Annotated in this window: 43 protein-coding genes and 10 pseudogenes (2 of these 53 cut by a window edge); 25 read left to right on the forward strand and 28 right to left on the reverse strand. The window is 69.5% G+C overall.

The window, feature by feature from the left end:
- Positions 1 to 123 carry the 5' portion of a hypothetical protein gene (locus BTZ20_RS26920; RefSeq protein ID WP_145982370.1) on the reverse strand. 78 nt of this gene lie to the left of the window's left edge, so the window shows 123 of its 201 coding nt (coding positions 1–123); it begins with the start codon at positions 121 to 123; its stop codon lies beyond the left edge, outside the window.
- A 25-nt stretch (positions 124 to 148) separates the two neighbouring features.
- Positions 149 to 1,566, reverse strand: a pseudogene (locus BTZ20_RS20315) (WS/DGAT/MGAT family O-acyltransferase).
- Positions 1,567 to 2,364: 798 nt separating this feature from the next.
- Here BTZ20_RS20315 and BTZ20_RS29550 point away from each other — a divergent pair.
- A pseudogene (locus BTZ20_RS29550) lies at positions 2,365 to 7,841 on the forward strand (carboxyl transferase domain-containing protein).
- An 80-nt stretch (positions 7,842 to 7,921) separates the two neighbouring features.
- On the opposite strand, the gene BTZ20_RS20325 reads toward BTZ20_RS29550, so the two are convergent.
- Both BTZ20_RS20325 and BTZ20_RS20330 read right to left on the reverse strand, forming a co-directional pair.
- Entirely contained in the window at positions 7,922 to 8,248 is a 327-nt protein-coding gene (locus BTZ20_RS20325; RefSeq protein WP_077042605.1) for a hypothetical protein, read from the reverse strand.
- Between the two features lie 364 nt (positions 8,249 to 8,612).
- The gene (locus BTZ20_RS20330; protein ID WP_077042606.1) at positions 8,613 to 9,635 is read right to left on the reverse strand and encodes a serine hydrolase domain-containing protein; all 1,023 of its coding nucleotides are present in this window, start codon (positions 9,633 to 9,635) and stop codon (positions 8,613 to 8,615) included.
- A gap of 169 nt (positions 9,636 to 9,804) precedes the next feature.
- Between BTZ20_RS20330 and BTZ20_RS20335 the strand changes: the two genes are divergently transcribed.
- Complete coding sequence (locus BTZ20_RS20335) at positions 9,805 to 10,773, forward strand: helix-turn-helix transcriptional regulator (protein ID WP_077042607.1); 969 nt, start codon at positions 9,805 to 9,807, stop codon at positions 10,771 to 10,773.
- A 110-nt stretch (positions 10,774 to 10,883) separates the two neighbouring features.
- Positions 10,884 to 11,495, forward strand: coding sequence for a TIGR03086 family metal-binding protein (locus BTZ20_RS20340; RefSeq protein WP_077042608.1), 612 nt, complete (start codon positions 10,884 to 10,886; stop codon positions 11,493 to 11,495).
- A gap of 76 nt (positions 11,496 to 11,571) precedes the next feature.
- Here BTZ20_RS20340 and BTZ20_RS29265 read toward each other — a convergent pair whose 3' ends face one another.
- A complete protein-coding gene (locus tag BTZ20_RS29265) occupies positions 11,572 to 11,697 on the reverse strand; it encodes a hypothetical protein (RefSeq protein WP_262982500.1) in 126 nt (41 codons plus the stop codon).
- Positions 11,697 to 13,129 (reverse strand): annotated as a pseudogene (locus tag BTZ20_RS20345) (MFS transporter). The gene BTZ20_RS29265 and the pseudogene BTZ20_RS20345 overlap by 1 nt, the downstream one beginning before the upstream one ends.
- Positions 13,130 to 13,315: 186 nt before the next feature.
- Between BTZ20_RS20345 and BTZ20_RS20350 the strand changes: the two are divergent.
- From BTZ20_RS20350 to BTZ20_RS20360, 3 genes and pseudogenes are all read left to right on the forward strand, one after another.
- On the forward strand, positions 13,316 to 13,525 hold the full coding sequence (locus BTZ20_RS20350; RefSeq protein ID WP_077042609.1) for a heavy-metal-associated domain-containing protein: 210 nt from the start codon (positions 13,316 to 13,318) through the stop codon (positions 13,523 to 13,525).
- An 8-nt stretch (positions 13,526 to 13,533) separates the two neighbouring features.
- Positions 13,534 to 14,418 (forward strand): annotated as a pseudogene (locus BTZ20_RS29935) (hypothetical protein).
- A 1-nt stretch (position 14,419) separates the two neighbouring features.
- Positions 14,420 to 16,689: pseudogene (locus BTZ20_RS20360) on the forward strand (heavy metal translocating P-type ATPase).
- 88 nt (positions 16,690 to 16,777) lie between these two features.
- On the opposite strand, the gene BTZ20_RS20365 reads toward BTZ20_RS20360, so the two are convergent.
- The 3 genes and pseudogenes from BTZ20_RS20365 to BTZ20_RS20375 form a co-directional block, all read right to left on the reverse strand.
- A complete protein-coding gene (locus BTZ20_RS20365) occupies positions 16,778 to 17,017 on the reverse strand; it encodes a hypothetical protein (protein ID WP_145982371.1) in 240 nt (79 codons plus the stop codon).
- 779 nt (positions 17,018 to 17,796) lie between these two features.
- Positions 17,797 to 18,036 (reverse strand): annotated as a pseudogene (locus BTZ20_RS20370) (16S rRNA (adenine(1518)-N(6)/adenine(1519)-N(6))-dimethyltransferase); the annotation flags it as partial.
- 969 nt (positions 18,037 to 19,005) lie between these two features.
- Positions 19,006 to 19,275, reverse strand: a complete 270-nt coding sequence (locus BTZ20_RS20375; protein ID WP_077042611.1) for a hypothetical protein — start codon at positions 19,273 to 19,275, stop codon at positions 19,006 to 19,008.
- A 172-nt stretch (positions 19,276 to 19,447) separates the two neighbouring features.
- Here BTZ20_RS20375 and BTZ20_RS20380 point away from each other — a divergent pair.
- Positions 19,448 to 19,948, forward strand: a pseudogene (locus tag BTZ20_RS20380) (HAD-IC family P-type ATPase); the annotation flags it as partial.
- Between the two features lie 31 nt (positions 19,949 to 19,979).
- Here the strand turns inward: BTZ20_RS20380 and BTZ20_RS26925 are convergent.
- The 3 genes from BTZ20_RS26925 to BTZ20_RS20390 all read right to left on the reverse strand — a co-directional run bounded on the left by BTZ20_RS26925 (position 19,980) and on the right by BTZ20_RS20390 (position 22,510).
- A complete protein-coding gene (locus tag BTZ20_RS26925; RefSeq protein WP_145982372.1) occupies positions 19,980 to 20,201 on the reverse strand; it encodes a hypothetical protein in 222 nt (73 codons plus the stop codon).
- 195 nt (positions 20,202 to 20,396) lie between these two features.
- On the reverse strand, positions 20,397 to 21,311 hold the full coding sequence (gene rsmA, locus BTZ20_RS20385; protein WP_077042612.1) for a 16S rRNA (adenine(1518)-N(6)/adenine(1519)-N(6))-dimethyltransferase RsmA: 915 nt from the start codon (positions 21,309 to 21,311) through the stop codon (positions 20,397 to 20,399).
- A gap of 71 nt (positions 21,312 to 21,382) precedes the next feature.
- The gene (locus BTZ20_RS20390) at positions 21,383 to 22,510 is read right to left on the reverse strand and encodes a resuscitation-promoting factor (protein WP_077042613.1); all 1,128 of its coding nucleotides are present in this window, start codon (positions 22,508 to 22,510) and stop codon (positions 21,383 to 21,385) included.
- Between the two features lie 182 nt (positions 22,511 to 22,692).
- Between BTZ20_RS20390 and BTZ20_RS20395 the strand changes: the two genes are divergently transcribed.
- Positions 22,693 to 24,150 carry an amino acid ABC transporter substrate-binding protein/permease gene (locus BTZ20_RS20395; RefSeq protein WP_189636520.1) on the forward strand — a complete coding sequence of 486 codons (1,458 nt, stop codon included), beginning with the start codon at positions 22,693 to 22,695 and terminating at the stop codon, positions 24,148 to 24,150.
- Entirely contained in the window at positions 24,147 to 24,911 is a 765-nt protein-coding gene (locus tag BTZ20_RS20400; RefSeq protein WP_077042615.1) for an amino acid ABC transporter ATP-binding protein, read from the forward strand. The genes BTZ20_RS20395 and BTZ20_RS20400 overlap by 4 nt, the downstream gene beginning before the upstream one ends.
- Before the next feature lie 89 nt (positions 24,912 to 25,000).
- Here the strand turns inward: BTZ20_RS20400 and BTZ20_RS20405 are convergent, their stop codons facing one another.
- Together BTZ20_RS20405 and BTZ20_RS20410 are read right to left on the reverse strand one after the other, a co-directional pair.
- Complete coding sequence (locus BTZ20_RS20405; protein ID WP_077042616.1) at positions 25,001 to 25,537, reverse strand: DUF6578 domain-containing protein; 537 nt, start codon at positions 25,535 to 25,537, stop codon at positions 25,001 to 25,003.
- A 133-nt stretch (positions 25,538 to 25,670) separates the two neighbouring features.
- Positions 25,671 to 26,498 carry a TatD family hydrolase gene (locus BTZ20_RS20410; protein ID WP_077042617.1) on the reverse strand — a complete coding sequence of 276 codons (828 nt, stop codon included), beginning with the start codon at positions 26,496 to 26,498 and terminating at the stop codon, positions 25,671 to 25,673.
- 20 nt (positions 26,499 to 26,518) lie between these two features.
- On the opposite strand from BTZ20_RS20410, the gene metG reads away from it, so the two are divergent.
- From metG to BTZ20_RS20425, 4 genes are read left to right on the forward strand one after another with little or no spacing between them, the layout of a single operon-like run.
- Entirely contained in the window at positions 26,519 to 28,099 is a 1,581-nt protein-coding gene (metG, locus tag BTZ20_RS20415; protein ID WP_077042618.1) for a methionine--tRNA ligase, read from the forward strand.
- Between the two features lies 1 nt (position 28,100).
- Positions 28,101 to 28,685: a hypothetical protein gene (locus BTZ20_RS28480; RefSeq protein WP_223263436.1), complete on the forward strand. Its 585-nt coding sequence runs from the start codon at positions 28,101 to 28,103 to the stop codon at positions 28,683 to 28,685.
- Positions 28,592 to 29,350, forward strand: coding sequence for a DUF2786 domain-containing protein (locus BTZ20_RS28485; RefSeq protein WP_223263437.1), 759 nt, complete (start codon positions 28,592 to 28,594; stop codon positions 29,348 to 29,350). The genes BTZ20_RS28480 and BTZ20_RS28485 overlap by 94 nt, the downstream gene beginning before the upstream one ends.
- A 26-nt stretch (positions 29,351 to 29,376) precedes the next feature.
- A complete protein-coding gene (locus BTZ20_RS20425) occupies positions 29,377 to 30,426 on the forward strand; it encodes a DUF2786 domain-containing protein (RefSeq protein ID WP_223263438.1) in 1,050 nt (349 codons plus the stop codon).
- A gap of 6 nt (positions 30,427 to 30,432) precedes the next feature.
- On the opposite strand, the gene BTZ20_RS20430 is transcribed toward BTZ20_RS20425, so the two are convergent.
- Together BTZ20_RS20430 and BTZ20_RS28490 are read right to left on the reverse strand one after the other, a co-directional pair.
- Complete coding sequence (locus tag BTZ20_RS20430) at positions 30,433 to 31,146, reverse strand: LysR family transcriptional regulator substrate-binding protein (RefSeq protein WP_223263439.1); 714 nt, start codon at positions 31,144 to 31,146, stop codon at positions 30,433 to 30,435.
- Between the two features lie 38 nt (positions 31,147 to 31,184).
- Positions 31,185 to 31,355, reverse strand: a complete 171-nt coding sequence (locus BTZ20_RS28490) for a LysR family transcriptional regulator (RefSeq protein ID WP_223263440.1) — start codon at positions 31,353 to 31,355, stop codon at positions 31,185 to 31,187.
- Positions 31,356 to 31,432: 77 nt separating this feature from the next.
- Here BTZ20_RS28490 and BTZ20_RS20435 point away from each other — a divergent pair, with 77 nt between their 5' ends.
- The 3 genes and pseudogenes from BTZ20_RS20435 to BTZ20_RS20445 all read left to right on the forward strand — a co-directional run bounded on the left by BTZ20_RS20435 (position 31,433) and on the right by BTZ20_RS20445 (position 35,036).
- Positions 31,433 to 32,572, forward strand: coding sequence for an NAD(P)-binding protein (locus tag BTZ20_RS20435; RefSeq protein ID WP_317616055.1), 1,140 nt, complete (start codon positions 31,433 to 31,435; stop codon positions 32,570 to 32,572).
- Positions 32,573 to 32,594: 22 nt separating this feature from the next.
- Positions 32,595 to 33,734 carry an NAD(P)/FAD-dependent oxidoreductase gene (locus BTZ20_RS20440; RefSeq protein ID WP_077042619.1) on the forward strand — a complete coding sequence of 380 codons (1,140 nt, stop codon included), beginning with the start codon at positions 32,595 to 32,597 and terminating at the stop codon, positions 33,732 to 33,734.
- A 55-nt stretch (positions 33,735 to 33,789) separates the two neighbouring features.
- A pseudogene (locus BTZ20_RS20445) lies at positions 33,790 to 35,036 on the forward strand (aminodeoxychorismate synthase component I).
- Positions 35,037 to 35,042: 6 nt separating this feature from the next.
- On the opposite strand, the gene BTZ20_RS20450 reads toward BTZ20_RS20445, so the two are convergent.
- Complete coding sequence (locus BTZ20_RS20450) at positions 35,043 to 39,170, reverse strand: hypothetical protein (protein WP_083742768.1); 4,128 nt, start codon at positions 39,168 to 39,170, stop codon at positions 35,043 to 35,045.
- 380 nt (positions 39,171 to 39,550) lie between these two features.
- The gene (gene rsmI / locus BTZ20_RS20455; RefSeq protein ID WP_077042620.1) at positions 39,551 to 40,381 is read right to left on the reverse strand and encodes a 16S rRNA (cytidine(1402)-2'-O)-methyltransferase; all 831 of its coding nucleotides are present in this window, start codon (positions 40,379 to 40,381) and stop codon (positions 39,551 to 39,553) included.
- 24 nt (positions 40,382 to 40,405) lie between these two features.
- Between rsmI and BTZ20_RS20460 the strand changes: the two genes are divergently transcribed.
- The 3 genes from BTZ20_RS20460 (at position 40,406) to BTZ20_RS28495 (ending at position 43,771) form a co-directional block, all read left to right on the forward strand.
- The gene (locus BTZ20_RS20460) at positions 40,406 to 41,962 is read left to right on the forward strand and encodes a dolichyl-phosphate-mannose--protein mannosyltransferase (RefSeq protein WP_145982373.1); all 1,557 of its coding nucleotides are present in this window, start codon (positions 40,406 to 40,408) and stop codon (positions 41,960 to 41,962) included.
- A gap of 169 nt (positions 41,963 to 42,131) precedes the next feature.
- Positions 42,132 to 43,643: a class I adenylate-forming enzyme family protein gene (locus BTZ20_RS20465; RefSeq protein WP_223263441.1), complete on the forward strand. Its 1,512-nt coding sequence runs from the start codon at positions 42,132 to 42,134 to the stop codon at positions 43,641 to 43,643.
- Complete coding sequence (locus BTZ20_RS28495; protein WP_262982501.1) at positions 43,580 to 43,771, forward strand: AMP-binding enzyme; 192 nt, start codon at positions 43,580 to 43,582, stop codon at positions 43,769 to 43,771. The genes BTZ20_RS20465 and BTZ20_RS28495 overlap by 64 nt, the downstream gene beginning before the upstream one ends.
- Before the next feature lie 48 nt (positions 43,772 to 43,819).
- Here BTZ20_RS28495 and BTZ20_RS20470 read toward each other — a convergent pair whose 3' ends face one another.
- From BTZ20_RS20470 to BTZ20_RS20490, 5 genes and pseudogenes are all read right to left on the reverse strand, one after another.
- A complete protein-coding gene (locus tag BTZ20_RS20470) occupies positions 43,820 to 45,469 on the reverse strand; it encodes a BCCT family transporter (protein WP_077042621.1) in 1,650 nt (549 codons plus the stop codon).
- A gap of 83 nt (positions 45,470 to 45,552) precedes the next feature.
- Positions 45,553 to 45,981, reverse strand: coding sequence for a DoxX family protein (locus BTZ20_RS20475; protein WP_077043863.1), 429 nt, complete (start codon positions 45,979 to 45,981; stop codon positions 45,553 to 45,555).
- A gap of 106 nt (positions 45,982 to 46,087) precedes the next feature.
- Positions 46,088 to 46,441, reverse strand: a pseudogene (locus tag BTZ20_RS20480) (GntR family transcriptional regulator); the annotation flags it as partial.
- Positions 46,442 to 46,469: 28 nt separating this feature from the next.
- A complete protein-coding gene (locus BTZ20_RS20485) occupies positions 46,470 to 46,898 on the reverse strand; it encodes a nuclear transport factor 2 family protein (RefSeq protein WP_077042622.1) in 429 nt (142 codons plus the stop codon).
- A 59-nt stretch (positions 46,899 to 46,957) separates the two neighbouring features.
- The gene (locus tag BTZ20_RS20490) at positions 46,958 to 47,980 is read right to left on the reverse strand and encodes a PucR family transcriptional regulator (protein ID WP_223263442.1); all 1,023 of its coding nucleotides are present in this window, start codon (positions 47,978 to 47,980) and stop codon (positions 46,958 to 46,960) included.
- Positions 47,981 to 48,366: 386 nt separating this feature from the next.
- Here BTZ20_RS20490 and BTZ20_RS20495 point away from each other — a divergent pair, with 386 nt between their 5' ends.
- The 3 genes from BTZ20_RS20495 to arsC all read left to right on the forward strand — a co-directional run bounded on the left by BTZ20_RS20495 (position 48,367) and on the right by arsC (position 51,051).
- Positions 48,367 to 49,242, forward strand: coding sequence for an SGNH/GDSL hydrolase family protein (locus tag BTZ20_RS20495; RefSeq protein WP_083742975.1), 876 nt, complete (start codon positions 48,367 to 48,369; stop codon positions 49,240 to 49,242).
- 77 nt (positions 49,243 to 49,319) lie between these two features.
- Positions 49,320 to 50,684, forward strand: coding sequence for a spinster family MFS transporter (locus BTZ20_RS20500; protein WP_077042623.1), 1,365 nt, complete (start codon positions 49,320 to 49,322; stop codon positions 50,682 to 50,684).
- 22 nt (positions 50,685 to 50,706) lie between these two features.
- Positions 50,707 to 51,051, forward strand: coding sequence for an arsenate reductase (glutaredoxin) (gene arsC / locus BTZ20_RS20505; RefSeq protein WP_077042624.1), 345 nt, complete (start codon positions 50,707 to 50,709; stop codon positions 51,049 to 51,051).
- 69 nt (positions 51,052 to 51,120) lie between these two features.
- Here the strand turns inward: arsC and BTZ20_RS20510 are convergent, their stop codons facing one another.
- Positions 51,121 to 51,564 carry a hypothetical protein gene (locus BTZ20_RS20510; RefSeq protein WP_145982374.1) on the reverse strand — a complete coding sequence of 148 codons (444 nt, stop codon included), beginning with the start codon at positions 51,562 to 51,564 and terminating at the stop codon, positions 51,121 to 51,123.
- Between the two features lie 173 nt (positions 51,565 to 51,737).
- Positions 51,738 to 52,970, reverse strand: a complete 1,233-nt coding sequence (locus BTZ20_RS20515) for an arginine deiminase (RefSeq protein WP_077042626.1) — start codon at positions 52,968 to 52,970, stop codon at positions 51,738 to 51,740.
- 101 nt (positions 52,971 to 53,071) lie between these two features.
- On the opposite strand from BTZ20_RS20515, the gene soxR reads away from it, so the two are divergent.
- Entirely contained in the window at positions 53,072 to 53,536 is a 465-nt protein-coding gene (gene soxR / locus BTZ20_RS20520) for a redox-sensitive transcriptional activator SoxR (protein ID WP_077042627.1), read from the forward strand.
- A gap of 23 nt (positions 53,537 to 53,559) precedes the next feature.
- Here the strand turns inward: soxR and BTZ20_RS20525 are convergent, their stop codons facing one another.
- Together BTZ20_RS20525 and BTZ20_RS20530 are read right to left on the reverse strand one after the other, a co-directional pair.
- Positions 53,560 to 54,177, reverse strand: a complete 618-nt coding sequence (locus BTZ20_RS20525; RefSeq protein ID WP_037176391.1) for a response regulator — start codon at positions 54,175 to 54,177, stop codon at positions 53,560 to 53,562.
- Positions 54,178 to 54,265: 88 nt separating this feature from the next.
- Positions 54,266 to 55,603 (reverse strand): annotated as a pseudogene (locus tag BTZ20_RS20530) (histidine kinase); the annotation flags it as partial.
- On the opposite strand from BTZ20_RS20530, the gene BTZ20_RS20535 reads away from it, so the two are divergent.
- Together BTZ20_RS20535 and BTZ20_RS20540 are read left to right on the forward strand one after the other, a co-directional pair.
- Complete coding sequence (locus BTZ20_RS20535; RefSeq protein ID WP_077043865.1) at positions 55,530 to 56,597, forward strand: ABC transporter permease; 1,068 nt, start codon at positions 55,530 to 55,532, stop codon at positions 56,595 to 56,597. The pseudogene BTZ20_RS20530 and the gene BTZ20_RS20535 sit on opposite strands and share 74 nt — an antisense overlap.
- 50 nt (positions 56,598 to 56,647) lie before the next feature.
- The gene (locus tag BTZ20_RS20540; RefSeq protein ID WP_077042629.1) at positions 56,648 to 57,331 is read left to right on the forward strand and encodes an ABC transporter ATP-binding protein; all 684 of its coding nucleotides are present in this window, start codon (positions 56,648 to 56,650) and stop codon (positions 57,329 to 57,331) included.
- A 77-nt stretch (positions 57,332 to 57,408) separates the two neighbouring features.
- On the opposite strand, the gene BTZ20_RS20545 is transcribed toward BTZ20_RS20540, so the two are convergent.
- Positions 57,409 to 57,671 carry the 3' portion of a hypothetical protein gene (locus tag BTZ20_RS20545; RefSeq protein WP_145982375.1) on the reverse strand. Its footprint extends 148 nt past the window's final position, so the window shows 263 of its 411 coding nt (coding positions 149–411); its start codon lies off the right edge, out of view; it ends in the stop codon at positions 57,409 to 57,411.

Below are 57,671 nucleotides of genomic sequence, written 5' to 3' on the forward strand. Positions count from 1 at the left end.
GACCAGGAGCGCAGACGCGGCGGAGGGGACGGATGCGGCCAGCGCGATGGCCACGGCAGAACGGACCCGGTGTGGCGCGGGCTCATCTCGAAACAGGGACTGGTCATGTGCGGCGAGCTGCATTGAATCGTCCTCTCCCTCTCCGGTTTCACAATCCGACGGCCCGCTCGAGCGCGGTGAGCTCGTCGTCGAGATATCCGAGTAGTGGCTGCAGCGGCGGCACGCTGCGGCGGCAGCCGGTCAACCCGAACGCGATCTCGTCGTCGGTGCTGGTGCAGGTGATGTTCAGCGCCTGCCCGTCGACGGGGATCGACAGCGGGTACAGCGCGCTCAGCCGGGCCCCGTTCCAGTAGAGGGGCGTCCCTGGACCCGGCACGTTGGAGACCATCACGTTTGCCGGGCGGATCGGCCCGCCGAGCCCGAACATGCCCAGCGCCAACGGCGCGACACCGAGCGCGCTGGTGGCCAGGACCTGCGCGGTGCTCATGGTCCGCATCGAGTCCTTCCCCTCGCGCATGGCGGTGCGCACCGTGTCGAGCCGGGCCGCCGGGTCGTCGAGATGCGTGGCGAGATTGCACATCAGCAGCCCGATCTCGTTGCCCGCCTTGACCTCCCGCGGCTCACGCCGCAGCGAGACGGGCACCATCGCGATCAGCGGGTCGGCAGGCAGCGCGTCGAGTTCGTCCATGTAGGCGCGCAGCGCGCCCGCGCACATCGCCAGCACCACGTCGTTGATCGTGGCGTCACCGCACTTCGCGACGAGCCGCAGCCGCTCGATCGGCCAGGACTGCGCCGCGAACCGCCGGGCACCCCCGATCGGCACGTTGAAGATGCTGCTGGGCGCCGCGAACGAGAGCGACCCGCCGCGGTCGTGCCTGGCCCGGTCGACGGTGCCCGCGAGCGCGGGCAGGAGGCCGACCGCCTCGCCGACGGCGCCACGCGCGACGCGCAGCACCGCGGACGCCAGGTCGAGGGGACCACCGCGGGCGGGCTCGACGGCACCGTCGTCGGAGACGTCCGGGACGAGCGCGAGCGCGGGACGCTCCCGTACCAGCGGCTCCCACGGGGCGGGCATCTCGCGCGCCTCCGGATCCTCGCTGAGCGCGCTGCGCAGCAGCTTCATCGCGGACACGCCGTCGGCCAGGGCGTGGTGGATCTTCGTGTAGACCGCGAACCGGCCGTCCTCGAGGCCCTCGATCAGATGCATCTCCCACAGCGGGCGGCTGCGGTCGAGCAGGCCGCTGTGCAGGCGGGAGACCAGTTCGAGCAATTCGGTGAGCCCACCGGGTGCCGGGAGCGCCTCGTGGCTGACGTGGTGGCCGAGGTCGATGTCGGTGTCGGTCTCCCAGCCCCACTGCCCGAGCGAGGTCACCGATCGCCGCGCCCGCTTGCGCAGCAGCGGCGAGACCTCACCCCTGGCGAAGGCCGCGTCGAGCATCGCCCGCACGTCCCGCGCCCCTGCACCCTCCGGCGGCGTGAAGAGCGCCAGACCCCCGACGTGCATCGGATGGTCTCGGGACTCCCCAGCAGGAACATCGAGTCGGTCGGTGACATCGGCAGCAGCATTACGCGCCTTTCCTGAAATCCCGTGCCCGGAACCGTGAGCGGCTCCGGTCCCCGGGGACCTGTCTTTCCGCGCTCCGGCCGTGTCGCATTCCCGCAGAGATTCTGTGAGAAAGATCACGGACCAGTAGCGCTTGAGACCCGTTCTACATCATTCGGAAAACCGAATCCACTTGAGCAAACGTCCAGGTCCGGGGCCTGCCGGGGTGCCGGCAAGATCAACTTGATTTGGCACACGGGGCACAATCCATTCACCTGCGACTATCAAGATCAAGTGTTCTCGCCAGGAAATTGATACTCGACGTAACAGCATCTTTCTCAATATGAAAACTTCGCCTGCCGGTAACCCTACTCGCGAGTAAATCAATTCCTACTCACGAGTACGCGTTATACCTACTCGCCAGTATGAATCTTATTACCGGTTGGTAGTACCGATTCACCGTTCGGGCCCCGCCAGGGCCTGATCGAATCAGACTGCACTGCAACGACATTCGTCGATCCGCCGGCCCCGGCGGACGCGACATGACAATGTCGACGAAATACTGCATGCTTGCGTACCGGCAGGGTCGACTTGGGACGCCAGGCCGGGCGAGGATTAAGCGTGACCGGATCGAATTCGCTCGCGCCTCGACTTCGTTTCCACACGAGGTTTCGGGTCCCAACCGCACTCGGTCGGGCATGTCCCAGGCCAACCGGTCCGGACTGCACACCGGCTCCGGCCCCTTCTGGGGGTTCGGGACGGCGGACGGTCGCGCAGGCGCGGCGCAGTCGACACACACATTTCGAGAACGGTGGGCGAGGATGTTCAAACGTGTAGCGGTGGTCAATCGGGGTGAGGCGGCGGTTCGCCTGATCCGGGCAGTGCGCGAGCTCAATGCCGAGCACCCGTACGGCATCACGACGATCGCGCTGCACACGGATGCCGAGCGGCGGGCGATGTTCGTCCGGCAGGCGGACGAGGGTGTCACCCTGCGGCCGTCCACCACAGCCGCCACCCCCTACCTCGACCACGCCGAGCTCGAGCGCGCGCTGATCGAGGCCAGGGCCGACGCCGTCTGGGTTGGCTGGGGCTTCGTCGCCGAGGACCCGGCCTTCGCGGACCTCTGTGCCCGCCTGAACATCACCTTCATCGGCCCCTCCGGCGACGCCATGCGCCTGCTCGGTGACAAGGTCGAGGCCAAGCTGCTCGCCGAGAAGGTCGGCGTCCCGGTCGCGCCGTGGTCCGGCGGCCCCGTCGAGACCCGCGCCGACGCCCGCAGGCACGCGCAGGCCATCGGGTACCCGCTGATCATCAAGGCCCGCTCCGGCGGCGGTGGCCGTGGCATCCGCAAGGTCTTCGCCGAGGACGAGCTCGAGCTCGCCCTCGAGCGCACCCAGGGCGAGGCGGAGCGTTCCTTCGGCGACCCGGTCGTGTTCATCGAGCGCCTGGTCACCGAGGCCCGGCACGTCGAGGTCCAGGTCATCGCCGACGCACACGGCAACGTCTGGGCTCCCGGCGTGCGGGACTGCTCCATCCAGCGCAAGAACCAGAAGGTCATCGAGGAGTCGGCCTCTCCCCTGCTGAGCAAGGAGCAGGCCGACCACCTGCGCGGCGTCTCCGCCGACCTGGTGCGCGCGGCCGGCTACTGCGGCGCCGCCACCGTCGAGTACCTGTACCAGCCCTCCCAGCAGGTCTTCACCTTCCTCGAGGTCAACACCCGCCTGCAGGTCGAGCACCCCATCACCGAGGCCACCACCGGCATCGACCTGGTCAAGCTGCAGATCCAGGTCGCGGGCGGCGACCCGCTGGTCGGCGACTGCCCGCCCGAGTTCGGCCACGCCGTCGAGGCCCGGCTCAACGCGGAGGACGCCGACAACGGGTTCGCCCCGGCCCCCGGCACCGTGCGCCTGCTCAAGTTCCCGCTCGGATCCGGGCTGCGCGTGGACACCGGCATCGCCCAGGGCGATGTCATCCCGCCCGACTACGACTCCATGGTCGCCAAGGTCATCGCCTGGGGCCGGGACCGGTCCGAGGCCCTCGCCCGGCTGCGCACAGCGCTGCGCGAGACCACCGTGGTCCTCGACGGCGGCACCACCACCAAGTCGTTCCTGCTGGACCTGCTGGACCGCGAAGAGGTGATCACCGCCAGCGCGGACACCGGATGGCTCGACCGCACCGGCGCGGGCAGCGCGAACGGCCCGACGCCCGCCGCCGCAGTGGCGTTGCTGGCGACCGCGGTCGGCGTGTACGACGCGGAGGAGGCCCACGAGCGCGGCGCGTTCCTCGCCGCCGCACGCGGCGGCAGGCCGCGCGCCAAGCACGGTGTGGGCCGGCCCGTCGAACTCAGCTACCAGGGCCAGGCCTACCAGTTCGTGGTCGGTCAGATCGGACCGCATCGCTACCGGATCGACGGCGACAGCGGCGAGATCGAGGTCGACGTCGACCGGCTCAGCGAGTTCGAGAGCCGGATCGTGGTCGGCGGCCGCCGGTTCCACATCGTCTCCGTCACCGGCCCCGCCCATCACCTCGTCGAGGTCGACGGCATCAGCCACCAGATCAGCCAGGACGAGGCGGGTGTCGTGCGCGCCCCCTCCCCGCCGTGGTGGTCGCCCTCCCGGTCGCCGTCGGCGACGAGGTGGAGGCAGGCGACACCCTCGTGGTGCTCGAGGCGATGAAGATGGAGACCGCGATCCGGGCGCCCTACGCGGGCACCGTCCGCGAGGTGCTCGCCGTCGTCAATGCCCAGGTGGACGCAGGCGCGCCGCTGCTGCGCGTCGACCAGGTCGCCGAGGAGACGGTCACCACCCAGGCCCCGCGGGTCGAGTTCGTCGCCCCCGAGACCAGCGACCGCGACGACCTCACCGAGGCACTGGCCCGGCTCGACGCCCTGAGCGCGATGATCACCGGCTTCGACGTCGACGCCGCCCGCTCGCGCGCGCTGCTGGCCGAGTACCTCGCACTGCGTGAGTCGCTCCCCGAGTCCGACACCACCCTCGTCGCCGCCGAGCTGAACCTGCTGACCACGTTCGCGGACCTGTGCGAGCTCTCCCGCAACCGGCCGACCGTCGACGAGGAGGACACCGTCGAGCGGGTGCACAGCCCGCGCGAGCATTTCCACTCCTTCCTGCAGTCCCTCGACGTGGACGTGCACGGGATGCCGGACTCGTTCCGCGCCAAGCTCTCCCGGTCGCTGCGTCACTACGACGTCAACGACCTGGACCGCACCCAGGAGCTGGAGGAGGCCGTCTACCGGATCTTCGTCGCGCAGCAGCGGATGGAGACCCAGGTTCCGATCGTCGCCGGCCTGCTCGCGCAGTGGCTGCACGACGGCCGCGTCTGCACGGACAACTACCCCGCCCTTGCGGAGGTCCTCGACCGTCTCGTCCTCGCCACCCAGCTGCGCTACCCGGTCGTCGGCGACGTCGCCCGCAACCTGCAGTTCCGGATCTTCGACGAGCCGGCGATCCGCAAGGCCCGCGAGCAGGTCTACGACGGCGTGCGGGGCAGCCTGCAGTACCTCGCGGAGCGTCCGGGCGCGGTCGACCGCGCGGAGCGGATCGACGCGTTGGTGGACACCCCCGAGCCGCTGGTCGGCCTCCTCGCCGACCCGCTGTCGCTGCCCGGTGACCTGCTGGAGGTGGTCACCCGGCAGTACTACAAGATCCGCGGCCTGCACGACGTCAAGACCCTCGATGGCCACGGGTTGCCCTGCGTCACCGGCACTTTCGAGCTCGCGGGTGAGCAGCTGAGCCTGGTCTCTGTCGCCGCCGAGCGGGCCCGCCTCGACGAGGCGCTGGCCGTCGTCGACGCGGCGGTCGGTCCGGCCCCTGTCAACCAGGTCATCGACCTGTATCTCGCCTGGCCGGACGCCCCCACCGACGGCGACACCCTCGCCGAGTCGCTGCGCACCGCGTTGCAGGAGCACGGCGGAGCGGTGTCCTGGCGCCGTGTCACCGTCACGGTGGCGACCCCCGGCGACATCACGGTGCAGCGCGTCGTGACCTTCCGGCCCGCGGCCGAGCCGGATGCCGGGCTGGTCGAGGACAAGATCATCCGCGACATGCATCCGCTCACCGCTCAGCGTCTGAACATGTGGCGGCTCAAGAACTTCGACGGCACCCGCCTGCCCGCCCCGGCCGACACCTTCCTGTACCGTCTCGTCGCCAAGGAGAACCAGACCGACGAGCGGCTGATCGCGATGGCGCAGGTGCGGGACCTGACGCTGCAGATGGACGCGGACGGCGAGATCGCCGCCGCGCCAGCCATCGAGCGGGCCGTCGTGGCCTGCCTCGACGGCATCCGCCGGGTCCAGGCCGAGCGCGGCAGCAAGCGCATCGAGAACAACCGCGTTGTGCTCTACGTGTGGCCGAAGTTCGAGGTGTCGGCCGACCGGATCGCCCGGATCGCCCAGCACGTCGCACCGCTGACCGTTGGCGCCGGACTCGAGCAGCTCACCATCATCGGCCGCCTGCAGGAGACCCCCAACGAGGCGCCGCGTCAGGTGGCGGTTCGGTTCTCGTACCGCTCGGGCGCGGGCCTGCAGGTCGCGGTCACCGAGCCGCCGACCGAGCCGCTCAAGCCGTTGGACGCGTACACCCAGAAGGTGCAGCGCTCCAAGGCCCGCGGCACCGTCTACCCCTACGAGTTGATCCCCGCCCTGTCGGCGGGCGGCACGTTCGTCGAGTACGACCTCGACGAGTCCGGCGTGTTGGTCCCGGTCGAGCGCGCCTACGGGCGGAACACCGCGGGCATCATCGTCGGCCTGGTGACCACGCCCACCAAGCGGCACCCCGAGGGCATGACCCGCGTCGCACTGTTCGGTGACCCGACGAAGGCGCTGGGCACCGTGGCCGAGGCCGAGTGCTCCCGGGTTGTCGCCGCGATCGACATGGCGGAGCGCCTCGGCGTGCCCGTCGAGTGGTTCGCCCTCTCGTCCGGCGCCACCATCTCGATGGAATCCGGCACCGAGAACATGGACTGGGTCTCGCGCGGGCTGCGCCGGATCATCACGTTCACCCAGAACGGCGGCGAGATCAACGTCCTCGTCGCCGGGATCAACGTCGGCGCCCAGCCCTACTGGAACGCCGAGGCGACGATGTTGATGCACACCAAGGGCATCCTGGTGATGACCCCGGACAGCGCGATGGTGCTGACCGGCAAGCAGTCACTCGACTACTCGGGCGGCGTCTCCGCGGAGGACAACTTCGGCATCGGCGGCTACGACCGGGTGATGGGCCCGAACGGCCAGGCGCAGTACTGGGCGCCGAACCTGACGGCGGCCATCGGCGTCCTGTTCACGCACTACGAGCACTCGTACCTCGCTGCGGGCGAACGCTTCCCGCGCAAGGCCGAGTCCACGGACCCGATCGACCGCGACGTCCGCACCTTCCCGCACGTGCATCCGTCGAGCGAGTTCACCACGGTCGGCGAGATCTTCTCTCGGGAGACGAACCCGGACCGCAAGAAGCCCTTCGACATCCGGACCGTGATGCGCTCCGTGGTCGACCAGGACCACGCGGTGCTCGAACGGTGGGCCGACATGGCCGACGCCGACACCTCCGTGGTGTTCGACGCCCACCTCGGCGGCAACGCGGTGACGGTGATCGGCATCGAGTCGCGCGCCATCGCCCGCAAGGGCTGGTTCCCGACCGACGGCCCGGACCAGTGGACCTCGGGCACGCTGTTCCCGCGCTCGTCGAAGAAGACGGCCCGCGCGATCAACGCGGCCAGCGGCAACCGCCCGGTCGTGGTGCTGGCGAACCTGTCCGGCTTCGACGGCTCCCCGGAGTCGCTGCGGAACCTGCAGCTCGAGTACGGCGCCGAGATCGGCCGCGCCATCGTGAACTTCGACGGACCGATCGTGTTCGTGGTGGTCTCGCGCTACCACGGCGGCGCGTTCGTGGTGTTCTCCGGTGCGCTGAACGAGAACATGGAGGTGCTCGCGGTCGAGGGCTCCTTCGCCTCGGTGCTCGGCGGCGCGCCCGCCGCGGCCGTGGTGTTCACCCGCGACGTCAACGCCCGCACCGCGGCGGATCCCGCGGTCCGGGACCTCGAGGCTCGCCTGGCCGAGACCGAGGACAACGCCGAACGCACCCGCCTGCGGGTCGAGCTCGCCGCCGAGCGCTCCGCCGTCCGGTCGGCCAAGCTGGGCGAGGTGGCCGCCGAGTTCGAGGCGATCCACAACATCGAGCGGGCCCGCGAGGTCGGCTCGGTGCACGCGATCGTCCCGGCGGCCGAGCTGCGTCCGCGCCTGGTCGACGCGGTGGAGCGGGGCATGGGCAAGGCTCTGAACATGTAGGGATCGATCTGTAACAGCAGTGGGCGCCGCCGGAGAGATTCCGGCGGCGCCCACTGTTGTTGCTGCGGCTCGAAGTGGTATCAGCCCTGTCCGCCCATGCTGAAAGGGGCGATGCAGTAATTCTGGCCCAACAACAGGTTCCGCGCGGCGGCGCAGACAGAGCCGAGCTCCGTGCTTCCCACATCCAGAACCGGGCCCAAGATCTCGTTGCTTACCGTCGTGAGCGCTTCCGACGACCCGATCTCGTCCGCGATCACCAACGTGGCCGCCGATCCGGCGCCAACGACGTTCTCGATCGGGTCCAAGGAATCTGCCGCCGCGCTTCCGCCGCCGGTGGCCAGTGCGCCTGCCAGCGCGGTGGCGACGATGGCCGTCGAGATGATTCGACGCCCGGAATGATGTGTCATCAAGATCCTCCTGTGTGAAAGGGGCAGGACCTCAGACGAGGCCCCACTGTAGCGGCTGCACGCGGGACCGACCTATCCCACCCGCCCCGGTCGAGCACCACAGGTACTCGATGAGACGGATCGAACCGGACGAGACTCCGGCGGGATCGGTCGACGCGGTCGTGATCGGGGGTCACCGTACCCTGTGCCCCGCACCCGCGATCGCGAATTCAATCACTGCGACACAACATGATTCGTCATACACAACGAATCATGCCGTCGATACGGCCTCGCCAGGCACACCACGGGGCCCGACATGACGTACAGATCGTTCCGTGAAGCGAGGCCGTTCGGCATTCCCCGGGTTTGCGTGTGCGACAGGCCATCAGCGAGGGCCGACCGGCCCCAGGAGCAGTTCGACGGCCGGCCCGTCGACGGGCGCGGCGGTGTTCGACAGGACGAGCACCGCACGCCGGCGGTCACGGTCGAGAGCGAGCATGCTCGCGAAGCCGCCCGTAGCGCCGTTGTGCCAGGTGACGGTGCGATCGCCGACCCGATTCGTGAGCCAGCCGTACCCGATCCGACCGTCGCCATCGGTATCCCACCGGGGCGCGACCGCCGAGATTCCGGGCGCCGAGCCGTCGAGGACCGCGCGCGCGAACCGCGCCATGTCGGCCGGAGTGGACCGCACTCCGCCCGCCGGCGCCGCAGCATTCATCGTCCACGGACCCGTGGGCCGACCGCGTTGGTCGTACCCGGTCAGGGCACCCGGCCGGATACCTTTCCGCGTGACGGGCGGATATGTGTCGATCATGCCCAGGGGCGCCAACAACCGTTCGGTGAGCAGGACCGCGTAGCCGCTGCCCGCCGCGGCGGCAAGCGCCTGACCCAACAGCGCGCCGCCCAGGTTCGAGTACGCCATGCGACCGGGTGGGCCGAGTGCGGCGGCTCGCGCCTGAGCGAGCAGTCCGTCCAGGTCGGCGCGGCAGGGGTCGCGGCGGGCGGCGACAGCGATGGCCGCGCCGAGCGCGTCGCGTGTCCGTGATGACAGGCGCGGCAATCCGGACCGATGACCGGCCAGGTCCCCGAGCGTCACCGCGGCGACGCCGCTGCCCCGCACGGGAAGCAGCTCGACGAGCCTGGTCCCCTCCGCGACTTCGCCGCGATCGATGGCATCCGCGAGCAGCATGCCGGTCATGGCCTTGGTGATCGAGCCGATCTCGAACGAGGCGTCGCCGGACAAACCGAAATGTGCCGCGAGCTCGAGCCCGTTGTCGATCTCGACGACGCTGACACGATCGCGCACGCCGGCCTCGATCAGTGGCCTCGCCCGGCTCACCAGATCCGCGTCGCCGGCGACGGCCGTGGACAGCGCCGGTGGTCGGGTTCTCCGCCACGGGTCGGACATCGCGACTCCCCCTCCCCGGATTCCTCGAGTGTTCCAGTGATCCACTCGATCGAGGGGGAGGTTTTCGGGCGCGCGAACGGCGAGTCGGCCCCAGAACGTCCCCTTCGAGCCGGCGTCGGGCCGGCCATTGCGGACCACAACTGTCCGCAATGGCTGGCAGGGTGTAGCCATGCGGGAAACCTCGGCGAGATTGCTCCGACTGCTGTCGCTGCTGCAGATGCGGCGGGAGTGGTCGGGCGCAGACCTGGCGGAACGGCTGGACGTGACGCCGAGGACGGTGCGCCGCGACGTGGATAAGCTGCGCGACCTTGGCTACCCGGTCAACGCGAGTGTTGGCGTCGGGGGCGGGTATCAGCTCGGCGCGGGCGCGGAGATGCCGCCGCTGCTGCTGGACGACGAGGAGGCGCTGGCCGTCGCGTTCGGGCTGCAATCCGGCGCCACCGGATCTGTCGAGGGCCTCGGCGACTCGTCGCTGCGCGCGCTGACCAAGCTGCGGCAGGTGATGCCCTCGCGGCTGCGACACCGCCTCGACGCGCTGCGAATCGACGTGGTGCCGCAGGGCGCACCCCGGTCAGCGGTCGACGCGAAGGTGCTCTCCGCGATCGCCTCGCTCTGCCACGTGCACGAGCGGCTGCGTTTCGACTACCGCACCAACGACGGCACCGAGAGCAGGCGGGAGGTCGAACCGCACCGACTGGTCCGGGCCGGAGCACGGTGGTACCTGGTCGCCTGGGACCTGACCCGCGAGGACTGGCGATCGTTCCGGGTGGACCGGATGACCCCGAAGACACCCAGCGGACCCAGGTTCACCCCGCGCGAACTGCCGACCGGCGACGCCGCCGCGTTCGTGTCCCGCGGCATCAGCCGGGCCCTCAGCCAGGTCACGGCGCGGGTACTGCTGGACGCCCCGATCCAGCAGATCGCCCCGATGGTCGACGAGTACTGGGGCGCGCTCGAGTCGGCCGACGGCGACCGCTGCGTGGTCGCGCTGCGCGGCGAGTCGGTCGCAGGCATCGCCGGATGGCTCACCGCCTTTGGCGTCGACTTCACTGTGCTCGACCCACCGGAGCTCCGCGAGGAGTGTCTTCGGCGGGCCGAGCACCACGCGATGCTCAGCGAGCGCTACCGCCGGAGCTGAGCGCGACGGCTCACCGTTCGCCGCCCGGCATCCGGAACCCCCTTGCTCCGCAAGCCCTACGAATGGTCAAATAACAGCACGATCGTTCGTACATATTGAGGGAGGCGTCAATGGACCTGCGCGAGCACTATCTGGAGGCACTCGGACTGACGGGAGCCCTCGTCGCCGACCTGGGCGAGCATCAACTCGATCTCCCGACACCATGCGACGAGTGGGACGTCCGGGCGATGATCTGCCACCTGACTGCCAACACCCTGGCGATGCGCTCGCACCTGTCCGGCATCGCCGACAGCACGCGTGCGGGACTCACCGGTGACGCACCACAGACACCGGACCCCCGCACCGACTTCGCAACGGCCGCACGCGAACTCGGCTCGGTGCTGACCGACGATGCCGTCCTGAGCCGGAGCGTCGCCGTCACGGGCTCCGGGACGGTGCCCGGCTCGATCGCCATCGGTGTCCACTTCGTCGATGTCCTCACCCACGGCTGGGATCTGAGTCGGGCGATCGGCATCGACTACCGTCCCTCGGATCGCCGGGTGGCCACCGCGGTGCGGTTCGCCGCCGGCTACCCCGACTCACCCGCGATGCGCGGGTCGGGCGCGCTGTTCGCCCCGGTCCGGGCCACGGCCCCGGACGCCCCCGTCCTCGACCAACTGGTCGCGCTCCTCGGTCGCGATCCACGATGGGCCCCCGCAGCACGGACCCACGATCGCCGGTGATGCTGCGGGGCGCCGACGCGCCCGCGTGGGAACTCGCCCACAGCGGGAGCGCCAGCGCCCCATGACCCACCGACGCTCAGCGCTCGCCGTCGCGGGAGCGCGGATCCAGCCGGACCCGCAGGGCTGCCAGCAGGCAGCCCGCCGCGCAGCGCAGCACGGCCCTGACCCTCGGATCGTCCAGCCGGACCGCTCCGCCCGCCATCAGACCGTCACCGACTCGGTGTCCGGCGCGGACTCCCGCGAACCGCGCAGCGTCAGCCCGGCCAGAACGGCACCGGCCAACGCCACGCCCGCCGCGACCAGGAATGCAGCCGAGAACCCGTCCGTCAGGGCGCCACGATCCCCCAGCTCGTTCGCCCCGAGCGCGGCGCCGACCGCCGTCGCGGCGGCCAGACCCAGCGCGGAGCCGAGCTGATAGCTGGTGTTGACAATGCCCGACGCCAGTCCGCCCTCCTCCGGCCGGGCGCTGGAGATCGCGGTGCCAAGCGAGGGGATGAAGGCCAGCGCCATGCCGAGCGCCGAGACCAGCGAGGCGGGCAGCACGTCGACCCAGAAGTTGCCGTCCGGGCGAACCAGCGACAGCCAGGCCAGGCCCGCCGACAGCAGGATCAGGCCCGAGACCACCATCGGCTTCGGCCCGAACCTCGCGATCAGCCGGGGCGCGAGCACGATCATGCCGATCATGATCAGCGCCGTCATCGGGATGAGGGCGGCGCCGCTGGGGAACGCCGAATAGCCGAGCACCTGCTGCAGATACAGGTTCAGGAAGAACCACATCGGGATCCACGCGGCCCCGAGCAGGAACTGCGCGAGGTTGGCGGCGCCCAGGTTGGGGGTCCGGAAGATCGCGAGCCGGACCAGCGGTTCGCGCCGCCGGGACTGGATCAGCACGAACCCCGCGATCAGCGCCGCGGCGGCGAGCAGGGTCCCCCACGTCTGCGCGGAGGCCCAGCCGACCTCAGGCGCGCGGACGATGCCGAAGACCGCCGCCCCGATGCCGAGGGTGACGGTGAGCGCGCCGAGCAGGTCGACGCTGCCGGTCGCGCCGCCGCGGCCGCCTGGCAGCAGAGCGGGCGCCGCGACGAGCGCGATCACCGCGATCGGGATGTTGATGAAGAACACCCACGGCCACGAGGCGTACTCGGTGAGCAGTCCGCCCAGGAACACGCCCGCGGTTCCACCGGCCGGTGCCGCGGCGCCGTAGATGGCCAGCGCCCTGGTCAGTTCCCTCGGGGTGGACCCGAACAGCATCATCAGCAGGGTGAGCGCAGCGGGCGCGATCAGCGCGGCGCCTGCGCCCTGCACGGCCCGCCCGACGAGTTCGGTGGGCACGTTGCCCGCCAGACCAGCGGCCGCCGAACCTGCCAGCAGGATGACCCAGCCGAGGCCGAACATCCGGCGTGCGCCGTACAAGTCGGAGAGCCGACCACCGAGGAGCAGCATCCCCCGAACATCACCACGTATGCGTTGAACACCCAGGTGAGATTCCCCTGGGTGAAGCCGAGATCCTCGCGCATCTCCGGCAGGGCGACGCCGATGATCGACGTGTCCATGATGACCACAAACTGCGCGAGGGCAATCAACCCCAGCGCCAACCATTTTCGGGTCTGGGTGGAGTCCTGTATCCGATTCATCTCGTTCACTCCTTCTGATAATGCGGGCGACTGTCTCGGCGAATGCCGTGGGTTGGTTTATACCCCCTAGGGGTATGACGCGCAACACTCGAATGGGACTTGCGAACACCTACCCCCTGGGGGTACCTTCATCCATGCAAGAGCCCGTACCCCCATCGGTATGGACGCACACAGAGGGAGAACGACATGACCATCGCGAACTACACCGTCACCGGCATGACCTGCGGCCACTGCGCGGGCTCGGTCCGCGCCGAGGTCGGCAAGCTCGGCGGGGTCACCGACATCGCGGTCGACGTCCCCACCGGCAGGCTCACGATCACAAGCGCCGCGCCGCTCGACGAATCGGCCGTGCTCGGCGCCGTCGACGAGGCCGGCTACTCGGCCACTCCCGCATAGGAACGGCCATGAACACCCCGATCAAACTCGCCGCCTACGCCGGAGGGCTCGCCGTGATCTTCGCGGCGGCCCTCGGGCTGGGCGCGGCAACAGGAAACCCGATCGACATGTCGAACACCCACGACACCACCACCCACGGCGGACACGCTGAAGCGGGCACCGCCGTCACCACGGCCCCGCCCCCGCGGGCCTTCAGGTCTCCGAGCAGGGCTACACCCTGTCCGAGGTCACCGCCCCGCGGAAGCGGGTAGCCCCGGCAAATTGAACTTCCGGATCCTCGGCCCGTCCGGCGCCGCGGTCACCGAGTACGACGAGCTGCACGAGAAGCAGCTGCACCTGATCGTGGTCCGCAGCGACACCAGCGAATTCCGCCACGTCCACCCGGTCCGGGCGGCGGACGGCACCTGGTCCATCGACTGGAGCTGGCCGAGGGGCGGCACCTACCGCGTGTTCGCCGACTTCCAGCCGACCGGCGGTCCGCAGCTGACGCTCGGCCGCAATGTCGACGTCGCGGGCGACTTCACCCCGGCCCCCTGCCCCGGGAAACTCGGGTCGCTGAGGTGGACGGCTACCAGGTCACCCTGTCCGGCGACCTCAGCACCGCAGGCGGAGAGGTGACCCTGACCGTGGCCCGCGACGGGAAGCCGGTCACCGACCTGCAGCCGTACCTCGGTGCGTTCGGGCACCTGGTCGCGCTGCGCACCGGCGACCTCGCCTACCTGCACGTCCACCCGCAGGGCGAGCCAGGCGACGGCGTCACCGCGCCAGGACCGGACGTCAATTTCCACGCGCAGGCGCCGTCCGACGGCACCTACCGCCTGTTCCTCGACTTCCAACACGAGAACGTGGTCCGCACAGCGGAATTCACGGTCTCCACCCACGAAGGCCACTGACATGACCACCGAGTACCTCGCTCCCGAGACCACCGGCACCGCCAGCATCGAGCTCGCCATCGGCGGGATGACCTGTGCCTCCTGCGCGGCCAGGATCGAGAAGCGGCTCAACAAGATGGAGGGCGTGACCGCCACCGTCAACTACGCCACCGAGAAGGCCAAGGTCGTCTTCGACCCCGCGGTCACCTCGGCCGACCTCGTCGCCGAGGTCGAGAAGGCGGGGTACTCGGCCACAGTTCCCCAGCCGCCCTCGACCGACCGCGACGCCGCCGCCGGCGCCGAGCCCGAGGACGAGCAGTCGAGGGCACTCGCCGCCCTGCGGACCCGGCTGATCGTCTCGGCGATCCTGTCCGTCCCCGTCATCGCCATGGCGATGATCCCGGCGCTGCAGTTCACCAACTGGCAGTGGCTCTCGCTCACGCTGGCCGCACCGGTCATCGTGTGGGCCGGGCTGCCGTTCCACAAGGCCACCTGGGCCAACCTCAAGCACGGCGCCGCCACGATGGACACCCTGATCACCATCGGCACCGGTTCGGCATTCCTCTGGTCCCTGTACGCGCTGTTCTTCGGGACCGCGGGCAAACCCGGGATGACGCACCCGTTCTCGCTGACGATCGGGCGCACCGACGGCGCCGCCAACATCTACCTCGAGGTGGCCGCCGGCGTCATCACGTTCGTGCTCGCGGGCCGCTACTTCGAGCAGCGGTCCAAGCGGCGGGCAGGGGCCGCCATGCGCGCGCTGTTCGAGCTCGGGCCAAGGAGGTCTCGGTGCTCCGCGGCGGTGTCGAGACCCGCATTCCGGCAACGGAACTCGCGGTCGGCGACCTGTTCGTTGTGCGACCGGGAGAGAAGATCGCCACCGACGGCCAGGTCGTCGAGGGCCGATCAGCGGTGGACATGTCGATGCTGACGGGTGAGTCCGTCCCGATCGAGGTGGCCGAGGGCGACGCGGTGGTCGGTGCGACCGTCAACGCCGGCGGCAGGCTCGTCGTCCGGGCGACCAGGGTCGGCGCCGACACCCAACTGGCACAGATGGCGGCCCTGGTCGAGGACGCACAGAACGGGAAGGCACAGGTGCAGCGGCTCGCCGACACCATCGCCGGGGTGTTCGTGCCGATCGCCATCGCGATTGCCGTTGCCGCACTGGGCTACTGGATCGGAACCGGCAACCCGCTGTCGGTCGCGTTCACCGCCGCGGTCGCGGTGCTCATCATCGCCTGCCCCTGCGCGCTCGGCCTCGCCACCCCGACGGCCTTGCTCGTCGGCACCGGGCGCGGCGCCCAGATGGGCATCCTGATCAAGGGACCCGAGGTACTCGAGTCCACCCGCAAGGTGGACACCATCGTGCTGGACAAGACCGGCACGGTCACCACCGGCAAGATGACGCTGCAGGACGTGATCGTGGCCGAGGGCACCGACCGCGCCGAGGCGCTGCGCCTGGCCGGCGCCCTGGAGCACGCCTCCGAGCACCCGATCGCCAAGGCGATCGCGACCGCCGCCGCGGCCGACGCGACCGGTCCGCTGCCGCCTGTGGAGGGGTTCGAGAACGTCGAGGGTCGCGGGGTCCAGGGCATCGTGGACGGGCACGCCGTGGTCGCAGGCCGGACCTCCCTGCTCGAGGACTGGTCGCTGCACCTGCCGGTCGAGTTGAGCGAGGCGAAGGCGGCCGCCGAGAACGCGGGCAAGACCGCAATCGCGGTCGGCTGGGACGGCACGGCGCGGGCCGTGCTGGTGGTCGCCGACGCGGTGAAGGACACCAGCGCCGAGGCGATCGCGCAGTTCAAGCGACTCGGCCTCGAACCGGTGCTGCTGACCGGCGACAACGCGGCGGCCGCCAGGAACGTGGCCGACCAGGTCGGCATCGACACGGTGCTGGCAGAGGTCATGCCCGCGGACAAGGTCGACGCCGTCAAGGAGCTGCAGGCACGCGGGAAAGTGGTCGCGATGGTGGGCGACGGCGTGAACGACGCCGCCGCACTGGCCCAGGCGGACCTGGGACTGGCGATGGGCACCGGCACCGACGCCGCGATCGAGGCCAGCGACATCACCCTGGTCCGCGGCGACCTGCGCTCGGCCGCCGACGCGATCCGGCTGTCCCGCAAGACACTCGGCACCATCCGCGGCAACCTGTTCTGGGCGTTCGCCTACAACGCGGCGGCCATCCCGCTGGCCGCGGCCGGCCTGCTCAACCCGATGCTCGCCGGCGCCGCGATGGCGTTCTCGAGTGTTTTCGTGGTGAGCAACAGCCTGCGGCTGCGCCGGTTCAAGTAGCCGCGGCTGCGCCGCCCGTGAGTCCTTCTGGCGTCACTGCGCACCAAAAGGACTCACGGGCGAAACCGGTCACGACCCGCTCCTGGTCCTATCCGCCCTGCTGCCAGCAGAATGGGTTGCAGCTCCCAGCACTCCCGAGTGGGAGTTCTGCCAGAAAGCCGACGATTCCACCGCTGATGTCAACGGACAGAGTGGTGACCGATCCGGCAGGCGGGAGGGAATCGACGGGGATGGCGGCGGCGGTGCCGGCTCCGGCGGCGAGGCCGCCGGCCAGCGCTGCCGAGACGAGAACCGTGGCCGCGAGACGACGCATCGTCGGACGAGGCATGTACGAACTCCATTCGTAGGTTTCGAGATTGTGTCGCACTCGGCACGGCTTGGATACGCCGATACCAAACACGGTTCGCGACACCGTACCGACAACGATCAAGCAGGGTGCGAAGATTCGTACATTGTTGCCGCACTTGTCGATTCGTTCAACGTAACGGACTATCGACGGAATCTGCCACGCCGCCAGCCGCCCGTCACGCGATGAAGTCCAGCGACTCGGCTGCGATCACGTGACCAAGGCTGCGACATCAGCGGCCAATGCTCCGCCCGTGCGGAGCAGCGCGGCCCCAGCGCAGGCGCACACCAGGCCGCGACGGTTTCCCTACTGGATCATGCAACCGTAGGGGCGAAGTTACATTCCTCATAACTTCCGCCAAAATAGGAGAGCAGGACGAGCGGAGCGCCGAGCACCCCGTATTTGTTCTCGTAGAGGGAAGGTTCTCCACGCCATCCAGGGATCCGGTGGTATTGGCGGCGACGGATTCGGCCGGCAAGAGGGATCCGGCGGGCGCCGCGGACGCGGCACCGGACCCGGCGGCGAGACCACCAGCCAGCACGGCCGACGCAACCACAGTAGCGGCGAGACGACGCATCGTGGAACGAGGCATATACGAACTCCATTCAGAGACGGCGATTGAGTCGTGCATCGTCGGCGCCGAAGAGCGCCACCCCCGAGCACGCTTCGCGCCACCCTACCGACATCAGTCAGGCCCGGTGTGAGAATCAGACATTGGTGCGGCACTTGATGATTCGTTAAACGCGAACGAGTCGGGTGATCTACTCGACGCTCGCCAATCGAACAAAGTCCGCAGCGCCGAGAACCTCCCCGCGGGCGGACGGGGCGATCCCCGCCGCGACCAGCAGGCGCTCGGCCTCGGCTGGCGAGCCCGCCCACGTCGCCAGCGCGGCCCGGAGCGTCTTGCGGCGCTGCGCGAAGGCCGCGTCGACCACGGCGAACACCCGATGCCGATGCTCCTCGTCAATGGGCCACGGCGGCTCGGCGTCGCGGTCCACCCGTCTTCCTCCCGCGGGGCAGCAACGGACCCAACAACGCCAACCGTGCGTCGATCAGGTCCGCCCGCCCCGGCACCGCGCCGCTGAGCACGGGGTCTCCGGTATTCAGGTTGGTTCTTCTTGGTCGAACAACCCTCTACCGGAGACCTCATTCATTCAGCTGTCACGACACGCCTGCCTGGGTGTGGTTCCCGCCGGTGGAACCACCTTCGAAACACGGCCTAGGGCGTCAGCGCCGCGCCATCGTCACGACCGGGGTGAAGTTCGACTCAGCCTCACATCTGGCCACAACCAGGGGTAGCGGGGCAGGGCTGACTACTCCCACCCAGCCCGAAGATCGGATTGAAGAGAAAATAGATGGGGTTCGCCAAGAAGCCATCCACCGATCCGTCGGGCAAGCCCACGGCAACGGACCCTACCGACGGGAGGGCTTCGGCGGGTGCCGCGGAGGCAGCACCCGACCCGGCGGCGAGGCCTCCTGCCAGCACGGTAGAGGCAACAATCACGGAAGCAAGGCGCCCGACCTTGGGACCACGCATATCTCGATACTCCGATCAGTTGGTGGTGGGTGTGAACCGATCGACAGCATGAAGTCCCACCGATTCTCCATACGCCGCGCGTCACCATACCCACGACATGCAGGCCAAATCTGAGAATGCGTATACCTGTTGCAGTACAGGATGATTCGCTGAACGGAGGCTTGCGAACGTGTTTGCGGTGAGCAACCGGTCCGCGCCTGCGGCGGTTGGCCAAGTCAACAGGACGACATAGCCACACCTGCAACAGACCCCAGCACGCGCCTCCGTAATCTCGACCGACCGACGATCCGACTCACACGGTCGCCAGGGCGCCCGTCCGACACCAGGCTGCGGCCTGGTGCCGTCCACCCGTCCGCGCACCACACTTCCGAATGCCTTTACAGGAAAGGATGATTCGCTACAGGGTCGCTCCGATACGGAGCGACACAGAGCGCTACGCCTGCCCCGACGGCCCGATCCCGCCCAGGCTTCCCAGATCCTGCAACAACAGGGAGATGGACGCCCCAGCCATCGCGACCAGCGGGAAGACCAGGTTCTCGAGCGAAGGATCCTCGAAGAATCTGGCGGAAGATCCGCCTTCGGCGGAACCGGTCGCGACGGCCTGCAACGGATCGAGCCCCGACCACTCGTCGACCGATGCGGACGCCGCCGCGGTGCCGGCGCCGGCAGCGAGGCCGCCGGCGAGCACGGCCGTAGCCAGCATCGTGGATGCAATACGACGTCCCGTGAATCGAGACATGACGAACCCCCTCAGTCAGAGTTGCCGACGATGTTCCCCATGCACCGTCCGGCGGCACCGAATCGGCGCTCGCGACAGCCTAGGTGACACGGCGCTACCCCACATCCGGATTCGAATATCAAGGACACCAGCGCCGATCGCGCAGTTCAAGCGACTCGGCCTCGAACCGGTGCTGCTGACCGGCGACAACGCGGCGGCCGCCAGGAACGTGGCCGACCAGGTCGGCATCGACACGGTGCTGGCGGAGGTCATGCCCGCGGACAAGGTCGACGCCGTCAAGGAGCTGCAGGCACGCGGGAAAGTGGTCGCGATGGTGGGCGACGGCGTGAACGACGCCGCCGCACTGGCCCAGGCGGACCTGGGACTGGCGATGGGCACCGGCACCGACGCGGCGATCGAGGCCAGCGACATCACCCTGGTCCGCGGTGACCTGCGCTCGGTCGCCGACGCGATCCGGTTGTCCCGCAAGACACTCGGGACGATTCGCGGCAATCTGTTCTGGGCGTTCGCCTACAACGCGGCGGCCATCCCGCTCGCCGCAGCCGGCCTGCTCAACCCGATGCTCGCCGGCGCCGCGATGGCCTTCTCCTCGGTCTTCGTGGTGAGCAACAGCCTGCGCCTGCGTCGGTTCAAGTAGCAGCGACTCCGTCGCCTGCGCCAACGACCGACTACTGGATGCCGCCCCCAATCCCGACCTCAGAACTCCCGAGAACATCCATCGCCACGAAACGAACGATCCCGCTGAGAATCTCGGCTACGGGGGGCGAAAGCTGCTGCTCGGAAGATTCAGCGGCGTCGAACGATCCGGCTGCGGAAGCGGTTCCGGATCCGGCAGCGAGGCCACCGGTCAGTGCTGCCGAGACGAGAATTGTGGCGGCAAGACGACGCATGTACGAACTCCATTCGGTGACGACGATTGGGTCGCGCGCCGGCGGCGGCAAACCGAGCCGACGCCGAGCACGCTGCGGGTCACCGTACCCACGAAGATTCGACCCAGTGCAGGAATCCGCATTCTGTTGCCACACTTGGCAATTCGTTAAACGCAACCGAGTCCCGATGGAGCCCGTTCGAACGCTAGTGCCGGGTCATCCGATCGGATCGGACGGCTCGACCCCGGCCAGACGCACGTAGGCGGCCGCGTCCAGGGTCTCGCCGCGCGCGGACGGGTCGATTCCCGCCGCGACCAGCCTGCGCTCGGCCTCGACGGGAGAGCCCGCCCAGGTCGCCAGCGCGGCCCGCAGCGTCTTGCGGCGCTGCGCGAAGGCCGCGTTGACCACGGCCCACACACGCTGCCGGTGCTCCTCGTCGATCGGCCACGGCGGCTCCGCATAGCGGTCCACCCGCACCAGCCCGGACTCCACCTTGGGCACCGGCCAGAAGACCTGCGGGCCGACGGCACCCGCGCGCCGGACGTCACCGAAGAACCGGGCCTTGACGCTGGGCACCCCGTAGATCTTGCTGCCCGGCACCGCGGCCAGCCGGTCCGCGACCTCCGCCTGCACCATCACCAGGGCGGTGCGCAGGCTGGGAAACTCGGAGAACAGGTGCAGCAGCACCGGCACCGCGACGTTGTACGGCAGGTTCGCGACCAGCGCGGTCGGTGCGGCGGGCAGGTCGGCGGGCAGCACCTTCATGGCGTCGGCGCCGACGACCGTCAGCCGATCCGCGAGCTCCGGGGCCCGTTTCGCCGCGGTATCCGGGAGCCGCGCGGCGAGCACCGGGTCGATCTCGACCGCGATGACCGAGTCGACGGCGTCGAGCAGTGCCAGTGTCAGCGAGCCGAGCCCCGGGCCGACCTCGAGCACGATGTCGTCGCGGCCGACGCCGGCCGTGGTCACGATGCGGCGCACCGTGTTGGCGTCGTGCACGAAGTTCTGGCCGAGCTGCTTGGTGGGCCGCACGCCCAGCTCGGCGGCGAGCGCACGCACCTCGACTGGGCCGAGTAGCGCGGCCTGACCGCGCGGGTTCCCCTGGGCGGGGTTCACCTCGGGGCTGGTCACAGGGGGTTCACCTCGGGGTTTGTCACGAGATGAACCTATCGCCTCTGCCGAGCTGCCGCGAAATCCGACACTCAGCGCATGCCGAGGCGAGACGTGCAGGCCGGCCACGCGCCCCAGCCCTGGGTCGCCTGTGTCCTGCTCGCGATGGCGATCTGCTCCTCGCGGGTGGCCAGGTCGGCGCGCGGCGCGTACCGCAGCCCGCCCTGCCGCTCCCAGGTGTTCTGGTCGAACTGCACGCCGCCGTAGAAGCCGTTGCCGGTGTTGATGTGCCAGTTGCCGGTCGCCTCGCACTGGGCGAGCGCGTCCCAGGTGGCGCCGTTGCTCACCGGCGGAACCTCGGTGCCCGGCTTGGCGCCGACCCGGACCACCTTCGGCTGGGCGGGGGTGGTGACGACGGCATCGAGCTGCTGGCGGCCGGTTTCGGCGCCGTTGACCTTGGTGACCGCAAAGGTGACGTCGTGCACGCCGGGGGCGCCGGGGTTCTCGACGATGGTCCGGCTCATGTTCATCGTCGGGTCCTCGATGCGCTGCTCCGGCGGCAGGAGGGGCAGCGTCTCGGTCACGTTCTCGGTCCGCGTGCGGGTGACCGCGATCTGCATGCCGTCCGTGATCTTGGTGTCGGCCGCGGGCGCCACGGTGTCCGTCGGCTCGAGCGGCACGCCCTTGGCGGCCAGCAGTTCGCCCACGGTCGGCGCAGCCAACCGGACCTCGGCCGCCGGGGCGGCGCCGTCGACCAGGCTGACCAGCTTGGGGCTCACCACGTCGAGGGCGGCGCCGTCGAGCGGGAGTCGCTGCGAACGGGAGGCCGAGACGTGCACGTCCGCCTCGAGGCGCTGCTGCTGCAGGGCCTCGTCCACCGTCAGCGCGGTGGTCCAGATGGTGCGCGGCTCGCCGTCGACGGTGAGCGCGAGCTCACGGGCGCGACGCAGCACCACCGTCGAGCCGTCGGCGACGGCGGAATCGGCGGCGGGCGCCACCACGTCCTTGTCACCGACCGAGTAGCCGGCGTCGGCGAGGACGTCGACCACCTCGGTGCTCATCGTGCTCAACGCGATCGTCTCCCCGTCGACGTCCACGGTGACCGTCTTGTGGCGGAACACCGCGAGCAGTCCACCCGCGATCAGGGTGAGGAGCAGGGCCCCGACGACCACGCGCAGAAGCGGGGAGTTGGCGTTGTTGATCCGAGCAAAAGGTGACACGAGGAGTCCTGAGGGCTGACGGTCATCGGGGGTATTCCCGACGCGGTTCGATCACAGTACGGTAACGAGCATGGGGACTCCTGGCAACCGCGAGCCTCTGACCAGCGTAAATAAAGGTCTCAGAACGGTACACAGCGCCGAGTCGTTTGCTCATGGAATCGTGACCAGGAATGCTCACGCGGATGCGTACACAATCGCGCCGAAGACTCGACCGACTACCCGTCGTGATCGGCCTCCTCGCCCTGCTCGCCCTCGTCCTCGGAGTCGGGACCGCCAACGCGCAATCCGACCCCGACAAGACCTACGTCATCGCCACCGACGTGACCTTCGCTCCGTTCGAGTTCCAGAACGAGCAGGGCGACTTCGTCGGCATCGACATGGACCTGCTCAAGGCCATCTCCGAGGACCAGGGCTTCCGGTACCAGGTCAAGCCGCTCGGCTTCAACGCCGCCGTCCAGGCGCTGCAGTCGCGTCAGGTCGACGGGGTCATCGCCGGCATGTCGATCACCGACGAGCGCAAGCTGGTCTTCGACTTCTCCGATCCGTACTTCGACTCCGGCGTCCAGATGGCGGTCGCGAAGTCGAACGACGACATCGAGTCCTACGAGGACCTCCGGGGCAAGCGGGTCGCGATCAAGACCGGCACCGAGGGCGCGATGTTCGCCGAGTCCATCAAGGACAAGTACGGCTTCACCACGGTCACCTTCGACGACTCCGCCAGCATGTACGACGACGTCAAGACCGGTAACTCGGTCGCGGTCTTCGACGACTACCCGGTGCTGCTGTACGGCATCGCGCAGGGCAACGGCCTGAAGGCGGTCGGCGAGAAGGAGGCGGGCAACTCCTACGGGTTCGCGGTCTCCAAGGGCCAGAACGCCGAGCTGATCCAGAAGTTCAACGCCGGGCTCGCGAACCTGCGCGCCAGCGGGCAGTACGACGAGATCCTCGACACCTACCTCGGCGAGGGGGCGCAGGAGGCCCAGGGCGGGAACAACTTCTTCTCGCTCCTCAAGGACACCTACCCGCAGCTGCTCAAGGGCCTGTGGATGACCATAGTGCTGACCGTGGTCTCGCTGGCGATCGCGCTGGTGCTCGGCCTGATATTCGGTTTCCTGCGGGTCTCGCATCGCAAGGTCCTGCGCGCCATCGGTGTCACCTACGTCGACATCTTCCGCGGCACCCCGCTGCTGGTGCAGGCGTTCTTCATCTACTTCGGCATCCCGGCCGCGCTCGGGTTCCAGATGCCGGCGTTCACCGCGGGTGTGATCACCCTGAGCCTGAACGCGGGCGCCTACATCACCGAGATCATCCGCGGCGGCATCCAGTCCGTCGACAAGGGCCAGATGGAGGCCTCCCGCAGCCTCGGCATGAACTACATGGCCTCGATGCGCAAGGTGGTGCTGCCGCAGGCGGTGCGCACGATGATGCCGTCGTTCGTCAACCAGGCGGTCATCACCCTCAAGGACACCTCGATCCTGTCGGTGATCGGCATCGCCGAACTCACCCAGACCGGCAAGATCATCATCGCGAGGAACTTCGAGTCCTTCAACATGTGGCTGATCGTCGGCATCTTCTACTTCGTCATCATCATGGCGCTGACCAAACTGTCCGACCGGCTCGAAAAGAGGATCAACGCATGACCGAGTCGTCAGCGGCGCCGGTTGCGTCGCCCACCACCAAGATTCAGGTCTCCGGCCTCAAGAAGTCGTACGGGGACAACGAGGTGCTCAAGGGCATCGACGTGGACATCGCGAACGGCGAAGTGGTCTGCGTGATCGGGCCCTCCGGGTCCGGCAAGAGCACCTTCCTGCGCTGCCTGAACAAGCTCGAGGACATCACCGACGGCACCGTGATCGTCGACGGCTACGACCTGACCGACAAGAAGGTCGACATCGACAAGGTGCGCCAGCACATCGGCATGGTGTTCCAGCACTTCAACCTCTTCCCGCACATGACCGCGCTGGAGAACGTGATGCTGGCGCCGGTGCAGACCAAGCGCGCCACCAAGGAAGAGGCCAGGGCGACCGGGCAGAAATTGCTCGAGCAGGTGGGTCTCGGCGAGAAGGCGAACGCCAAGCCCGCCAACCTGTCCGGTGGCCAGAAGCAGCGCGTCGCGATCGCCAGGGCGCTGGCCATGAACCCGGACATCATGCTGTTCGACGAGGCCACCAGCGCGCTCGACCCGGAGATGGTCGGCGAGGTGCTGCAGGTGCTGCGCGACCTCGCCGATCAGGGCATGACGATGGTCGTGGTGACCCACGAGATGGGCTTCGCGCGCGAGGTGTCCGACCGGGTGATCTTCATGGCCGACGGGTTCGTCGTCGAGGAGGGCACCCCCGCGGAGCTGTTCGGCAACCCGCAGCAACCGCGCACCCAGGACTTCCTCAAGAAGGTCCTGTAGGCCGAGCACGCGCCGCTCGCCGAGTGTGCGGTTGTCATCTATCGCTCTCGGGCGATGCCCCGACAACTGCACACTCGGCGGCGGCCGCGTCAGCCCCGGACCGCCAGGTCCATCACCACCCCGGTCTGCTTGCGGCAGTCCATGCCGGACACGAAGGTCCCGCTGCCGCCGAACCAGCCGGGGCTCTTCGACACCGAGGTCCGCACCGCGGTCCCGGGGAGCGGGCACCACGCGCCGATCTCGTTCTCGCGGTACAACTCGTCGAGCAGGTACACGCCAAGAACCGAGCCGGTGGTGCCGTCGAATCCATCCGGGACATCCGCGCCGTGCACCGTCCCCCACAGCCGCCCGCGTAGCCCGGTGGGGTGGTCGGGCAGGTCGTCGGGCGCGTCTCGCCAGTAGGCGCTGATGCCCCCGACGCTGAGCTTGCGGCTGCTCCGATCCCAGCGAACCGGTCGGTGGAAGATCTCCGGCTCGGTGTCGTCTGCGGTGTAGGCGAGCACCCACGTCGCCTCGCGGCCGACCTCGGGTGGTGGGGCGCAGCACTCGATCTCCCACGCCGCGATGTACACGTCGATGACGTCGACGTCGCGGTCGACGGGAGTCGCATTCGTGAACCCGTGCATTCGTCGCCTACCCGTGCGGCCCAATCTACTCGCCGAGCGAGCAGTTGCCGCCGCTCGCTCTCGGGCGATGCGACCTTCCCCCCAGCACTTCGTGCAGGGAGGTACCCCCACTGCACGCTCGCTCGCCTGAGGGCTAGATCCGGTACACGCGGCGGGCGGTCGCGGTCGAGGCCCGCGCCAGCTCGAGCGGGTCCTGTCCGCGCGTGTGGGCCAGCGCCCGGACGGTGTACGGCAGGCAGTACGGCTCGTTCGGTGCGCCGCGGAACGGGTGCGGGGTGAGGAACGGCGCGTCGGTCTCGACGATCAGCTGATCGTCGGGCACCAGCTTCGCGGCCTCGTGCAGCTCGCGCGCGTTCCGGAAGCTGACGGTGCCGGAGAAGCTGAGCACGTAGCCCGCCTCCACGCACGCCAGCGCCATGTTCGCGTCGGACGAGAAGCAGTGGAAGATGACCGTCTCCGGCGCGCCCTCGTCGATCAGCACCGCCAGCAGGTCGTGGTCCGCCTCCCGGTTGTGGATCATCAGCGGCTTGCGCAGCCGCTTGGCCAGGTCGATGTGCCAGCGGAATCCCTCGACCTGCTCCTCGACGGTGGCGCAGCCCTCGAGCTTGCCCGGCCAGTAGTAGTCGAGCCCGGTCTCCCCCACCGCGACGGTTCGCGGATCGCCCGCGAGGCGCTCGATCTCGGCCTTGGTCGCGTCGTCGAGCACGTTCGCCCTGGTCGGATGGATGGCGGTCGCCGCGTACACCCTCGGGTCCCAGTTCGCGGCGTTTACCGCGAACCGCGCGGCGGCAAGATCGTCCGCCACCGTGACCACGCGACCGACGCCGACCCGCTCCGCGCGGTCGACGATCTCGGCCACCGACGCGGCGTCGGTTGCGCCGCACGCGTCGAGGTGGGTGTGTGAGTCGATCAGGGGCTCGAGCGGCTCTGGCAGGTCCGGGGCCGGACGGTCTCTTGGCACGCAGATAGAGTAGGCGCACCATGACTGTGTCACCCGCACCCAGCCGCCCCGAAGCCACCCGACCGCCGTTCTACATGACCACGGCGATCGCGTACCCGAACGGCGTCCCGCACGTCGGCCACGCGTACGAGTACATCTCCTCGGACGCCCTCGCGCGCTTCAAGCGACTCGACGGCTTCGACGTGTTCTTCATGACCGGCACGGACGAGCACGGCCTGAAGATGCAGCAGACCGCGGCCAAGGAGGGCATTCCCGTCCGCGAGCTCGCGGCCAGGAACTCCGACGAGTTCCAGGCGCTAGACAAGGTCCTGGGCGTCTCCTACGACCGGTTCATCCGGACCACCGACGAGGACCACGAGGCCGCCTGCAAGGTGCTCTGGGAGCGGATGGCCGAGGCAGGCGACATCTACCTCGACACCTATGCCGGCTGGTACTCGGTGCGCGACGAGGCGTTCCACACCGAGGCGGAGACCACCCTCCTCGAGGACGGCTCGCGCATCTCGACGCTGACCGGCACCCCCGTCGTGTGGACGGAGGAGTCCACCTACTTCTTCCGGCTCTCCGCGTACCAGGACAAGCTCCTCGCGCTGTACGAGTCGCAGCCCGAGTTCATCGCCCCCGACACCAGGCGCAACGAGATTGTCAGCTTCGTCAAGGGCGGCCTGAAGGACCTGTCGATCTCGCGGACCACCTTCGACTGGGGCGTGCCGGTGCCCGGTCACCCCGAGCACGTCATGTACGTGTGGGTCGACGCCCTCGCCAACTACCTCACCGGCGCAGGCTACCCGGCCACCGACGGCGAGGCCTTCGGCAAATTCTGGCCTGCGGACCTGCACATCATCGGCAAGGACATCACCCGCTTCCACACGGTGTACTGGCCGGCATTCCTGATGTCCGCGGGCCTGGAGCTGCCGAAGCGCGTCTTCGTGCACGGCTTCCTCTACAACAAGGGCGAGAAGATGTCGAAGTCGGTCGGCAATGTCGTCGACCCGCTCGAGATGGTCGATCAGTACGGCCTCGACGCGCTCCGCTTCTTCCTGCTCCGCGAGATCTCCTACGGCCAGGACGGCAACTACAGCCACGAGTCCATCGTCACCCGGATGAACGCGGACCTGGCGAACGAGCTGGGCAACCTCGCGCAGCGCTCGCTGACGATGGTCGCGAAGAACTGCGACGCCCAGGTCCCGACGCCCGGCGACCTCACCGACGACGACAGCGCGCTGCTGGCCAAGGCCGACGCCCTGCTCGAGGCGGTGCGCGCCGACTTCGACAAGCAGGCACTGCACCAGGCGCTCGAGGCGATCTGGCATGTGCTTGGCGAGACCAACCGGTACTTCTCGCAGCAGGAGCCGTGGGTGCTCCGCAAGACCGACCCGGCCCGGATGGCGACGGTGCTCTATGTGACCCTCGAGGTCGTGCGCATCGTGGGGATCCTGGTCCAGCCGGTGATGCCGGACTCCGGGGCGAAGATCCTGGACCTGCTCGGGCAGGACGAGGACGCCCGCGCCTTCGCGAGCCTCGGCGTGCGGATCGTGGCGGGCACCCCGCTGCCCGCGCCGTCGCCGGTGTTCCCCCGGTACGTGGAGCCCGAAACCGCCTGACATGACGAACGAGGGCGTGCCCGACGACGGCCGACCGTCGGGCGAGGCCCCGGCGCTCCTCGACGCGCTCGCGGGCGCCTACGAGCGAGGTTGGCAACCCGCGGACCTGCTGCACCTGACCCGCAGGGCCGCGGAGTCGCCGCCCGCCCTCGCCGCGGCCGTGCTGCTGTACGAGGCGCGGCTGAGCGGTGCGGCGGATCGGGCGCCAACGGAGTGGTCCGATCAGCTGCACGCCGTCGCCGAGATGTACCCGGACCAGGCTCGCCTGGCGGACGGGACGCCGGTCGCCGGTCCCCGTGGCGGGCACCTCGCCGGCGCCCTGACCGCAGGGCGGTCGGGCTTCCTGGGATACCAGCTGTCCGAGCTGGCCGCGGAGTGGAACCGGCTGTCGGGCTGGATGTTCCTCCTGCCCCCGCCGTCGCAGTGGCCCCCGAAGGCGCGGCCCGACCGGACGCGGAGGCCCCGGAGTCCGCGACCACCGCGGATCCCAAGGTGCTTGGCCGGATCCGGGGGCTGCTCGCCAAGGCGGAACGCACCGAGTTCGCGGAGGAGGCCGAGGCATTCACCGCGAAGGCACAGGAACTGATGTCGCGGTACGCGATCACCGCCGCGCTGCTGCGTTCACACGCCCACGCGGGCGGGACCGTGGTGCACAGCCGCCGGTTTCACTTCGAGAATCCGTACCTGAAGGAGAAGGTGCACCTGCTGACCGCGATCGGCGACGCGAACCGGGTTCGCACCGTCCTGTTCGGCGACCTCGACATCGCCACCGCGGTCGGGACCCCGGTCGATCTACAGCAGGTCGACCTGCTGTTCACCTCGCTGCTCGTGCAGTCGGCCCGTGCCCTGCAGTCCGGCGCCGCGGAGGGCCGAAGCGGTGCGCGCACCACGGGGTTCCGGAAGGCCTTCCTCGCGGGGTTCGCCAGCCGGATCGGGCAGCGACTGCGCGATGCCGACGCCAGGGCCACCGAGGCGGCGGCCGCCGAGGAATCCATCCCGTTGGGCGATCTGCTGCCGGTCCTCGCGACCACCTCCGCGGCGGTCGACGCCGAGTTCACCCGGCTGTTCCCGGCACCAAGACTGCCAGGGCCCGGTCGGTGGACGCCAGAGGTTGGCACGCCGGGCGGGCCGCGGCGGACAACGCGTCGCTGGCCAAGGGTGAGCGCGCCATCAGACGCAAGTAGCACCGAACCCGCCCTCGACCTGCAACGGGAACACATGTCGGACCCCCGGTGCACACTGTCGCCATGAGCGATAATCGAACACACATTCGACAGATGTCCGCAGTCGACGCGCTCGCCCAGGCGTACGAGCGCGGCTGGCAGCCCGCCGACGTCATCCACGTCACCAGACGCGCGCTCGACGCGGCACTGACCCCTACCGCTGCCTCGCTGGTCCTCGAAGAATCGCGACGAAGCCGCGCGTGGTCGAGGGCTCCGCAGCAGTGGCTCGATCAGCTCCGCGCGATCGCGGACGCACATCCCGGCGCGGAGGTGACCGCCGCGGCCGACCAGGCGCACAGCCGATCGCTCGGGTTCCTGTGGCAGCACCTGGGCCCCTGGACGGCACTGTGCCCGCCACCCTCCGCCTGGCCGCGGCAGCGCAGCGAAATAGCGACTCAGCCCTCTCGCCCGGCAGACATCAAGGTGCTGAACAAGATTCGCGGACTGCTCGCGAAGGCCGAGAGCACCGAGTTCACCGAGGAGGCCGAGACGCTCACGGCCAAGGCCCAGGAGCTGATGACCCGGTATGCGATCAGCTCCGCGCTGCTCGAGTCCGGCGAGCCCGGCGTCGGCGTCACCGTGCACAGCAGGCGAGTCCACCTCGACAACCCGTACGTCAAGCAGAAGGCGCTGCTGCTCACCATGATCGGCCATGCCAATCATGTTCGGACCCTCTACAACTCACGAATGGCCACCGCCACGATGGTCGGCGCTGCAGTCGATCTCGAACAGGTCGAGATGTTGTTCACCTCGCTGCTCATCCAGGCGAACAGGGCGATGAACAAGGCGGGCGAGGACGGTTCGCGGTCCACATCGTTCCGTAAGGCGTTCCTCTTCGGTTTCGCCATCCGGATCGGTCAACGACTGACCGAGGCCGACAAGGCCGCGACCGCGCGGGTGGTTGTCGACGCCGAGGTCCGGTTCGGGGACCTGCTCCCCCTCCTCGCGGGGCGCGCGGCGGCGGTGAAGGCCGAGGTGGACCGCCTGTTCGGTCCCACGAAGACATGGCAGCATTCCGCGGTCGATCCGCGGGGCGTGCTGGCCGGACGGTCGGCGGCCGATGCGGCAACGCTGTCGGCGGGCGGGCAGGCGATCGCGGGGTGAAGCGGATCAGAGGCGCGTGAGCCCGTGCGTCCCTTCCGCGACCATGTCGTCGACGACCGCAATCAGCATGTCCTGCATCGCGCGCGCGGCGTGGGTCGATTGCACGTCGGCCCGGCGTGCCAAGGAAATGGTGCGGCTGAGCTCGGGCGCTTTCAGCCGCATCGGACGCAGGCCGGGCCGATGGGCCGCCACCAGCGACGGCACCACGGCCACACCGAGACCGCGCTCGACGAACCGCAGCACCCCCTCCATCTCCGCGCCCTCCACCGCGACCCGCGGCGTCAATCCGGCCCGCTGAAACGCGGCGTCGGTTGCCGCACGCAGGTCGTACCCACGGTGGAACATCACCAAGGGGGAGTTCGCGAGTTCGTCGAGCGTCAACACACCTCGCGCGGTCAGCGGATCGGCGGCGGCCGAGGACACCACGACGAGGTCCTCCCGCAACAACGGCGTGACTTCGAGGGCCGCCTCGCCACGACCCTCGTTCGAGACGATCAAGGCCATGTCGACCAGTCCGCCGGTCAATGCGTCGACCAGCGCGCGCGATCCACTCTCGCTCACGTTCAACGTAATCCCCGGGTACGCCGCGAGATAGCGCTCGAGAAGGTCCGCGACGAGACTGACACACAGGCTCGGCGGCGCACCCAAACGCACCCGGCCGCGACGCAACCCGGTCAGCTCGGCGATCTCGCGGTACGCGAGCTCCTCGTCCGCGAGCATCCTCGTCGCCAACGGCAACAACGCCTCGCCCGCCGCGGTCAGCGCGATGTTCCCCGCGCGCGGTGAAACAGGCTGGCGCCCAGGCTCTTCTCCAGCGCCAGAATCTGTCGGCTCAGTGACGGTTGGGCCAGGTGCACCTCGCGGGCTGCCTTGGTGAAATGCCCGGTGCGCGCGACAGCGAGGAAACAGGCGAGCTGCGTCAGGGTCATATCTATACGTCTAGCGCATCGAGACGACCCGAACAATGCATTGGAGTAATCATCCTCCGCTCCCTAACGTCACCGTCATGACAGATTCGGTTTCTGTGATCGGCGGCGGCCTGGCCGGACTCACCGCGGCGATCGCGTGCGCGGAGGCGGGTGCCCGGGTCACCCTGCACGAGGCACACACCACGCTCGGCGGACGGGCCCGCGCAACGGCCGGCCCGTACGTCGCCCACGAGGGCGCGCACGTGTTCTACGCGGACGGCCCGCACTGGCAGTGGCTCAAGCGACGCGGATTCGTCGCAGACCTGTGCCTCCCCCCTATCCGCAGCCTCGGACTGCTCGGCTTCCGGTCGCGCGGCGGATTTCGCAGGCGGCCGCCGAAGGGAATGCTGCGGGCTCAGCTCACGCCATGGGCCACCGCACCCATCGACACGGACTTTCATTCATGGGCCGCACAGCGTTTCGGGCACGACGCCGCGACTGCGATGGCGAACTCCGTCGGCGTAGCCACCTACGACGCGGACACCGGGAGGCTCTCGGCCGCGTTCGTGTGGAATCTGTTTCAACGGATCTACGGGCCGAGGGTGCCGGGCGTGCGCTACCTGGCAGGCGGCTGGCAGGCGCTCATCGACAGGATGGCCGTCGGCGCGCGCGACCTCGGGGTCCGGATCGAACTCGGCTCCCGGGTGGACACGATCCCCTCCACACCGACGATCGTCGCGACCGAACTGTCCTCCGCACGAACCCTCCTCGGGGACTCTTCGCTGCACTGGCAGAGTGGGCATTGCGTGATGCTCGACCTCGCAGTCCGCGAGGGACGGCGCGACCTGTTCACCGTCGCCGACCTCGATGAGGGCGGCTTCCACGAGTGCTACTCGATGCAGGACCGCTCCGTCGCACCGCGTGGCGAGTCCCTGTTCCAGATCGACATGCCGGTGCGCGCGAGCGAGTCGATCGACCAGGCGCGCACCCGTCTACACCACTTCACCGACCTCACGGTTCCGGGTTGGCGGGACCGGGCCACCTGGCAACGAACCGCGACGGCGAGGGGCCGGACAGGAGCCGTCGACCTGCCGGGCCAGACCTGGCGCGACCGACCCGCGATCGAGCGGGGCTCGGGGTGTACCTCGTCGGGGACATGGTCGCCGCCCTCGGGATGCGCGGGGAGATCGCGATCAACAGTGCGCTGCGCGCGGCCACGTCCGTGGCCGCGGAGCTGACGATGTCGAAAGGAGTGCGCCGATGAGCGCAAGAGTGGTGGTCGTGGGAGCGGGCTATGCCGGGGTGATGGCGGCGAACCGGCTGAGATCACGGAGCGAGGACACGCAAGTCATCGTCGTCAATCCCCGCCCCTCGTTCGTCGAGCGCATCCGGCTCCATCAGCTCGTCACCGGAAGCTCGGACGCCACAGTCTCATTCGAGCAGATACTCCACCCCGGAGTAGAGCTGCGAGTGGGGACAGTCGAGCGGATCGATGCGCAAGGCAGTTCGATCGTATTGAGCGATGGCGAGCACCTGGCCTACGACCACCTGATCTACGCGGTCGGCAGCACCGACCGACGCGACCACATCCCGGGGGCATCCGAACACGCCTTCTCCCTGTCCGAGCTCGAACAGGCACACCTGCTCCGGCTCCGGCTGCGGGCCCTCCCGCGACCGCTCGCCGTCACCGTGATCGGGGGCGGACTGACCGGCATCGAGGCCGCGGCCGAGTTCGCCGAGAACGATCCCGAGCTCGCCGTGACTCTGGTGTCCGACTCCCCTGTGGTGCAGGCCCTGCCGCCCCGGACGCGACGCAAGGTCCTCGCCACGCTCGCCACGCTCGGCGTTGCGGTGGTCGACGGGGTCCGGGTGACCGAAATCGCCGAGGGCAAGGTCACTCTCGCGGACGGGCGGATCCTGCGGAGCGACTGCACGGTGCTCGCGACCTCCTTCGCGGTGCCCGACCTGGCGCGCAGGAGTGGGCTCGAGGTCGACGCCATCGGCAAACTGTTGGTCGACGCGACGTTGACCAGCCGAAGCGCGCCGTCGATCGTCGGCGCCGGTGACGCGGTCGCCGGACCCGCGGACGAACTCGGCCACCTCCGGATGAGCTGCCAGGCCGCCCTCCCGATGGGCGCGCACGCCGCCGACACCATCCTCGCCCGCCTCGGCGGCGCCGAACCGACGCCGCTCTCGCTCGGATTCGTGGGCCAGTGCATCAGTCTCGGCCGGCGGCGCGGAGCCTTCCAACCGACCCGTGCGGACGATTCCCCTGCCTGGCCTGCGATCACCGGCCGCGTGGGAGCGCTCGTGAAGGAGCAGGTCTGCCTCACGACGGTGCGGTGGATGACGAAGCAGGGGACACGAGGCGCGTACCGGTGGCGTCGCGGTCCGCGCTGACGGTCCCTGACCGCTCGATTCGGGTGTGTGGGTAGGGCCGTGTCACGCTTGTCAGGTGCGGATCGAGCGGATTGGTGACGGCGGCGACCCGGCCGACGTGTTGCGCGCCCTCGCGAGCCTCGCCGTCGACCGCGGCGCACCCGCGCCAGCGGCGCTGATCGGTGACTGGTTCGGATCCCGGGCGGTACTGGCCCCGACCGTGCACACCGCCCCCGTCGGCCCGGCGAGCACCTTCGACCTCTCGGACCGAGAAACCGTCGGGGACACGGGACCGCGCGGAGACGACGGCCCGGTGATCGGCGGCGGCTGGATCGGCTATCTCGCCTACCCGGACACCCCCGCAAGCGGGCCACCGCCGCGCTCCCAGCCGCGGCAGGCGGCTGGACGGACTCGGTATTGCGGCAGGACCGCGACGGCTGCTGGTGGTACGAGAGCCTGACCGACGACCCCTGCCCCGCGTCGTGGTCGGACGCGGTCACCGCGGCTGCCGCCCCGGCACAGCCCTGGCGGATCGAGTGGACCGCCCCCGACCGGGAGGCGCACCGCAACGGCGTGCTGCAATGCCTCGAGGCCATCCGGCAGGGCGAGGTGTACCAGGCCTGCGTGTGCACCCAGTTCCACGGCCGCGCGGACGGCGATCCGCTGCATTTCTTCGCCGACGCCGTGGCCGCGACCCGGCCCGCCCGCGCCGCCTTGGTGCAGGGCGAGTGGGGTGCGGTGGCATCGCTCTCCCCCGAACTGTTCCTCTCCCGCCACGGGGACTCGCTCCGCTCGAGCCCGATCAAGGGCACGCTGCCGATCGCCGACGATCCGGACCGCCTCCGCGCCTCCGTCAAGGACGTCGCGGAGAACGTGATGATCGTCGACCTGGTGCGCAACGACCTCGGCCGGGTCGCGGTGCCCGGATCGGTCACGGTCACCGATCTGCTCGGTGTCTACCCCGCACCTGGGGTCTGGCACCTGGTCTCCACCGTCGCCGCGACCGCCGCGCCCGGCACCACCACCGCGGCCCTGCTGGAGGCCTCCTTTCCGCCCGCCTCGGTCACCGGCTGCCCGAAACACCGCGCCCGCCAACTCCTCTCCCAATGGGAGCCGGACCATCGCGGGGTGTACTGCGGCGCAGTCGGGTTCGCGTCCCCGCTCGCAGGCACCGAACTGAACGTGGCGATCCGCACCGTCGAGTTCGACCCGGACGGGAACACGGTGCTCGGCGTCGGCGGCGGCATCACCATCGACTCCGACCCGGACGCCGAATGGCAGGAATGCCTGGACAAGGCGTCGAGCATCATGTCGCTCGGATAGTCGTCCTCACGCCTGCGCGCAGGCCTGCTCGCCCGAACCGGACAGCTCGAAGTCCGCCGCGCGGTCCGCCGAAAGCGGCGCCGTCGACGAGCAGATCCGGCGGATGATCGACGGCCCGTCCAGCTCCCAGATCCGCAGCACGCCCTCACCGTCCCCGGAGAGGGCGGCGTGGCTGCCGGGCAGGAAGGCCACCTGCCATCGACCGGTACCGGCGGTGGTGATCGGCCCGCCGACGTTGCGCATCGACCCCGCGTCGGCGACGTCCCACAGCCGCACCGTGCCGTCGTCGCTGCCACTGATCACGTGGCGGCCGTCGGGGTCGAACGACACCGAGTACACGGTGCCGGTGTGTCCACGCAGCGGCGCACCCCGCATGGTGAGCGATCCGTCGCCTGCCCGGTCCCACAGCACGATCGACTGCTCGTCGCCCCCGGTCGCCAGCATCGTCCCGTCCGGGCTGAACGAGATCGAGTTGATCCCGTCCGCCTGACCGCCGTCCGGAACCGCTACCCCGCGCGGGCTCGCCGCGTCCCGCACGTCCCATGCGTGCATCCCGCCGTCCGCGTCTGCCGCCACCAGGTTGCGCCCGTCCGGGCTGAAGGCCACCGTGCGAACGAGATTGGTCGGACCGCCGAGCGGTTCACCCCACGGCACCGGCCGTTCCGGATCCGCCAGGTTCCACAGCCGGACGCTGACGTCGTCCGCACCGATGGCGAGCGTCGATCCGTCCGGGCTGAAGGCCAACTCCCAGGTGAATCTCGTCTGCGTCAGGATCGGTCCGCCGAGAGCACTCGGGTTGGCCGGGTCGTGCACGTCCCAGAGCTGCACCTGACCGCCGGAGGTCGGTGCGGTCGCCATCGTGCCGCCGTCCGGAGCCAGCGCCACCACGTGGGCTCCACCGAGCGGGCGCGGCAGGGCGAGCGCGCTCGCCAGGGACAACCGTCGGTCACCGTCGACCCGCCACAGCCGGATCACCGAGTCGTATCCGCCGGTCGCCACCAACGATCCGTCGCGGCTCGGCGCGGGTTGGGTGAGCCCCGACCCCGAGACATGGATCGCGGTCGTCGGCAGGGTCCACACCCGGACCGTCGAGTCCTGTCCCCCGGTCACGATGGCGGCTCCGTCGGGCACCAGAGCGAGCGCGGGGACTCCGCCGCCGTTGCCGGTCAACGCCGGACGCAGCTCGCGCAGGGTCCGCGAGGCGGGGTCGAGGGACCACGTCTTCACCGTGCCGTCCCACGAGGCGCTCGCCAGTGTCGCGCCGTCCGGCGCGAAGGCGATCGTCCACACCCCACCGGTGTGGGCCTGGATCGGGGCCCCGATCTCGCCGACCGCCCGTACGTCGGTGGTGTCGAACACCCGGAGGACCCCGTCATCGCTGCTGGCGGCGAGGGTCCGCCCGTCGGGCGCGAACGCCACCGAGTGCACGACGTCGCCGAATCCGGTCAGCACCGACGGCAGGGCTACGGGCGCGACGCCCCCGCCCACCCCGGCGATGTCCCACAGCCGGATGCTGCGGTCATCGCTCGCGGTCGCCAGCACCGCCGAGTCCCCGCGGAACGACACCGTCCGGACCGCGCCCTGATGCGCGGGCAGCACCGTTGACCCGAAGTGACCCGAGAACGGATCCGAGGTGTCGAACATCGTCACGGTGCCGTCGTCGTTCGGCACGGCCAGGATCCGGCCGTCCGGGCTGAACCGGAGGTTGTGGACCGCCCGGGTCCCGACCTTGGTCCCGTCGAGTAGCGGTCGCGGCGCGGACCTGTCGGTGATGTCCCAGATGAACACGAGCCCGTCGCCGCTGCCCGCGGCCAAGATCTTGCCGTCCGGGCTGAAGGACACCGACGCCATGTACTTCTCGGCCCCGCCGAGAGGTGCGCCGATCGGTCGTGGGTCGGTGCGGTCGGTGAGGTCCCACAGTCGAACGGTGCGGTCGTCGCTGGCCGAGGCGATCGTCGAACCGTCGCGCGAGACCGCCACACCGTAGACCGGGCCCTGATGGCCGGTCAGGACGCGGCCCACCGGGGTCGATTCGGTCGCGATCAGGCGTGAGTACGCGGCGTCGTTGCCCGGCTTCATCTGCCAGGCCTCGATGGCCAGCCGCGCGGAGGTCGTCGGGTCGGAGTCCCGCAACGAATCCGTCAGCGCGATCAGCTGGCGGAACTGAGCGGCCGAGCGTTCCGATTCGGCGCGCTGCTTCGCCGTCCATGCCATCGACACCGCGACCAACGCGATCACCGTGGACACCACCAGCGCCGCCATCACGGCCCGCTGGATCCAGGTGTCCCGCCGCACGTGCCCGGTCGAGGTGGCGAGGAACTCCGAGGCGGTCGGGGTCAGAGAGGCAGCCACCTTCGTCGCGCCCAGCCCCTCGACGGCGACCCTCGACGCATCGTGCTCGGCGACCATGTCGAGGCGGCCGCGCTGATAGAGCAGGCTGCTGTTGCGGTCCGCCTGTTCCCAGTTCGCGGCGTCCGCCTCGATCTGCTGGCGCAGCGCGGTATATCGGCGGTCCTCCTGGATCCACTGTTTCAGCCGCGGCCAGGCATCGATCACCGCGTCGTGGATGAGCTCGACGCTCTCCGTGTCCGCGACAAGGACCCGGGCCGCGATGAACTGGTCCACCACCTGCCTGCCGGTGGCCGTGTCCTCGCCGGCGAAGGCCAGCAACTGCGGCAGCGTGCGCCGGATCTTCACGTCGGTGCCGGTGTCCGTGACGTACACCAGGTGCACCAGCATCGCCCGGCCGAACACGCGGCCCCGCTCGTCCAGCGCCGCCCAGGTGCGCTCGGCCGTCGCCGCGACGGACCCGCGCACGCCGCCGGTCGCGCGGTAGCTCGCCACGGTGAGCACTCCCCCGCGCCTGCGCTCCCACATCGTGTCGAGCAGATGCGAGAGCAGCGGCAGGACCGTGCCCGCGCCCTCGTCCGAGGTGAGCACCCCGAGATCGTGCAGGATGAGGTCGACCAGCCCCGCCTCGAGTTTGAGACCGATCATCCGGGCGGGCTGGGTGATCACCTCCACCATGTCCTCCCGCGTCAACGGCGCGAGGACCTTGCTGTGGCGTTCGAGTGCGCGGGCGAGCACCGGCTGGGACAGTGCCTGCTCGTAGAAGTCGGAACGCATCGTCGCGACGACGACGGGCGCTGCATCGGGTGTCTCGTCAGCGCCGACCGTCCTCGCCGCGAGATCGAGGAGGGTGAGGAAACTGTCGCGCTCCTGGGGATCGTCGCACTGGGTGAACAGCTCCTCGATCTGGTCCACGACGATCAGCAGCGGGTTCGACTCCAGCCGAGTGGCGACAGCACGGACCGCGCGGCGCACGATCTCCGGCCGAGGATCCGAGGCAGCCTCCCGCAGCTCCGGGAGCGCCTCGCCCAGCGCCTGCAAGGGACGCGGTCCCGGAGTGAGCACCACCGGCCGGCCACCGGCGTCGGATCCCGGGCCCGCCAGTTCCGCGACGAGACCGGCCTGGACCAACGAGGACTTCCCCACTCCCGAGGCACCGGTCACGATCACCAGCCCGTGCCCGTGCGCGGAGGTGACCGTCTGGACGAGGCCGGGCAAGCTGGCGCCACGGCCGAAGAACAGCCGCGAGTCCTCGGCCCGGTACGGCTCGAGCCCCCGATACGGGCGCACCCCGGTCACCGGGACGGCCGCGACCTGATCGGTCTGCTCGCCGCGGCCGCGCGTTACGTTCGCGTCGCGGGCACTCGACCACCACGCCAGCCATTGCTTCATCGAGTACAGGCCGGGGACCGGCGGCTGGGTGCCGTGCAGCGCCTGGGCCCCGCGGATGAGGACAACCAGAACCGGGCGAACGGAATCGAACGTCGCGGGGACCCGCTTGCCCGAACGCCAGTCGCTCAGTCGCTGGACCGAGATCTGCCGGTCCGTGCCGATGGTCCGGCCGACCGCCGACGCCTCTGAGACGACCTTTTTCAGGGCTGGCCCGCCCGCCGTCGCGAACAGCAGGCGCAACTGATCCGCGAAGTGCAGGCGTGCCTGTGCATCCGGGTCGCTCCGCTGGCTCCGCGCCTGTGCATCCGGGTCGCTCCGCTGGCTCCGCGCCTGTGCATCCGCGGCGCTGCCCGCAGCATCCTCCACCGCATCGGCCGAATCGCCACCGGACATCGTCGATCACCCCAGTTCCTGCCGTGGAAAATCCGCTGCGGAAAAGTTCCTCACCCACTGCGAACTGGGACGATACCCGGATACCGGGACACGCGGTTTGGTTGGGTCCCGACCACCGGCCAGAGTTGATCTCGACGCACGGGGGCCCTGCATCACCGCGCCACACCGGCGGGAACTGTTCAGCCCGAGGGGGGTTGTTCCCGCCGGTGTGCACGTGGCCGACCACACACGACGGAGTGACCATGAGCAGAATCGCCGCCAAGATCGCGTCCACGGTTCCACCGACCCTCGCCGCAGCACTCGTCCTCGCCGCCGCGGTCGGCCTCATCATGCTGATGGGCGCACCGCCGAACTGACGCTCCGGCGCTGCCCGGACACACTCAGTCCTGTCGTGCCGCCAGCACCGCCTCGTAGACCTCACGCTTGGACACCCCGGCGGTCGCCACCATCGCGCACGCGTCCTTGAGCCGCGCCCCGCCCTCCACGAGCCGCTCCACCTCCCCGACCAGATCCTCGGGCTCCGCGGCGACCAGACGCGCGGCCTCCAGCACGACGGTGATCTCCCCGCGCGCCCCCTCGATCGCCCACTCGGCCAGCTCGGCCAGGGTGCCGCGGCGCACCTCTTCATAGGTCTTGGTCAGCTCCCGGCACACCGCCGCGCGGCGGTCCCCGCCGAGCACCTCGACCGCGTCGGCGAGGCACGCGGCCAGCCGGTGCGGCGCCTCGAAGAACACGCACGCCCGCTGCTCGGTGCGAAGCGACTCCAGCCAGGTTCGGCGCTGGCCCTGCTTGCGCGGCGGGAACCCGTCGAAGCAGAAGCGCTCGACCGGCAGCCCGGACAGCGCCAGGGCGGTCGTCACGGCCGACGGCCCCGGCAGGCAGGTCACCGGCAGGTCCTTCTCTACACACGCCGCCACCAACCGGTAGCCGGGATCGCTGACCGACGGCATCCCCGCGTCGGTCACCAGCAGCACCGTCTTGCCCTCGGAGACATCGGCGACCAACGCCGGCAGCCGGGTCGTCTCCACCTGGTCGTAGAAACTGACCACCTTGCCGGTGATCACCACCCCGAGCGCGGACGCCAGATGCTTGGTGCGGCGGGTGTCCTCCGCCGCGACGACGTCCGCGGTGGCGAGGGCCTCCTTGAGGCGTTCGGAGGCGTCACGGACCTCACCCATCGGTGTCGCGGCTAGGACAAGACGACCGTTCATATCCCACAGCCTACGATCGACCACGTGACCCAGTTGACCGACGAGCGCGCGACGCCCGCAGTCGACACCTTGATCGTCAGCCCGGCGCCGACGGCGCCGGCCCTCGATCCCGGCCCCACCGACCGGCTGCGCGGCTGGGTGGTCACCATCTTCCTCACCACGCTGGCGGCGATCACCCGCTTCGTCATGCTCGGCTACCCCACCGACGCGGGCACCCCGGTGTTCGACGAGAAGCACTATGCGCCCCAGGGCTGGCAGGTGCTCACCGGCGGCTGGCTCGAGGACAACCCCGGCTACGGCCTCGTGGTGCACCCCCCGATCGGCAAGCAGTTGATCGCCGTCGGCGAGGCGATCTTCGGCTACAACGGCTGGGGCTGGCGGTTCGCATCCGCGGTCGCAGGCACCATCCTGGTGCTGCTGGTGGTGCGGATCGTCCGCCGGATGGCCCGCTCCACCCTCGTCGGGGCGATCGCCGGGCTGCTGATCATCGCCGACGGCGTCACGTTCGTGTCCTCGCGGATAGGGATGCTGGACATCTTCATGGCCGTGTTCGTGGTCGCGGCGTTCGGCTGCCTCGTGGTCGACAGGGACCAGGTACGCGAACGGATGGCCCTGGTGTGGGTCGAGGGCCGGATCCACGACTCCCCCTACGGGCCGCGCCTCGGCGTGCGCTGGTGGCGATTCGGCGCGGGCGTGCTGCTCGGGCTGGCGTGCGGCACCAAATGGTCGGGCGTGTACTTCATCGTCTTCTTCGGTCTCCTGAGCGTCGCGTTCGACGTTGCCGCCCGGCGCGCCTACGGCGTCCGCCGACCGTGGATCGGCGCCGGGCTGCGCGACGTGGGGCCCGCGCTCTACGCGCTGGTGGTGATCCCGCTGCTGGTGTACCTGGCGAGCTACTGGCCGTGGTTCGCCTCGGAGACCGGCGTCGACCGGAACGCCGTCGGCACCAAGGTGGGCCTCGGCGGGCACTTCGCGTTCGTCCCGGACGCGCTGCGCTCGCTCTGGTACTACAGCGGAAACGTGCTCGAATTCCATTCCGGGCTCACCAATTCCGCGGGCAACCATCACCCGTGGGAGTCCAAGCCGTGGTCGTGGCCGATGGGGCTACGCCCGATGCTGTACTACTTCGCCGACGGCGAGCAGATCTCCGGGTGCGGCGCATCGAGCTGCGTCAAGGCGGTCATGCTGATCGGCACCCCGGCGATCTGGTGGCTGGCGCTGCCGATGATCGCCTGGGCACTGTGGCGCACGGTTGTATCGAAGGACTGGCGCTACGCGGCCGTGCTCACCGGCTACGGCGCCGGACTGCTGCCGTGGTTCGTCACCATGGACCGACAGATGTACTTCTTCTACGCCGTCGCCCTTGCCCCGTTCCTCGTGATGGGACTGGCGCTGGCGCTGGGCGAGATCATCGGCCGGGCCCGAGCCTCCGCGGAACGACGCGGCACCGGCCTGCTCGCGGTCTGCCTCTACCTCGGCCTGGTGATCGCGAACTTCATCTGGCTCTGGCCGGTCCTCACCGCGATCCCGATCACGCCGGAGGCCTGGCAGCAGCAGCTGTGGCTGCCGAGCTGGCGCTGACCCCGGACTTCGGGCAGCCTCCATTCAATTCAATCAAGCATGCTTGATTGTTTTTCCGTTCGCGCCTACAGTCGCCTCCCAAGGGGCCGAATGTGACCCCAGTCACCAACCTCGTGGGCGCCCAGCCGTTCGGGTGGCGCGTCCTTTCGACGTCCAGTGGAGGCCACGTATGCAACCCGATCTGTCCGGTCTGACCGCGCTCGAGGTCAATCTGGCCACCCGCACCTCGCTGGGCGACGCCCTCACCCGGTCGGCCCGAATGTTCGGCTCCCGCACCGCGATCGCGGACCGCGGCCGTTCGGTCACCTACCGCGAACTCGACGCCGCCGCGGAGTCCGTCGGGCGCTCGCTCCTCGAGTCGGGGCTGTCCCACCAGCAACCGGTCGCGATGCTGATGGGCAATTCGTGGCAGTTCGTGGCGACCTACTTCGCCTGCGCCAAGGCGGGCCTGGTGGCGATGCCGGTGAACGTCGTGCTCGCGCCCGAGGACATCGCATGGATCCTGAACGACTCCGGCACCACCACCGTCGTCGCCGATGCCGCCTTCGCCCCGCTGCTCGAGAAGATCCTGCCCGGGCTGACCGAGGTGAAGTCCGTGATCCTCGTCGGCGCCGAGGTCGCCGAGTCGACCGGCGGGGTACCGACCGGGCCGCTAGCGACTGCTTGCAGGTCGCTCGAAAGTAACTGGGATGGTCTCGCATTCCGCGAGTCGGCCGGTCCGCTCGAGGTGCTCGTCGAGGACCGCGACGTTGTGCAGTGCCTGTACACCTCCGGCACCACATCCCGCCCCAAGGGCGTTCTGGTCAGCCACACCGCGGTCTTCGTTGCGGGCCTGACCAACGCGCTGATGCAGGGCGCGTCCTGGGGTGGCGAGCACGCAACCCTGGTCAACGTGTTGCCGATGTTCCACACCACGGGCCTGAACACGCTGGTCCTGCCGACCCTGATGATCGGCGGCACGGTCGTGCTGCCCGGACCGTTCGACCCGGGCGCGGTCCTCGACGCCATCGAGGCGCACAGGGCGACGCATGTGATGTTCCTGCCGATCATGTACCGCGCGCTGGTGGGCACACAGGCCGCCGCGGCGCGGGACGTCTCCTCGGTCAAGCTGTGCATCTACGCGATGGCCCCCATGCCCGACGCACTCCTGGACCAGGTCGACGAGGCGTTCCCGAACGCGGCGGTGATCCTCGGGTCCGGTCAGACCGAGGTGGTGCCGGCGACCGTGTTGCAGTGGCCGGAGCACCGACACACCAAGGCGAACTCGTGGGGCCCGCCGGTCCCGACCGTCGAGGTGCAGATCATGGACAGCGACGGCACGCTGCTGCCCGCGGGCGAGAACGGCGAGATCGTCTATCGGGGACCGCATGTCAGCAGCGGCTACTGGAACAACGCCGACGCCAATCGGGCGTCCTTCGCGCACGGTTGGTTCCACAGCGGCGACGTCGGCCATCTCGACGAGGACGGGGTCGTCTGGTTCACCGATCGACTCAAGGACATCATCAAGAGCGGTGGCGAGAACGTCTCGTCCGTGGATGTCGAGCGTGTCGTCTCGGCGGCGCCGGGGTCCAGGAGTGCTCCGTCGTCGGTCTGCCGGACGAGCGCTGGGGCGAGGCGGTGTGCGCGGTGGTCGTCGCCGTCGACGCCACCGTCGCACCCGGCGACCTCGAAGCCCAGGTGATCGCCCACGCCAGGCAGCACCTGGCGGGCTTCCAGGTGCCCAAGCGAGTGATCGTCGTCGACGAGTTGCCCAAGACGGCGACTGGCAAGGCCCGCAAGCACGAACTCAGGGCCGGCTTGAGCCACTGAGCACGCTGTTGGGACGGAAACCCGTGCTGCTCACGGGCTTCCGTCCCATCAGGCCGAGGAACCGTTACCGACCGACCTACTCGGCCCGCGTCGGGGGCGCGGCGTCCGCCGCCGCTCCCTCTTCGCCTCCAGGATCATCGGGTCGTGACACAGGTCCCGGTAGAGCGAGACGCACAGGCCGATCATCACCAGGACGAACGGCGCAGCCGCGATGATCGTCATCGTCTGCAGACCGTGCAGCGCGTCCTCGCCGCCCGTCCACAGCAGCAACGCCGCGACCCCGCCGGTGGCCAGACCCCAGAAGATCACGACCCAGCGGCTGGGGTCGAGGGTGCCGCGCTGCGAGAGCGTGCCCATCACCATCGACGCGGCGTCCGCGCCGGAGACGAAGAAGATCGAGACCAGGAGCATCACCAGGACGGTCGAGATGCCGGCCAGCGGGAGATTGTCCAGCATGCCGAAGAGTTGGGATTCGGAGCTACCGCGCCCCGCCAGGTCGATGCCGCTGCGCTGCTCGCCGATGGCCGCGCCGCCGAACACCGAGAACCAGAACAGGCTCACGAGACTGGGGACCAGGATCACGCCGATCACGAACTCGCGGATGGTGCGGCCGCGGCTGATGCGGGCCAGGAACATGCCGACGAACGGGGTCCACGAGATCCACCACGCCCAGTAGAAGATCGTCCACGAGGACAGCCACTCGGCGGTTTCCGGATTGCTCGATGCCGCTGTGCGGGCGGACATCTCCGCGATCTCGGCGGCATAGGCGCCGAGTGCGGTTGGGATCAGGTTGAGGATCAGTACCGTCGGCCCGAGCACGAACACGAACAGCGCGAGCACCAGCGCCAGCACCATGTTGATGTTCGACAACCACTGGATACCCTTGGCCACCCCTGAGACCGCGGACGCGACGAACACCAGCGTCAGCACTGCGACGATGGCGACCAGCAGTAGCGTGCCCGCTTCGTCCAACCAGCCCGCGACCTCGAAGCCCGAGCCGATCTGCAGCGCGCCCAACCCGAGGGACGCGGCGGTTCCGAACATGGTCGCGAAGATGGCCAGGATGTCGATCACCTTGCCGATCGGGCCCTCCGCGCGACGCCCGAGCAGCGCGACGAACGCGGAGCTGAAGAGTTGCTTGCGGCCACGTCGGTAGGTGCCGTAAGCCAGCGCCAACCCCACCACCGCGTAGGTGGACCACGGATGCAGGCTCCAGTGGAACATCGTGGTCGCCATCGCGGTGCCGACGCCCCCGTCGGTCCCCGGCGGCGGGTTCACGAAATGTGCGAGCGGCTCGGCGACACCGAAGTACATGAGCCCGATGCCCATTCCCGCACTGAACATCATGGCGATCCAGCTGACGGTGTTGAACTCCGGCTTCTCGCCGTCCTTCCCGAGCGGAATCCGGCCGTACTTGCTCAGCGCCAGCCACAGGGCGAACAACACGAATCCGGTGGCGGCGAGAATGAACAGCCAGCCCAGGTTGGTGACCAGCCAATCGAGCACGGTGCCGGTGACGGAGTCGAGGCTGTCCGGACCGACCAGGCCCCAGACCACGATCGCAGCGACGATCGCGGCCGTGACCCCGAATACCACATGGTCGGTCCGGACACCGGTCGTGCGCGTCAAGACATGACCGATGATCTCGTCGTCGGTGCGGTCGGAATCCTGCTCGGATAGATCGGAATTCGACGCCATGTGCTCCTACGTTGCTTGCCCTGTCCGGCAAAAGCAAGCGCGACAGGCGCGGAACGGCGACCTACCCGAGCGGCTCCGTACCGCTACGCCTTCGACCGTACCGACGATTTGCGGCCGAGGATCCCGTCGACGCTGAACCGTCCTGCGCCGGTCGCGGCGAGCAGCAGCGATCCCACTCCGAGCGCCAGCACCAGCTCGTATCCGCCTTCGCCGACGAAGATGCCCTTGTCGTAATGCACGATGACGAACGCCCCGACCATGTTGAGGAACAACAGGATCCCGGCGATCGGGGTGGCGATGCCCGCAATGAGGGCGAAGCCACCCACCAGCTCGATGGTCGCGGCCACGATCGCGGAGAGGTCCGGCATGGGCGCGCCCATGCCCTCGAACGCGACCTGCGTCTTGTCGATCCCCATGGTGAAGAACTTCTGCCAGCCGTGGGCGACGAAGATGACGCCGATGCCGACCCGGGCGATGAGGATGGCGAGGTCGCGGAATGCGGCGGATTTCATGATGGGGTCCTTTTCGGTGTGCGGCGCGACGGACGGGAACACCACCAACTCTGACACACCATGGTTGAAGCGTCAACCAATCTGCCGATCGCGCGGATCGTTCAGGCCCGCGCAGCGCCGCCTTGAACAACCGCTCGGCGGTCTCGTCGCCGAGGCCGAGTCCGCGGACGGTTGCGACGTAGTCGGTGGCGGCGCGCTGCGCGGCGGCCATCGAGGCGTCGCCGATCGCGGCCACGAAGGACCCCAGCCGCCCCCTCGTCTCGATCGCTCCGAGCTGTTCGAGCTCTCGATACGCCCGGGCCACGGTGTTCGCGGCCAGCCCCAGCTCCTCGGCGAGGGCCCGCACCGTCGGCAGCTTGGTGCCCGCGATCAGCTCGCCGCGCCGGACGCGATCGAGTATCTGCAGCCGCAGCTGCTCGTACGGCGCCGTGGACGAGTGTGGGTCGATGTCGATGCGCATGATCAACGCTAACCCCGCGACGCCGCGGTCAGTCCGCGAACGCCTCCGCGACACCGTCGAACCACGCCGACTCCTCGACCAGGCTGCGGCTGCGCCAGCCCTCGGGCGTGCGGACGAGCTCGTGGTTGTACCAGCCGCCGCAGAAGAACTGCCTGTCCTTCTTGACGATCATCGGATTGAAGAACATGGCCCGGACCCGGGCCCGGTCACCGTCGAGTTCCACGTCGATGTTCGAGACGAAATGCTGCGTCTGCGCGAACAGGTCGAGCATCGTCGCCAGCTGCGCGACGACGAACTCCAGGTCACCGACCGGCCCGCCGGCGGTGGAGTAGTCGATGTGCGCGTCCGGGATGAACACGGTGCGATAGAGATCCCAGTCCTTGCTGTCCACCGCGTGCGCATAGCGGGTGAACAGATCCTGAATCTCGATGCGGTCGGAGATCGTCTGCAGGTCCATGCCGACATACAAACGCACCGGCGGCCGGTCGCGCCGCCGAATGCGACAACGACTGCCGTTCAGGTCCGCCCGGAGCCAGAGCGCCTCGCCGCGAGCGCCGCGGTGACGCGGACCAGATCCCGCGGCGACGACACGTCCAGCCCGGTCAGCGTCGCGAGCTTGCGAAGCCGGTAGAGCACCGTGTTCGGATGGACATGCAGGGCAACGGCCGCGGCCGCCCGGTCGTAGCCGGCGTCCACGAATGCCTCGAGGGTGCGCAGGATCGGCTCGTGGGTATCCAAAGGGGACAACAGATTCGCCAGCACCGCGTGCGCTGCGCTCGGCCGGGTCAGCTGATACTCGACAGGGACGTCCCGCAGCCGGAAGAGCCCGCTCCCGTGCCCGTGACACCGTGCCACCTCGAGCACCTCGCGGGCCTCCTGCAACGCGCCTGGCACCCGGGACGGCGCCGCGGCGGAGACCGCGACGACGACCGCGGCGCCGATCGCCCGTTCGAGATCGAGCAGATTGCGCCGCAGCTGCGCATACTGGGCGCTGTCCTCCCAGTTGTCCTCGGCTGGATCGGAATCGACGATGGGGATCAGCGCCGTCCCGCCGCTGCTGGTCACCGCGCACAGCGCCTTGTCCCGGCCGACGTTGTCGAGCTCACGCTGCAGCCGCCGCACCTTGCGCCGCTCGGCCACCGCTGTGTCCACCTCTGCCGCGGATTCGTCGGGGTGCGGATCGACGTGTATCGCGACGATCCAGTAGAGCCGGGCGAGCGTCAGACCGACCCGATCCGCGGTCCCGGCCGGGTCGGTTCCCGCGGACAACGCCATCAGCAGGGCGCGCCTGGCGGCGTCGTCCTCCCCCGCCGGCGCATGGTCCGACCCGTATCCGGCCACCACCGCGGACGTGGCGGCCAGCAGGTAGGTGTGCAGCTGCCGGCCGGCCCGCGCCAGGGCCGGGCCGTCCCCGTCGGTGGCCAGCTCCGCGATCGCCGCCCACCAGTGCTGGATCCCGAGGTGGTAGGCGTGCAGCACCTCGGCGAGCGGTACCAGCTCCTCCGCACGGCGGCCGGCGGAATCACGCAGCTCCGCCACCTCCCCGGGGTCGGCTCACCTGCGGTCCTCAGCATCGCGATGAACAGTTCCAGGTTCCGGCGCACGATGGCGGTGACGTCGATGCGGATGGCTTCCTCGGGTAGCGACCGGTAGAAGGGCACATCGGTCCGCACCGCGTGCACCGTCTCCGCGACCAGGGCGTGCGTCCGCTGGGCCAGCTGGTCCGCCAGCGACCGACCGCCGATCGTGATGGGCCCGTCCGGGTCATTTTTGATTCCAGACACAAAAACCTCCGAATAGTTGATCGCAATCTACAACCACGACCAGCAGTTTTCCGATCACTATGTAATCCACGCCACTCTCAGATGCACAAAGGGCGCATCACACGGGGGCGGGCTATGAGAGAAGGAGTCTCGGTGACCAACATGATCCGTCGCGCCACCCGGTCGGGAGCCACGGCCGCCGCCACACTGTGTCTGTTGGCGGCTGCGGCCGCGGGCAACGCCGGCGCTGCGCCGCTGCAACCCGGCGCGATCGACTACGTCGCGCTCGGCGACTCCGCCGCCGCCGGGCCGTTGCTCCCCGACCAGGACATGAGCGCACCCGGATGCCTGCGGTCGCGGGACAACTACCCCGCGGTGGTCGCCGCGGCCCTCGGCGCCACCCTCACCGACGTCACCTGCTCGTCCGCAAGGACGGCGCACATCACCGACACGCGGCAGGGCACGTTCGCCGGCGCCGTGCCCCCGCAGCTCGATGCGCTCAGTCCCGACACCGACCTCGTCACGGTCACCATCGGAGCGAACGACTTCAACCTCTTCAGCACTGCCCTCAGCTGCACCAACCCGCTGCCGCAGCCGACCGGCACGTCCTGCCGCGACAAGTTCACCGCGGGTGGGCGCAACCAGCAGCGGGACCTGATCCGCGACTGGGCCCCGACCTGGGGGGCGATGCTCGACAAGATCCGCGAACGCGCACCCCACGCCGAGATCGCGGTGGTCGGGTACGGAACCTACCTCCGCCCGGGCGGATGCCCTGCGCAGCAGCCGATCTGGCCGCAGGACGCCGACTACCTGCAGAGCGTGATGGCAGACGCGAACGAGGCGATGGCGGCCGAGGCGGCCCGGCGCGACATCCGATTCATCGACATCAGGCAGGCCACCTCCGGCCACGACATCTGCGCGGGCCCCACCCAGGCCCACTATGCGGGCCTGGTCCCGGCGGAGCCCTCGGTGCCGCTGCACCCGACGGTGCTCGGCATGCAGGCGATCGGCGCACACGTCGCCGGCGAGCTGCGCTGAGCGCCGCACCCCATCCCACCGCACCGCCTGCGGCAGTGCGCCTTCCGTCCCCATCCTCACCGAACCAGCGAGGCCCCATGTCCGTGCACGAACCAACGGTTGCGCCATCGGCGCTGCCTGCCGCCACGACCAAGGTCGTCAGCGGGGCGCTGATCGCCCTGTTCCTGGCGAATCTTGTCAACTTCTTCGACCGCGCGATCCCGTCGGTGGTCGCCGAACCCATCAAGGCCGAGTTCTCGCTCAGCGACCTGCAACTCGGCCTCATCATGTCGGCGTTCACGTTGGTGTACGCGGTGGCGGGACTGCCGCTCGGCCGACTCGCGGACCGCGGCAACCGGCCGAAGATCATCGGCGCCGGGCTGCTGCTGTGGAGCGGACTGACCGCGGCGACCGGCGCCGCGGGCAACTATGTGCTCTTCATCCTGGCCCGACTCGGCGTCGGCGTCGGCGAGGCCAGCTTCACCCCGGCCGCGAATTCGATGATCGGCGACATGTATCCGGCGGAGCGACGCTCACGGGCGCTCGGCGTCTTCATGCTCGGACTCCCGGTCGGACTCATGCTGGCGTACTTCACCGTCGGCAAGATCACGGAGGCCTTCGGTTCCTGGCGGGCGCCGTTCTTCGTTGCGGCCGTGCCCGGTGTGCTGCTCGCCCTTGTCATGTTCCGGATGCGCGACCCCGAACGCGGCGGCTCGGAGCACACCGCGGCAGGCGCCGTGCTCACGGACGACGCCGCGATCACCCGGCCGATCCGCCGACTGCTTTCGATCCCGACCCTGCGTTGGCTGATCCTCGCGGGCTTGACCTTCAACTTCGCCGCGTACGCGGTGAACTCGTTCGTGGTTCCGCTGCTGATGCGCCAGTACGAACTGAAGCTGACGCCTGCCGCCGCGGTCACCGGGATCATCGTCGGCTTGACCGGGCTGATCGGCCTGCTGGCGGGCGCGCGACTGGCGGACCGCGCGGCGACCACGTCACCGAACGCGCGGCTCACCATCGGCGTCGTCAGCTGCGCGGTGGCCGCGCCGCTGACCGCCCTCGCGCTGATGCAGAACGGCGGGAGCGTCGTGGCCTTCACCGCGCTCTTCGCCGCAGGCTGGCTGCTCGCCTACGGCTTCTACATCAGCGTCTACCCCGCGATCCACGACGTGGTGGTCCCGCGACTGCGCGCCACCGCGACCGCACTGTTCTTCGCGGCCATGTACCTGCTCGGTGGATTCTCGGGCCCGGTCGTGGTCGGCGCCATCTCCGACTGGTTCGCTCAGCGGGCCCTCGACGCGGCGGGCACCGGCACGCTGGCACAGTATTCGGGCCAGGGGCTGAACTCGGCGATGTACCTGATCCCGCTGATGTTGGTCCTCACGGCCGTGTTCATCTACCTGGCCACCCGAACCATCGCCGCCGACTCCACCCGGATGCGCCGGTCACTGGAAAGCCGGTGAACGGTTCCGGGACAATGACCTCATGGCCGACGCGACTATTTACCACAACCAGCGCTGCAGCACCTCGCGCACCGTTCTGAAGCTGATCGAGGAGGCCGGCATCGAGCCGACCATCGTCAAGTACCTGGAGACACCGCCCTCGCGAGACGGACTGCGGAAGCTCCTTGACGACGCCGGGCTCAAGCCGAGCGAGGCGATCCGCAAGAAGGAAGCGCTCTACAAGGAACTCGGCCTGGCCGAGGCGAGCGAGGACGAATTGCTCGAGGCCATGGTGGAGAACCCGATCCTCATCGAGCGGCCCATCGTGGTGACGGCCAAGGGCACCGTGCTCGCCAGGCCTGCCGAGCGGGTCTCCACGATCCTGTAGCCACGCCGATCCGAACACGGCCCCGCCGGCTCACGCCGACGGGGCCGTGCTGCGTTCACTTCTGAATCCCTACGATCCCGCCGAACCGAGGAAATCGACCGATCCCAGGTCCATCGACCCGAAGTCGAGCGAGCCCGACGCGTCCTCCTCCTCGGCCTCCACCGGCTCCGGCTCCGTCACGACCGGGGTCTCGGGCACCACGACCTCCTCCGGCGTCCAGACGCCGCAGTTGTAGGTGACGAAGGTGCTGTCGGTGGCCTGCAGCGTGACCGCCGACGGGCCGTTGGTCTGCATGTACTCGATGACCGTCGGCTGCCCGTTCGTGAGCGAGAGCCGCGTCCAGGTGCACGGTGCACCGAGCGTGGTCGGCCCCGTCGACTCGTAGGTGCCCGGCGCGAGCCCGGCGGAACCCACCTGGAACCCCCCGTCGTGGGTGATCACCGGGGTGCCAGCAAAGGCGACGCCCGCGCCCGCGAGAACGCCTCCCGCAACCGCCACGGATGCGATCGACATCGAAACCAGCTTGCGCATAACTTCCTTCCACACTTCGTCCAAGTTGGACAATTGTCCAAGCGAGAAGGTAGCCACAAACGGGGCAATCACACGACGAATCCCGCATTGGTGACGCGAGTCACAGAAGGGGTGCGGCGGCGACGGTTTCGCCTGCCGCATCGGACCTTTGGCGGTCAGAGCAGATCGCGCGACACCGGGCAGGACATGCACCGCGGGCCGCCCCGGCCCGAGCCGAGCTCAGACCCGGAGATGCGCAGCACCTCGATCCCCGATGCCTCCAGTCGCGAGTTCGTCACGACGTTCCGCTCGTAGGCGACGACCACCCCCGGCTCCAGGGCGAGAGTGTTGTTGCCGTCGTCCCACTGCTCGCGTTCGGCGGTGACGTTGTCGAGCCCGGTGTCGATCACCCGGAGCTTGCCGATGCCCATCGCGTCGGCCGCCGCCTTAAGGAACGGTTCGGCCCCTCGAATGCTCACCCCCACGTCCTCACGGTGAATGGTGAACGCGGACAGACTGTCCTGAATGGCGGGATACATCACAACGGCGTCGACGTCGACCATCGTGCACACCGTGTCCAGGTGCATCGACGCTCGCGACTGGGCGATCGGGACCACCAGCACCGAGTGCGCGAGGCCGTCCTCGAAAACGCTGCGCGCCAACGCCTCCGCCCCGGCCGGGGTGGTCCGCTCCCCCACCCCGACGGCCACCACACCCGGCGCGAGCAACAACACGTCGCCGCCCTCGACCGGCGCGGTGTGCGACTCGTAGGCCCGCCGCACCCCGAGGAAGCGGGGGTGGTGCGCGTAGATCAGGTCGGTCAGCGAGGCCTCGCGCACCCGGGCAGGCAGGGCCAGCGCGGTGATAGCGACCCGATCCCCGATCCAGAAGGAGGAGTCCCTGGTGAACAGCAGGTTCGGCAGCGGCTCGATCACGAAGTCGCCACCGTGGTGCATCCGCCGCACCAGCGATGCGCCACCGGGCCCGAGCGGGAGCTCGTCGAATGTCATGCCCGCGGTCAGGATGGTGGCCAGGGCCGCGGGCTCGACGGTCCGCAGGTGCGCGGCGAGCTCCTGGGCGAGCGGGTGCCCGAGCCTGCGGGGGTCGACGGCCGCCGAGATGCCCTGCATGCGGGCCGCCCCGCTCACGGTCAGGGTCTCGGTGAGCACCTCGGACAACAGCAGCACCTCGACCCCACGCGAGCGCAGCAGCGCGGCGAACGCGTCGTGTTCCTCCTGCGCCCGGTCCACCCAGGGCAACCCGTCGAACAGCAGTTGGTCGTTGTTGCGCGGGGTCAGCCGCTTGAGCTCGTCGCCGGGGCGGTGCAGCAGCACGGTGCGCAGGGTGCCCACCTCGGAGTTGGCCCCCAGTACGGACGGCCCCTCGTTTCCCACGACGCTGCGCTCCATGGCTAGACGGTAGTGCGCGCCGGGCCGCGCCGCGAGGGCTTCGATTCACGGGCCGACCCGATTCCCTCAACTATGGTCGAGGTCGACGAGGGGAGGCGCCGGTGGAGATGCCGGACTGGAAGGCCAAGCAACTCACCCCAGGGCAGCTGTCCGAACGCAGCGGGGTGGCGGTGTCCGCGTTGCACTTCTACGAGCGCGAGGGGCTCATCGAGAGTCGGCGAACCAGCGGGAACCAGCGCCGCTATGCACGCGACACCCTGCGCCGGGTGGCCTTCATCCGGATCTCCCAGCAGGTCGGCATCCCGCTCGCGGAGATCCGGGAGGCGCTCGACACCCTGCCCGAGGGACGGACCCCGACCCGGGCCGACTGGGAACGGCTCTCGACGAGCTGGCACGCCGACCTGGACCGGCGCATCGAGCAGTTGACCCGACTCCGGGACAACCTCACCGGCTGCATCGGCTGCGGTTGCCTGTCCATGAACAGCTGCGCGCTCGCCAACCCGCACGACCGGCTCGCCACCGCGGGCCCCGGCGCCCGGGTACTGGACGTTAGACTCCGCTGCTGACCACCCGGGCTCGGCGCACGGCCTCAGCGCAGCAGGCCGCGCTCGCGCGCCGCGGCAACGGCGGCCGTCCTGCTGTCCACGCCGAGCTTCGAGAACACATGCACCAGATGTGACTTCACGGTCGCCTCGGTGACGAACAGTTGCTTGGCGATGGCCCGGTTCGACAGCCCGTCCGCCACCAGCCGGACGATCTCCGTCTCGCGGGCGCTCAGGTCGACCCGGGGCTCGCGAATCCGCCGGTATAACCGTTGCGCCACATCCGGATTGAGTACCGTCTCGCCCCTGGACGCGGCCCACACCGCGTCCAGCAGCACCTGCGGATCGCTGTCCTTGAGCAGGTACCCGGCCGCACCGGCCTCGACCGCGCGCAGGATGTCGGCGTCGGTGTCATAGGTGGTGAGCACCACCACCCGCGGCGGATCGGGTCGGGCCATGATCGCCTCGGTGGACTGCGCGCCGTCCATGCCCGCGCCGAGCCGCAGGTCCATCAGCACCACGTCCGGTCGGGTCGTCTCGACCAATTCGAGCGCCTGCTCGCCCGAGGCCGCCTCCGCCACCACGTCCAGGCCCTCGTGCGAGGACAGCAGGGCCCGCAACCCCGCCCGGACCACCGGATGATCGTCGACCAGCAACAGCCGCAGCCGCGGGCCGGTCACGACTGTGCCCCGAGACGGGAAGGGTTGCCGCCAGGGCAGTTCCGTCGCCCGGCGCCGATTCGACGACCAGCGAGCCGCCCAGCGTCTCGAGCCGGTCGCGCATCGCGCGCAGTCCGAACGAGGCCGGATCGACCACGGAAGCGGGATCGAACCCCACCCCGTCGTCCACGACATCGAGACGCACCTCGTCCTGATCGTAGCTCAGTGTCACCCGGACGTTCTCGGCCAGCGAATGCAGCCGGACGTTGGCCAGCGCACTCTGGGCCACCCGCAACAACGCCACATCGAAGTCCATCGGCAGCGGCAACGGATCCCCCTCGACATGTAGCAGGCCGACGATCCCGGTGTGCGTACCCAGCTGCGTCAACTGGCGGCCGAGCGCGGACTCCAGCGAGGCGTCCTCGAGCGCCGACGGCGTCAGCGCCCCGACCACCCTGCGAGCCTCGCCGAGGTTGTCCTGGGCGGTCTCCGCGATCTGCGCCAGGACCGCCTTCGGGTCATCGCCGCGCTCCCCCGCGCGCGCCAACAGCACGATGGACGAGAAGCCCTGCGCGAGGGTGTCATGGATATCCCTCGCCAGCCGCGCTCGCTCGGCCACCGCGCCCGCCTCGCGTTGCAGCGCATTCAATTCGCCCTGCGCGCTGAGCAATTCGTCGTGAGATCGGGTCAGCTCGTCCAACAGGCGCTGACGTTGCTGGGTGTCGCGCAGCAACTGCTGGTAGATCAGCGCCATCCCCGCGGCGGCGGTCGCCCCGAAGATCGGACCGAGGAAGGACGCAACGGTGTTGCTGGTTCCGTGCCAGAGCGAGGCGGCGATGACAACAGCGGTGATCGCGACCGTCGCCGCCAGCGCCACCCTGGTCGAGAGCAGATGGAAGCACAGGAAGAACAGCGGGAACGCCACCCACACGAAGCCGGCACCGAGCACGGACAGCCCGAGCCAGCCGAGCACCAGGACCCCCAGCCACAGCGGTCCATACCAGTCGCGGCCCGTTGCCTCGGCGGCGCGACGGGCGAACCACACCCCGAGCAGATACCAGACCAGTACCGCCGCGGCCAGCACGAATGCGGGCAGCGGATCCGGCTCATCGACGGCCGCCCTTGCGGTTCCGACGGCCAGCAGGACGAGGAACAGCCCGTGCGCGCCGAACTGCATGATGCGCAGCACAGGCGTCGTGCCGCGGGCGTGGCGGTATTCGGGCAGCAGCATTTCATCCACGCTAACACCACCCCGGGGCTCTGACCGGCCTCGATCGGCGATGTCCAACTTTCGATTGACCCGGGTACCCATCCGTTGCGCGATGCCGGACCGGGCCCCTTTCGCGAGGCTGGAAGCCATGTTCCTCAGTATTCGTGACCTCCGATTCGCCAAGGGCCGCTTCGCTCTGATGAGCGCGGTCCTCTTCCTCATCTCGCTGATGGTCGTGATGCTCTCCGGCCTCACTGCCGGGCTCGGGAACCAGTCGATCGCGGCGATCCAGAGCGTGGGCGCCGATCGGTTCGCGTTCGGCGAGCCCGCCGAGGGTCAGAAGGTCGCGTTCACCGACTCCCAGGTCACCGAGGCCCAGCGGGCACAGCTCGCCTCCACCCCCGGCGTGGACGAGGCCTCGATCCTCGGCATCGCGCCGGTGCGGATCACCGCTGACGGTCGCGATGTCAGCGCCAGCGGCTTCGGCGTCGCGGGCGATTCCTTCGCCGCGCCTGCCCAGCTGCACACCGGCGAGATCGCGGTCGACCGGAAGCTCGCGGACGACAACGGCTGGGCCGTCGGCACCACCGTCGACATCGCCGGGCACCCGCTCACGATCGGCACGCTCGTCGACGACTCGTACTACAGCCACCAGTCGGTGGTGTGGCTCGACCTCGCGGACTGGCGCCTGCTGCCGACCGCGGGCGACAGCGAGGGCACGACGATCGCGCTGCGCACCTCCTCCGACTTCGACGCGGCGGCCGCCGAGTCCCTCACCGGCACCGCCATCACCGACGAGAAGGGCGCGCTCAACGCGATCGGCGCATACTCCTCCGAGCGCGGCTCGCTGCTGCTGATGCAGGGGATGCTGCTGGCGATCAGCGCGTTGGTCGTCGGTGCCTTCTTCACCATCTGGACCATCCAGCGCGGTCAGGACCTGGCGGTCCTCAAGGCCGTCGGCGCCTCCACCTGGTACCTGCTCGTCGACGCACTCGGCCAGGGGCTGATCGTGCTCACCCTCGGCGCGGGCCTCGGCACCCTCGCCGCCATCGGGCTCGGCTCGGTGGCCGCGGCCGCGGTCCCGTTCACCCTCACTGTGACCGGCACTCTCGTCCCGTTCTTCGCGCTGATCGCACTGGGCATGCTCGGCGCCGCGGCGGCCCTGACACGCATCGTCAAGGTCGACCCGCTGACCGCGCTCGGCGCGGCCAGGTAACCGCCGACCGTACCGCCGGCACACCTAAACCCCACGCCCCAGGAGTATCCATGAGCATCACACTGAAGAACACGGTCCTCACCTACCCCGACGGCGACACCCGGCTGCGTGCCCTCGACGATGTGTCCCTCACGGTCGAGCGCGGCCAACTCGCCGCGATCACCGGGCCGTCCGGCTCGGGCAAATCCAGCCTGCTCGCCGTCGCAGGCCTGCTGATCACCCCCGACTCGGGCACCGTCACCATCGACGGCACCGACGTCACCGGCCTGGACCGGACGGCCCGCACCACCGTGCGCCGCCAGCAGCTCGGATTCGTCTTCCAGCAGGCCAACCTGATGGCATCTCTGACCGCAACGGAGCAGTTGCTGATGATCACCCACCTCGGCGGCGGAAGCGTTCGCGGCCAGCGCGCCAGGGCAAGGGACCTGCTGTCCACCTTGGGGCTCGAGAAGCAGCTGGACCGGCGACCGCACCAGCTCTCCGGCGGACAACGGCAGCGGGTCGCGATCGCGCGCAGCCTGATGAACGACCCGTCGGTGTTGCTCGTGGACGAGCCGACCTCGGCGCTGGACGAGGACCGCAGCCGCGAGATCGTGGAACTGCTGGCCGCGCTCAGCCACGAACGCAACGTGGCGATCGTGATGGTCACCCACGACCTCAGCCAGCTCGACCTTGTCGACGGCGTCTACGAGATGCACAGCGGGGCCCTGTCGACGGCGGCAGTGTCCGCGTAGCTGCACGCGAATGAGCCCCCGCGTTGGCGGGGGCTCATCATGCTGCGCCGAAGCGCGGTGACCTGATCCGTCGGATCTCAGGGGCCGATGACCGGCCCGGCGGGACCGATGACAGGACCGGCGGGACCACTGGGCGGGTTCGGAACGACCGGCGGCTGGGCCTGGCCCGGTTCGAGAACATCCGAATCGGCGACGTGGCCCGGACCCTCGAAGGGTCCCTTCGGACCGACCGGCGGCTCGGCCTGGCCCGGATCGAGAACATCCGTGTCGCCGACCTTGCCCGGACCCTCGAACGGGCCCTTCGGACCGCGGGGCGGCTCGACGACCGGCGGCTCGACGA

It is taken from the genome of Rhodococcus sp. MTM3W5.2 (genome assembly GCF_001984015.1).
Lineage (GTDB): Bacteria > Actinomycetota > Actinomycetes > Mycobacteriales > Mycobacteriaceae > Rhodococcus_G > Rhodococcus_G oryzae.

Coding starts and splice junctions, on each gene's coding strand:
- BTZ20_RS20325 (WP_077042605.1), bottom strand. CDS start 8,248: ATGACACATCATTCCGGGCGTCGAATCATCTCGACGGCCATCGTCGCC.
- BTZ20_RS20330 (WP_077042606.1), bottom strand. CDS start 9,635: ATGTCCGACCCGTGGCGGAGAACCCGACCACCGGCGCTGTCCACGGCC.
- BTZ20_RS20335 (WP_077042607.1), top strand. CDS start 9,805: ATGCGGGAAACCTCGGCGAGATTGCTCCGACTGCTGTCGCTGCTGCAG.
- BTZ20_RS20340 (WP_077042608.1), top strand. CDS start 10,884: ATGGACCTGCGCGAGCACTATCTGGAGGCACTCGGACTGACGGGAGCC.
- BTZ20_RS29265 (WP_262982500.1), bottom strand. CDS start 11,697: ATGGCGGGCGGAGCGGTCCGGCTGGACGATCCGAGGGTCAGGGCCGTG.
- BTZ20_RS20350 (WP_077042609.1), top strand. CDS start 13,316: ATGACCATCGCGAACTACACCGTCACCGGCATGACCTGCGGCCACTGC.
- BTZ20_RS20365 (WP_145982371.1), bottom strand. CDS start 17,017: ATGCCTCGTCCGACGATGCGTCGTCTCGCGGCCACGGTTCTCGTCTCG.
- BTZ20_RS20375 (WP_077042611.1), bottom strand. CDS start 19,275: ATGCTGGCTACGGCCGTGCTCGCCGGCGGCCTCGCTGCCGGCGCCGGC.
- BTZ20_RS26925 (WP_145982372.1), bottom strand. CDS start 20,201: ATGCGTCGTCTTGCCGCCACAATTCTCGTCTCGGCAGCACTGACCGGT.
- BTZ20_RS20395 (WP_189636520.1), top strand. CDS start 22,693: ATGCGTACACAATCGCGCCGAAGACTCGACCGACTACCCGTCGTGATC.
- BTZ20_RS20400 (WP_077042615.1), top strand. CDS start 24,147: ATGACCGAGTCGTCAGCGGCGCCGGTTGCGTCGCCCACCACCAAGATT.
- BTZ20_RS20405 (WP_077042616.1), bottom strand. CDS start 25,537: ATGCACGGGTTCACGAATGCGACTCCCGTCGACCGCGACGTCGACGTC.
- metG (WP_077042618.1), top strand. CDS start 26,519: ATGACTGTGTCACCCGCACCCAGCCGCCCCGAAGCCACCCGACCGCCG.
- BTZ20_RS28480 (WP_223263436.1), top strand. CDS start 28,101: ATGACGAACGAGGGCGTGCCCGACGACGGCCGACCGTCGGGCGAGGCC.
- BTZ20_RS20425 (WP_223263438.1), top strand. CDS start 29,377: ATGTCCGCAGTCGACGCGCTCGCCCAGGCGTACGAGCGCGGCTGGCAG.
- BTZ20_RS20430 (WP_223263439.1), bottom strand. CDS start 31,146: ATGCTCGCGGACGAGGAGCTCGCGTACCGCGAGATCGCCGAGCTGACC.
- BTZ20_RS28490 (WP_223263440.1), bottom strand. CDS start 31,355: ATGACCCTGACGCAGCTCGCCTGTTTCCTCGCTGTCGCGCGCACCGGG.
- BTZ20_RS20435 (WP_317616055.1), top strand. CDS start 31,433: ATGACAGATTCGGTTTCTGTGATCGGCGGCGGCCTGGCCGGACTCACC.
- BTZ20_RS20440 (WP_077042619.1), top strand. CDS start 32,595: ATGAGCGCAAGAGTGGTGGTCGTGGGAGCGGGCTATGCCGGGGTGATG.
- BTZ20_RS20450 (WP_083742768.1), bottom strand. CDS start 39,170: ATGTCCGGTGGCGATTCGGCCGATGCGGTGGAGGATGCTGCGGGCAGC.
- rsmI (WP_077042620.1), bottom strand. CDS start 40,381: ATGAACGGTCGTCTTGTCCTAGCCGCGACACCGATGGGTGAGGTCCGT.
- BTZ20_RS20465 (WP_223263441.1), top strand. CDS start 42,132: ATGCAACCCGATCTGTCCGGTCTGACCGCGCTCGAGGTCAATCTGGCC.
- BTZ20_RS20470 (WP_077042621.1), bottom strand. CDS start 45,469: ATGGCGTCGAATTCCGATCTATCCGAGCAGGATTCCGACCGCACCGAC.
- BTZ20_RS20475 (WP_077043863.1), bottom strand. CDS start 45,981: ATGAAATCCGCCGCATTCCGCGACCTCGCCATCCTCATCGCCCGGGTC.
- BTZ20_RS20485 (WP_077042622.1), bottom strand. CDS start 46,898: ATGGACCTGCAGACGATCTCCGACCGCATCGAGATTCAGGATCTGTTC.
- BTZ20_RS20495 (WP_083742975.1), top strand. CDS start 48,367: ATGATCCGTCGCGCCACCCGGTCGGGAGCCACGGCCGCCGCCACACTG.
- BTZ20_RS20500 (WP_077042623.1), top strand. CDS start 49,320: ATGTCCGTGCACGAACCAACGGTTGCGCCATCGGCGCTGCCTGCCGCC.
- arsC (WP_077042624.1), top strand. CDS start 50,707: ATGGCCGACGCGACTATTTACCACAACCAGCGCTGCAGCACCTCGCGC.
- BTZ20_RS20510 (WP_145982374.1), bottom strand. CDS start 51,564: ATGTCGATCGCATCCGTGGCGGTTGCGGGAGGCGTTCTCGCGGGCGCG.
- BTZ20_RS20515 (WP_077042626.1), bottom strand. CDS start 52,970: ATGGAGCGCAGCGTCGTGGGAAACGAGGGGCCGTCCGTACTGGGGGCC.
- BTZ20_RS20535 (WP_077043865.1), top strand. CDS start 55,530: ATGTTCCTCAGTATTCGTGACCTCCGATTCGCCAAGGGCCGCTTCGCT.
- BTZ20_RS20540 (WP_077042629.1), top strand. CDS start 56,648: ATGAGCATCACACTGAAGAACACGGTCCTCACCTACCCCGACGGCGAC.